This window comes from Ureibacillus yapensis (assembly GCF_003515775.1).
GTDB lineage: Bacteria > Bacillota > Bacilli > Bacillales_A > Planococcaceae > Ureibacillus > Ureibacillus yapensis.
This window is the reverse complement of sequence record NZ_QWEI01000005.1, coordinates 115343-173013: the sequence shown is the minus strand read 5'-3', so window position 1 is coordinate 173013 and position 57671 is coordinate 115343. Positions and strand designations below refer to the sequence as shown.

Here is a 57671-nt window from a genome sequence, read left to right as displayed (position 1 = left end):
CGTCGCAACAGTGCCTGTACTTTCGCTAATAAGACTTCCATGTGAAATGGCTTTTGTACGAAATCATCTGCTCCCATCTGCATGGCCATAACCATATCCATAGGGTGATCACGGGATGATAAAAAGATAATCGGGACCTTAGATATCATTCGGATTTCTCGACACCAGTGAAATCCATCAAAAGCAGGCAATTGGATATCAATAATTACCAATTGCGGTTTCTCTACAATAAAATAATCCATCACTTTTTGAAAGTCAGGCGGACCGATTACCTCCAATTGCCAGCCGCAAAAGCGTTCCTGAATCATTTCAAATATTGATCGATCATCTTCAATCAGTAAAATTTTTGTCTCCATATCATCCCTCCTTCCTTTCATTGTACCATTGAAGGCAGGGAAAACTTTACAAAATAGAGTTTTAAAACAAAAAAAACCAATTCGCAGGCGTCCCCACGAATTGGTTGGAAAGTTTTAGCTAGGCTAAAATTATTTTTGGATAGAAGCTACTACTCCAGCTCCTACAGTACGGCCACCCTCACGGATAGAGAATTTAGTACCTTCTTCAAGAGCGATTGGAGAGATTAATTCAACGTTCATTTCGATGTTGTCACCAGGCATTACCATTTCAACGCCTTCTGGTAAGTTGATAACACCAGTTACGTCAGTTGTACGGAAGTAGAACTGAGGACGGTAGTTAGAGAAGAAAGGAGTGTGACGTCCACCTTCTTCTTTTGATAAAACGTAAACTTCTGCTTTGAAAGTTGTGTGTGGAGTGATTGAGCCTGGTTTAGCCAATACTTGTCCACGTTGGATATCTTCACGAGCTACACCACGAAGTAAAGCACCGATGTTGTCTCCAGCTTCAGCATAGTCTAATAATTTACGGAACATTTCAACACCAGTTACAGTAGTTGATTTTGCTTCTTCAGCTAGACCAACGATTTCAACAACGTCACCAACTTTAACTTGACCACGGTCTACACGACCAGTTGCAACTGTACCACGACCAGTGATAGAGAATACGTCCTCTACTGGCATCATGAATGGTTTGTCAGTTTGACGTTCTGGAGTTGGGATGTAGCTGTCTACAGCGTCCATTAATTCAACGATTTTTTCTTCCCATTCTGGTTCACCTTCAAGAGCTTTAAGAGCAGAACCTTTGATTACAGGAATATCGTCGCCTGGGAAGTCATATTCAGATAGTAGGTCACGGATTTCCATTTCTACTAATTCTAATAATTCTTCGTCGTCAACCATATCACATTTGTTCATGAATACTACTAGGTAAGGTACACCTACTTGACGAGATAAAAGGATGTGCTCACGAGTTTGTGGCATTGGGCCGTCAGCAGCAGATACTACTAGGATACCGCCGTCCATTTGAGCAGCACCAGTGATCATGTTTTTAACATAGTCAGCGTGTCCTGGGCAGTCAACGTGCGCATAGTGACGAGTTTCAGTTTCGTACTCAACGTGAGAAGTGTTGATTGTGATACCGCGTTCTTTTTCTTCTGGAGCGTTATCGATATCAGCGTATGATTTAGCTGTACCACCCATTTTTTTAGAAAGAACTGTAGCGATAGCAGCAGTTAATGTAGTTTTACCATGGTCAACGTGTCCAATTGTACCAATGTTAGCATGCGTTTTTGAACGGTCAAATTTTTCTTTAGCCATTAGAGTTAGCCTCCTAGTTATATGTTTATTATTTTTTTATGTTACAACTGCTGGCTGATAAGGGCCCATGTCAGCCAGTCAATCATAGCTTACAAATTATTTATACTTGATACAAGATGAAATTTCAATTATTCACCTTTATTTTTTTTGATGATCTCTTCTGAAATTGATTTTGGTACTTCTTCGTAGTGATCGAATACCATTGAGAATACACCACGACCTTGCGTTGCAGAACGTAAAGTAGTCGCATATCCAAACATTTCAGCAAGTGGAACCATTGCACGAACAACTTGAGCGTTACCACGAGCTTCCATACCTTCTACACGTCCGCGGCGAGAAGTGATGTTACCCATAATATCACCAAGATATTCTTCTGGAATTACTACTTCTACTTTCATCACAGGTTCTAAAAGAACTGGGTTACATTTAGAAGCAGCAGCTTTTAATGCCATAGAAGCGGCGATTTTAAACGCCATTTCGTTTGAATCGACATCATGGTAAGAACCATCGTATAATTTCGCTTTAATGTCGATTAATGGGTAGCCAGCAATTACACCGCGGTCAAGCGAGTCACGAAGACCTGCTTCAACAGCTGGAATGTATTCACGAGGTACAACCCCACCGACAACAGCGTTTTCAAATTCAAAGCCTTTACCCTCTTCGTTTGGTGAGAACTCGATCCATACGTCACCGTATTGACCACGACCACCAGATTGACGAGTGAATTTACCTTGAACTTGAGCAGAGCTGCGGAATGTTTCACGGTAAGATACCTGTGGAGCACCCACGTTAGCTTCTACTTTAAATTCACGTTTCATACGGTCAACCAGGATATCAAGGTGAAGTTCACCCATACCCGAGATGATAACTTGACCAGTTTCTTGGTCCGTATGCGCACGGAATGTTGGATCTTCTTCTTGAAGTTTTTGTAAAGCTTGTCCCATTTTATCTTGGTCCGCTTTTGATTTAGGTTCTACAGATAAAGAGATAACTGGTTCCGGGAATTCCATAGATTCTAGAATCACATGGTCTTTCTCGTCACAAAGCGTGTCACCAGTTGTAGTATCTTTAAGACCTACAGCAGCAGCAATATCTCCAGAGAATACTTGTGAAATTTCTTCACGGGAGTTTGCGTGCATTTGAAGGATACGACCTACACGTTCACGTTTACCTTTTGTAGAGTTTTGTACGTATGATCCTGATTCTAAAACACCAGAATACACACGGAAGAATGTTAATTTACCAACATAAGGGTCAGTCATAACTTTGAAGGCAAGTGCAGCGAATGGTTCATCATCGCTAGCATGCTTTTCAACTTCTTCACCATCATCATTAACGCCTTTAATTGCTTCTACGTCTGTTGGAGCTGGCAGATAGTCAATTACAGCATCAAGCATTAATTGAACACCTTTGTTTTTGAATGCTGTACCACAGATAACTGGGTAGAACTGTACTGATAATGTAGCTTTACGGATAGCAGCTTTAAGCTCTTCGATTGTGATTTCTTCACCAGCGAAGTATTTCTCCATAAGTTCTTCATCAAGTTCTGCAACAGCTTCAACTAGTTTTTCGCGATATTCTTCAGCTTGCGCTTTGTATTCTTCAGGAATTTCACCTTCAGTAACATCAGTACCAAGGTCGTTACCATAGAAGATTGCTTTCATTTCAACTAAATCGATAATTGCTTCGAACTGATCTTCAGCACCGATTGGCAATTGAATTGGATGAGCGTTTGCTTGTAAACGGTCATGAAGAGTACCTACTGAATACAGGAAGTCTGCACCAATTTTATCCATTTTGTTAACGAATACGATACGTGGAACTCCATAAGTTGTAGCTTGACGCCATACAGTTTCAGTTTGCGGCTCAACACCTGATTGAGCATCAAGTACTGTTACTGCACCATCAAGTACACGTAAAGAACGTTCAACCTCAACAGTGAAGTCTACGTGTCCTGGTGTGTCGATGATGTTAACGCGGTTGCCTTTCCATTGAGCTGTTGTCGCAGCAGACGTGATTGTAATACCACGTTCTTGCTCTTGCTCCATCCAGTCCATTTGAGAAGCACCTTCGTGAGTTTCACCGATTTTGTGAATCTTACCAGTGTAATAAAGGATACGCTCAGTTGTTGTTGTTTTACCAGCATCAATGTGAGCCATGATCCCAATATTACGAGTATTCTCTAGTGAGAATTCGCGTTTCATAGGAAATTTCTCCTTCCATATTGGGTATAACGTTTGTCTAAAAATATATTTAAACCTACGTACTAGCCAGTCGCCAGCACGTAGTCTAAATAATTACCAACGATAATGTGCAAATGCTTTGTTAGCGTCAGCCATTTTGTGCATATCTTCGCGTTTCTTAACTGAAGCACCTGTGTTGTTAGATGCATCAAGGATTTCGTTAGCTAAACGCTCTTCCATCGTTTTTTCACCACGAAGACGAGAATAGTTAACTAAGTAACGAAGACCTAAAGTAATACGGCGTTCTGGACGAACTTCAACTGGTACTTGGTAGTTAGAACCACCAACACGGCGAGCACGTACTTCAAGAACTGGCATTACGTTGTTTAATGCAGCTTCGAATACTTCTAAAGCTTCTTTACCCGAACGTTCTTGAACTAAATCGAACGCACCGTATAAAATCTTTTGAGAAGTACCTCTTTTACCATCAATCATCATTTTGTTGATTAAACGAGTTACTAGTTTAGAATTGTAAATTGGATCTGGTAACACGTCACGTTTGGAAACAGGACCTTTACGAGGCATGTGTTTTCCTCCTTTCAAAAATTTCTCAGATTTATTTAATGAAATTGATCATTGAGAGCTGAGCTTAAATTCTAAATCGTGGCCACAATTCATATGAATTTAAAATCTTGCATATACTAACAATGATCTCTTGCTACTTCGAAAAGAAAATTATTTTTTCTCTTTTGGACGTTTTGTACCGTATAGAGAACGTGATTGCATACGGCCGTTAACACCAGCTGTATCAAGAGCACCACGTACGATATGGTAACGTACCCCTGGTAAGTCTTTTACACGTCCACCGCGGATTAATACTACGCTGTGTTCTTGTAGGTTATGTCCTTCACCAGGAATGTAAGCTGTAACCTCGATTTGGTTAGTTAAGCGTACACGAGCGTATTTACGTAACGCTGAGTTTGGTTTTTTCGGTGTCATCGTACCAACACGAGTACATACACCACGTTTTTGAGGAGAACTAACATTCGTTAAAGATTTTTTGAAACTGTTATATCCCTTGTTCAACGCTGGTGAATCTGATTTCGTTACTTTGGATTTACGAGGCTTACGTACTAATTGGTTAATTGTAGGCATCGGTTTTTCCTCCCTTCATTTATTCCTCTTTAATACCACACATCCAGGTGGTTCATTTTTAGGGTAAAAACAAAGTCTTTGTGTTTCTACACAAAAACTAACTTGCAGCGATTGCAACAACCGCAGCTCCAACGTGAATACCACAAGCTTTGCCAAGTTCTTTTTTTGACTCGACGAGACTCACTGGTACGCCGACTTCTTTTGCAAGAACAACAACGGGATCGGTTACCCAACTGTCTGCATCAAGTGCAACAAAAAGCTCTGTCACTTGACCCGCCCGTATTGCTTTCACTGCCTGCTTTGTACCTATGATTGTTTTACTGGCCTGTTTTACTCTTTCATAAGACATTTTCATATCCTCCAAAGTACGGACAGTTAACTATCAACCTTAAGTATATTAACATTATCAATTTAAACTGTCAAATATTTTATTGAAAATCTCTCAGGGGAATGTTATTTCCCCTGAGGATTTTTTTCTTTCTTAAAAAATTGTCTAGCTCCAGCGCCCAGCCCCTCGAGGTCGATTCGGGTCCTCCGCCGCACATGGATGTGCAAGTGCCGATAATGCCACACGACGTGGCGTTCTTATCGGCCAGCGCTTGAGGCTCACACGATGTGAGTCATGTCGGCGTTGCCACAGGATGTGGCGTTTTCGCCGACGCGGGGCTAAGCAGGGCGCTTGCGCTTTTAATTATTCAGCCGAAGTAAGTTCTTCAACTGCTTCAGGTTCTTCAATTTGAATTTGGCGATAACGCTGCATACCAGTTCCGGCTGGTACAAGTTTACCGATAATTACATTTTCCTTCAGACCCAGAAGTTCATCGCGCTTACCTTTAATCGCAGCATCCGTTAACACGCGAGTTGTTTCTTGGAATGATGCAGCAGATAAGAATGATTCAGTTTCTAAAGAAGCTTTCGTAATACCCAGGATTACAGGTCGGCAAGTAGCCGGTACTTTTCCGCCCAGGATAGCCGTTTTATTTGCTTCAGTGAATTGGTGGATATCTAATAATGAACCTGGCAACAGCTCAGTATCGCCCGCTTCGATTACGCGAACTTTACGCAGCATTTGGCGAACCATTACTTCGATATGTTTGTCTCCAATTTCTACCCCTTGCATACGGTATACTTTTTGAACTTCTTTTAATAAATATTCTTGTACAGTGGCAACGTCCTTAACTTTCAATAATTGTTTTGGATCAATTGAACCTTCTGTCAGAATTTGACCAGGTTTAATCTCATCATCAAGCTGTACTTTTAAGCGTGCATTATATGGCGCTTGGTACTTGCGAGTTTCAATGTCGCCCTGGATTGTGATTTCTTTCAAGCCTTCGCGGATTTCCTCGATTTCGACAACTTTACCAGTGATTTCAGAAATCACCGCTTGCCCTTTAGGGTTACGTGATTCGAAAATCTCTTGGATACGCGGAAGACCTTGTGTAATATCGTTACCGGCAACCCCGCCTGTGTGGAATGTACGCATTGTTAACTGTGTACCAGGTTCCCCGATTGATTGAGCCGCAATGATACCCACTGCTTCCCCAACTTCAACCTCTTCACCTGTTGCCAAGTTGATGCCATAACATTTTTTACATACGCCATGTTTTGTATTACATGTGAATGCAGAACGGATTGTTACTTGATCAATACCCGCTTCTTCAATAACACGAGCAATATCCTGTGTAATTAATTGGTCGCGTTCTAAAATGACCGCTCCTGTTTCAGGATGGTGGATTGTTTTCTTCGTATGACGGCCGATAATACGTTCATCCAACGTTTCAATCACTTCATTGCCTTCCATTAAGGCGCCGATTGTCAATCCACGGTCAGTGCCACAGTCATCTTCACGTACGATTACATCCTGCGCTACGTCAACCAGACGACGAGTCAAATAACCTGAGTCGGCTGTTTTTAGGGCTGTATCGGCTAGACCTTTACGAGCACCGTGAGTAGAGATGAAGTATTCCAATACCGTTAAACCTTCACGGAATGAAGATTTGATTGGAAGTTCGATAATACGGCCGGCCGGGTTGGCCATCAGACCACGCATACCTGCGAGCTGAGTAAAGTTCGATGCGTTACCACGGGCACCAGAGTCACTCATCATGAAGATCGGGTTCGTATCTGGCAACGAGTTCATCAGTTTGGACTGAATTTCGTCTTTCGCCGCAGACCAGCTCGAAATGACACGGTCGTAGCGTTCTTCTTCCGTGATTAAACCACGGCGGAATTGAACCAATACTTTATCCACTTTTTTCTGTGCTTCTTCTAAGATCTCATTCTTTTCCGGTAATACCACGATGTCTGAAATCGCAACTGTAATACCGGCTTTAGTTGAATATTTAAATCCTAGGTCTTTCATGCGGTCAAGCATTTTGGACGTTTCCGTGATATGGAATCGTTTGAATATTTCCGCGATGATGTTTCCTAAGAACTTTTTACGGAACGGACTGATCGGTTTTACGGAAGCAAAGTGTTTTACTAACACCGCTCTACGCTCAGCCTCAATCTTTTCGCTGTCTGAAAGATCATTATATCCTTCAGATGCTTTTAGTTGTTCCAATGTCTCTTCATCAATCGTTAATGAAGCGAAGTAGCGCTCTGGTGTTCTTTGTTCTAAGTTCTCAGATGTTGGTTCATTAATGTAAGGGAATGATTCAGGAAGAATTTCGTTGAATATTACCTTACCTACCGTTGTAAGGATGAACTGTTTATTTTGTTCTTCCGTAAACGTTGGATTGTTTAATGAACTTGCTTTCACGGCAATACGAGTGTGCAAGTGTACATTGCCCGTTTGGTATGCAATCAGCACTTCATCTGGACCATAGAAAACAGAACCTTCTCCACGGGCACCTTCACGCTCAAGTGTTAAGTAGTAGTTTCCTAATACCATATCTTGAGACGGTGTTACAACCGGTTTACCATCTTTCGGGTTTAAGATGTTTTGGGCAGCAAGCATCAGTAAACGAGCTTCTGCTTGTGCTTCAGCTGATAATGGAACGTGCACAGCCATTTGGTCACCATCGAAGTCAGCGTTGTATGCTGTACAAACCAATGGGTGAAGGCGAATTGCACGACCTTCTACCAATGTAGGCTCAAATGCCTGAATACCAAGTCTGTGAAGCGTTGGTGCACGGTTAAGCAATACCGGATGTTCGCGGATTACTTCTTCTAAAACGTCCCAAACTTCATTGTGCAAGCGTTCGATTTTACGTTTTGCACTCTTGATGTTATGAGCCAGGCCACGTTCAACAAGTTCTTTCATTACGAAAGGCTTGAATAATTCGATAGCCATTTCTTTAGGAAGACCACATTGGTACATCTTCAGGTTTGGACCTACTACGATAACCGAACGACCTGAATAGTCAACACGTTTCCCTAGCAAGTTTTGACGGAAACGACCTTGTTTCCCTTTCAGCATATGTGATAGAGATTTTAATGGACGGTTACCAGGACCTGTTACAGGACGGCCACGACGGCCATTGTCGATTAATGCATCCACCGCTTCTTGCAGCATACGCTTTTCGTTCTGAACAATAATGCTTGGAGCACCAAGATCCAATAGACGTTTTAAACGGTTATTACGGTTGATTACGCGACGATATAAATCATTTAAATCGGAAGTTGCGAAACGGCCGCCATCCAATTGCACCATCGGACGAAGCTCTGGCGGAATTACCGGCAGGACATCCAAAATCATCCACTCTGGTTTGTTGCCGGAGTTACGGAACGATTCGATTACTTCAAGGCGTTTAATCGCACGAGTACGGCGTTGGCCTTGAGCAGTTTTCAACTCTTCTTTTAATGTGTTTGTTTCTTCTTCTAGATCGATTTGCTCCAGAAGTTTTTTAATCGCTTCAGCACCCATTGCGGCTTCAAAGCTGTTGCCGAATTTTTCACGGTATGCACGATATTCTTTTTCAGATAAAAGTTGCTTTTTATCTAAACTTGTATCTCCTGATTCGATGACAACGTATGAAGCAAAATAGATTACTTCTTCCAAAGAACGAGGCGACATATCAAGGAGCAGCCCCATGCGGCTTGGAATTCCTTTGAAGTACCAGATATGCGATACAGGTGCCGCCAGTTCAATGTGACCCATACGTTCACGACGAACTTTTGCACGTGTAACTTCAACGCCACAGCGGTCACAAACTACACCTTTATAGCGTACACGTTTATATTTACCGCAGTGACATTCCCAGTCTTTTGTAGGTCCGAAAATACGTTCACAGAACAGACCGTCTTTTTCTGGTTTTAACGTACGGTAGTTAATTGTTTCAGGTTTTTTAACTTCCCCATAAGACCAAGAACGAATCTTGTCGGGTGAAGCCAAACCAATTTTCATATATTCAAATTCATTAACGTCTATCAAGGAGCCTACCTCCCTTTTAGTATAAGTCCTCTATCGACTTTATTCAGAAGCTCAACGATTATTTAAAAACCATCAAAATAAAATATAAAAATCGGGCAGGCAGAATAAACTTCTTCCTGCCCGAAACATCAAGACTATTCCAGAGATTCTACAGCATCTTCTTTTTCGTTTGCTGGCAAGATCAATGCATCAGTCGGTTGAATTTCATCTTCGTCATCTAAATCACGAAGTTCTACTTCTTCATCATTAACCGTTAGCATCTTAACATCCAACCCTAGTGATTGAAGTTCTTTAATCAATACTTTGAACGACTCCGGAACACCTGGTTCTGGTACACTTTCACCTTTAACAATCGCTTCATACGTTTTTACGCGTCCAACAACGTCGTCGGATTTGATTGTTAAAATTTCTTGAAGTGTATAAGCAGCACCATATGCCTCAAGCGCCCAAACCTCCATCTCACCGAAACGCTGCCCACCAAATTGAGCTTTACCACCAAGTGGCTGTTGCGTAACAAGTGAGTAAGGGCCTGTCGAACGAGCGTGAAGTTTATCATCAACCATGTGCGCCAATTTGATCATGTACATGATACCCACAGAAACGCGGTTGTCGAATGGTTCACCTGAGCGGCCATCATAAAGAATTGTTTTACCATCGCGGTTCATCCCCGCTTCTTCCATCGTTTCCCAGACATCTTCCTCGTTGGCGCCATCAAATACTGGTGTTGCCATATGAACTCCCAGGTATCGAGCAGCCATACCTAAATGAAGCTCCAATACTTGTCCGATATTCATACGAGAAGGTACCCCAAGTGGGTTTAACATGATGTCAACAGGCGTTCCATCCGGCATGAACGGCATATCTTCTTCAGGCAAGATACGAGAAATTACCCCTTTGTTACCATGGCGTCCGGCCATTTTATCCCCTACGCGGATTTTACGTTTTTGAACAATATAAACACGAACTAATTGGTTCACACCTGGCGGCAACTCGTCGCCATCTTCACGGTTAAACACTTTAACATCCAGAACGATACCACCCGCACCATGCGGTACACGCAGGGAAGTATCACGAACTTCACGAGCTTTCTCACCGAAAATCGCGTGCAATAAACGTTCTTCTGCCGTTAACTCGGTTACCCCTTTAGGCGTTACTTTACCTACCAAGATATCGCCATCGCGAACTTCCGCACCAATACGGATAATTCCACGGTCATCCAGGTTGCGAAGCGCGTCTTCACCAACGTTTGGAATATCGCGAGTAATCTCTTCAGGTCCGAGTTTTGTATCACGAGACTCTGATTCATATTCTTCAATATGAACAGAAGTGTAAACATCATCTTTCACAAGACGTTCATTCATGATTACAGCATCTTCATAGTTGAACCCTTCCCAAGTCATGAAGGCAACCAGGACGTTGCGTCCAAGCGCAAGTTCTCCTTGCTCCATTGAAGGGCCATCAGCCAAAATGTCTTTTGGTTTAACGCGATCGCCAACTTTAACGATTGGGCGTTGGTTAATTGAAGTACCATGGTTGGAACGAGTGAATTTTTGAAGTTTATACTTCACTAATTCACCTTTTACTTCTTTGCCATCGATTTCTTCAATACGACGGACGTGAATTGAGCGAGCTTCTACATGTTCAACAATACCGTGGTATTTGTTGACTACAGCCGCTCCTGAATCACGGGCATCCACGTGCTCCATACCCGTACCAACGAATGGAGCTTCCGGGTTCAATAATGGCACCGCTTGACGTTGCATGTTCGCTCCCATTAATGCACGGTTTGAATCGTCATTTTCAAGGAATGGAATACAAGCTGTCGCTGCAGATACTACTTGTTTTGGCGATACATCCATGTAGTCAACGCGATCTCTTTTGAAGACCGTGTTATCTCCACGGAATCGGCCTAAAACTTCTTCGTTTGCAAATGACCCATCAGGATTCAATGGGGAGTTCGCTTGTGCCACGATATAGTTATCTTCTTCGTCTGCTGTTAAGTAATCAATGTGCTCCGTTACTCGGCCGGTTTCAGGATTCACGCGGCGGTAAGGTGTTTCAATGAAACCAAATTTGTTTACTTTTGCATAGGAAGATAATGAGTTAATTAATCCAATGTTCGGACCCTCTGGAGTCTCGATTGGACACATGCGTCCATAGTGGGAATAGTGAACGTCGCGCACTTCCATACCCGCACGCTCACGCGTTAAACCACCAGGTCCCAATGCAGATAAACGACGTTTGTGCGTCAACTCTGCAAGTGGGTTTGTTTGGTCCATGAATTGCGATAATTGAGAGCTTCCAAAGAACTCTTTAATCGATGCAATTACAGGACGGATATTAATCAATTGCTGCGGCACGATCGACGCAGTATCGTTAATCGACATACGTTCGCGCACAACACGTTCCATACGGGATAAACCGATACGGAATTGGTTTTGCAGCAATTCGCCTACTGAACGTAAGCGACGGTTGCCTAAATGGTCGATATCATCGGTATTGCCCACACCGTACAATAAGTTAAAGAAGTACGACATAGAAGCAATGATATCGGCAGGCGTAATATTTTTAACTTCTTCATCAATATAAGCGTTAGAAATAATATTGATTTCTTTTTGCGCTTCATCATTCGGTGCATAAATTTTAATGGACTGGATTGTTACATCCTCTTCCAATACACCGCCAACTTGCGATAACGTACGGAAGCCGATCCCATTTTCCAAATAAGGAATGATGCGGTCTAAATTACGTCGATCAAGTGTTGTACCTTTTTCTACGATAATTTCTCCCGTTTCAGGATCAACAAGCGTTTCTGCAATTGTTTGGTTGAATAAACGATTTTTGATGTGAAGCTTTTTGTTCATTTTATAACGTCCCACGTTTGCTAAATCATAGCGTTTAGCATCGAAGAAACGAGAATATAATAAGCTTTTAGCACTTTCTACTGTAGGTGGTTCACCTGGGCGAAGGCGCTCATAGATTTCTAACAGCGCTTTTTCAGTACTATCCGTATTATCTTTTTCCAATGTGTTGCGCAGATACTCGTTATCGCCAAGAATATCGATAATCTCTTGGTCTGAACCGAAACCTAACGCACGCAATAATACTGTTACCGGAAGTTTACGTGTACGGTCAATACGTACATACACAACATCCTTGGCATCTGTTTCGTACTCTAACCAGGCACCACGGTTTGGAATGACAGTAGCTCCAAAGCCTCTTTTACCATTTTTATCAGTTTTGTCATGGAAATAAACACTTGGAGAACGAACTAATTGCGAAACAATTACACGTTCGGCACCATTGATGACAAATGTACCTGTTTCGGTCATCAACGGGAAGTCTCCCATGAAAACATCTTGCTCTTTCACTTCATCTGTTTCTTTGTTATGCAGACGAACTTTCACACGCAATGGAGCTGCATAAGTTACGTCGCGTTCTTTACATTCATCGACATCGTATTTAGGCTCGCCTAAGTTATAATCGATGAAGTCAAGCGAAAGATTACCTGTAAAATCTTCGATCGGAGAGATGTCACGGAACATCTCACGCAACCCTTCTTCAAGGAACCACTCGTAAGATGCTGTTTGAATTTCAATTAAATTCGGAAGCTCCAGCACCTCTTTAATACGCGCAAAGCTTCTACGCTGGCGGTGTTGTCCGTACTGAACTAGTTGACCCGTCAACTCATTCACCCCTCATTAAAGCGATAATAGGTCTTTGCAAAATCATTTAAATAGTGTATGATTTCGAAAGATTAGAAAACTTGCTAATGACCAAGCGATTAGCTTGGTCGCACTTTTGCAAAGGAAAATGTTTAAAAATTCCTTTTGCACAAAAAGAAAACGAGTCTTTCCCAAGACATCATTTTCGGTTAAACTAAACTTATTCATGGTAAGTATAGCCACTTATAACGCATTGCATACAAAAGGGCAAACTCCCACAAAATAATATTTTTGCATTTTATTATGTTATCATAGCCATTTTGTCAAGTCAATGTTTTCTGCAATTTGCCAAATTTTATTTCCATCTTCTGTTTTGCTGGATGGTGAAATTATTTTTTGGCTCTTATAATCCAATAACCTTTTTTCTTTTCGACAATCTCTACTTCCGCAAAGTTTTCCTCTAAGTGAGTAATTGTAGATGGAGCACCCTGCTTTTTCTGTATAACAATCCACAATTCTCCACCAACTGCCAACTTTTCAAAAGCACCGTCGTAAAATTTGAAAATTGTTTGCTTCCCGGCACGAATTGGCGGGTTTGTCAGGATCGCGGCAATTTGCAAACCGTCTTGAATTGCGTCGAGACCATCACTTTGAACTATTTGTACATTTTGAACTCCGTTAATTTGCGCATTCTTCTTCGACAACGCTACTGCTCTTTCATTAATGTCCATCATATAAATGGTACGTTCCGGGTTCTGTTTGGCGATCGACAGTCCGATAGGGCCATATCCGCAGCCAACATCCAGAATTGCCCCTTCTATATCAGGAAGTTGAAAAGTATCGATTAAAACACGGGATCCAAAATCTACTTCGCTTTTACTAAATACACCCGAATCCGTTTCAAAAGTAAAAGAATGTCCGAGTAACGTAAATTTCCATTGGCGTGGTTTACTTTCAGTTTGAGGTTGTTTTGAATAATAGTGTTCAGACATCAACCGTCCTCCTTCAGAAAAGCGCAAGCGCCCTGGTTAGCCCCCGTCGTTGATACGCCATGTCCGCATGTCCAGCCGACATGATGCACTACGTATGAGCCTTAAGCGCTGGAGCTAGACAACTTTTGCTTTATGCTTTCATATTCCTAGGAAAGCATAGTTTGTCGCCACCATGCAACAAATCCGTTTTTTCTCATATGGATATCAACGAGGGTTTCCCCTTTTCATCCGCTAAAGAAAAATGAAGAAAGCTCGTCAAATAGACGAGCTTTCTTTTTATTGGTAATAAGGGAAGCGAGAAATTATTTAACTTCGATTGAAGCGCCAACTTCTTCAAGTTTAGCTTTGATTTCTTCAGCTTCTTCTTTAGATACGCCTTCTTTTAATGCTTTTGGAGCGTTATCTACTACTTCTTTAGCTTCTTTCAAGCCAAGACCAGTGATTTCACGTACCACTTTGATTACTTTAATTTTTTGGTCACCAGCAGATGCTAGTACTACGTCAAATTCAGTTTTTTCTTCAGCAGCAGCTGCACCAGCGCCACCTACTACTGCTACAGGAGCAGCAGCTGTTACACCGAATTCTTCTTCGATTGCTTTTACTAAATCGTTTAATTCAAGAACTGTCATAGCTTTGATAGCTTCTAAGATTTGATCTTTGTTCATTATATTTTCCTCCTATATGGATATTATGTTTTGTTAGGCTATTTGCCTTAAGTTTGTTGTTACGAAGTTCAGGCTACTCTTACGCGCCTTGTTCTTCTTTTTGTTCTGCAACAGCTTTTGTTGCAAGTGCGAAGTTGCGCACTGGAGCTTGAAGTACAGATAAAAGCATAGAAAGTAAACCTTCGCGTGATGGAAGTTCAGCAAGAGCTTTCACATCATCAGCTGAAGAAACGCTACCTTCGATGATCCCTGCTTTGATTTCAAGCGCTTCGTTCTTTTTAGCGAATTCATTAATGATTTTCGCTGGTGCTACTACGTCTTCGTTAGAGAACGCAACAGCGTTTGGACCAGTTAAGAATTCGTTAATCGCATCAACACCAACGATTTCAGTTGCACGACGAGTTAAAGTATTTTTGTATACTTTGAACTCAACACCTGCTTCGCGAAGTTGTTTACGAAGTTCTGTAACTTGAGCAACAGTTAATCCACGGTAATCCACTACAACTACTGAAGCAGCCGCTTGGAATTTATCAGCGATTTCTTGTACTTGAACCTTTTTTGTTTCAATTGCATTGCCCATGATTGACACCTCCTATTAGAATGGGTCATTTATACCGACAAAAGAAAAGCCTCTAGCCACAAAAGTAGACTAGAGGCGAAAATTCATCATCTTAAATAGAATCCGATTTCGATGTCCTCGGCAGGGAAAAATTAAGTGCTAGGCACCCCTACTGTCTACGGTACAAATGGATATTCACAACGCCTTCCATCTTACTGAAAAAGAGGGATGTTGTCAAGAATATTCTTTTGATTTTTTTAAAAATAATATATATTATTTTACAACTACGCCAGTTGGATCAATTTTCACTGATGGCCCCATTGTTGTTGTAACATTTACAGATTTCATGTAAGTACCTTTAGCTGCTGCTGGTTTCGCTTTTTGAACAACGTCAAATACAGCTACAAAGTTTTCTACTAATTTTTCTGTATCGAATGAAACTTTACCGATAGGAGCGTGGATGATACCAGCTTTGTCAGCGCGGTATTCTACTTTACCAGCTTTGATTTCATTGATTGCTTTTGTTACGTCAAACGTAACTGTACCTGTTTTAGGGTTTGGCATTAAGCCTTTAGGTCCTAATACACGACCAAGTTTACCAACTTCACCCATCATGTCAGGAGTTGCAACGATTACGTCAAACTCGAACCAACCTTGTTGGATTTTGTTGATATACTCTGCATCGCCTACATAGTCAGCACCTGCAGCTTCTGCTTCTTTGATTTTATCGCCTTTAGCGAAAACCAATACACGTTGAGTTTTACCAGTACCGTTCGGAAGCACTACTGCTCCACGGATTTGTTGGTCGTTTTTACGAGTATCGATTCCAAGTCTGAAAGCAACTTCTACTGTTGCATCAAATTTCACTGTGCTTGTTTGTTTTGCTAAAGCAATTGCTTCTTCAGCTGTATATAAAGTTGAACGGTCAACTAATTTAGCTGCGTCTTGCAGTCTTTTACCTTTTTTTGCCATTATAATTTCCTCCTTGATTGTGGTTATAGCGGAATTTCCTCCCACGAATAGAGGTTGCGCTTGTTCCCTTAGAACTTACCGCAACCTCCAAAAACAAAAGCCTTCATCATCAAGTAAACAGGAATTGCTACGAATTAGTCTTCGATAGTAATACCCATGCTTCGTGCTGTACCTTCAACCATCGCCATAGCCGCTTCAACAGATGCAGCGTTTAGGTCTGGCATTTTTTGTTCAGCGATTTCGCGAACTTTATCGCGTTTAACCGTTGCAACTTTTTTACGGTTTGGTTCACCTGATCCAGATTGGATACCTGCTGCTACTTTAAGCAACACTGCTGCAGGTGGAGTTTTTGTAATGAAAGTGAAAGAACGGTCTTCGAAAACAGTGATTTCAACTGGAATGATTAAACCAGCTTGATCAGCTGTACGAGCGTTGAACTCCTTACAGAATCCCATGATGTTAACACCTGCTTGACCTAATGCAGGACCAACCGGTGGAGCTGGATTCGCTTTACCAGCAGGGATTTGAAGTTTTACAATTTTAATAACTTTTTTAGCCACGAGACACACCTCCTTAAGTCCGTGATGTGGTAATTGGGTCGCCCCTCCCACTCAAATATCTGTCTGTCAGCTAATTGCCGATAACATTAAAAAATTAGATTTGTTGACAAACTGTACTTGGACAGTCTGACCTATGAAATGATAACACTTTTACTTTGTATAAGCAAGTAAAATCTTATCCAAATTATTCAGCGTCTGGAAGAACTAGATTTTTTGGATTTGTTCGAAGTCCAGCTCCATTTTTGTTTCACGGCCGAACATATCGATGCTCACTTTTACTTTGCCTTTGTCCATATCGATTTCTTCCACTTTTCCTTGGAAGTGGGCAAATGGACCTTCGAGCACTTCTACTACTTCTCCAACCGTTACATCCATTTCGCCGATTGCCTTTTTCGAAATACCCATCTGGCGCAATAGACGTTCTACCTCTTCAGGCAATAACGGAGTAGGTTTTGCCCCTCCGCCCGATGAACCAATGAAACCTGTAACCCCCGGTGTATTACGTACAACATACCAGGACTCGTCCGTTAAAATCATTTCAACCAATACATAACCAGGGAAAACCTTGCGCATTACAGTGCGTTTTTTTCCATCTTTTAAATCTGTCTCTTCGTGCTCAGGTACAACCACGCGGAAAATATTATCTTGCATCCCCATCGTCTCAACCCGTTTTTCCAGGTTTGCTTTTACGCGATTTTCATACCCTGAATACGTATGCACTACATACCATCTTTTCTCCATAATGTTGCCGGACTAACCGTCCGTCCCTCCTTCACTTATCACATGCACTTGACGAAGCTTTTAAACCGCTTGAAACAACAGTATAAAAAATTTCTTTAACCTTCGCTATTGTTACACTAAAAACCTTTTCATTTTGTCGTTTATTTTAACGCAAATGAAAAAAACCCGTTAACATTTAAAGACGGGCCATTTTCATAATATTAACATGCATTTTATAGATCAATGTACCAACGGAACAATTCTGAAATGCCTAAATCCACTAACACAAAAAAGAGCGCCATGATCACTACTGTTGTAACTACCACAACTGTATATTTTGTAAGCTCTTTACTTTTTGGCCAGCTTGTCTTTCTCATTTCAGACATAACATCTGAAAGAAACTTCTTAATCTTGCCCATTCTAGCTTAACCTCCGAACAAATCATCTATTCTATGTTTCAATCTAAATTTACTAATTCAAATACCTGAAGCAGCATAATACTTTTCTCGATTTTAACGAGTTTGTCTATGAACTGTATGTTCGTTGCAATGCGAGCAAAACTTTTTTAATTCGAGACGTTCAGTTTGATTTGGTCTTTCCGGAACTGAATAATTTCTCGATCCGCATTTTTCGCAACATAACACGATTTTTTTAGCCATAATAAACATTCACCTATTTCGGCATTTTTACTTCTAAAGACTAACACCTAAACCTTTTGCTGTCAATAAGGGAGGGGTTTTTGCAACAAATGAGCCTTGCATTTCGAAAGTGCAGACTTCGTTGAAGCTAAGTAATTTCACCAATCTCCAGATGGCGTTCCAATTTTCTTTTTACACGCTGCAGCGCATTGTCAATTGATTTTACATGGCGGTTTAACTCCTCCGAAATTTCGTTATACGATTGCCCATCCAAGTACAGGGCAAGAACCTGCTGTTCAAGTTCGCTTAATATTTCGCCAATTTTTTCTTCCAAATGGGAGTATTCCTCACGGTTGATCATTAAATGTTCCGGGTCTTCCGATTCGGAACTTGTGATCACATCCATTAGCGTTCTATCTGATTCTTCATCATAGATTGGTTTATCGAGAGAAACATAGGAATTGAGCGGAATATGTTTTTGACGTGTTGCCGTTTTGATTGCCGTGATGATTTGCCGCGTAATGCAAAGCTCGGCAAATGCCCTAAAAGAGGAAAGCTTGTCTCCCTTAAAATCCCGAATCGCTTTATATAGACCGATCATTCCTTCTTGGACAATATCTTCTTTATCTGCGCCAATTAAAAAATAAGAGCGCGCCTTCGCCTTGACGAACAATCGGTACTTCGTGATTAAATAATCTAACGCTTCGGTATTACCGTGATGCACTTCTTCGATCAGTTGTTCATCTGAAAGGTCTTCAAATCGTTGTAACACTTGAGTTGTATAACTATTTAGCATCGGCCTCACCCCAGAACGTTCGTATTGTGTTAGAAACAGTATAACGGAGTTGGAAAATATAGGTCAATTAGTTATTTTAACCCTCTCCTCCATTTTTCGAAAGCTAATTCAACTTCTTTGGATAATTGTATTCTGGATTTGGGTTTTTCTTTACGGGTTGATTTTACTTCTTGAGAGATATTGGACTGGATGATCGACATTTCTATTTCTAATTCACGAGCAGATTTTCGAAGGGCCCCGTTCCCGAAAATAACATTTTGCTCTGTCATATCGGAAGTAGCTACATAGATTTGTATTTTGCGTCCCTTTAATTCATTTGTTAATTTTTCGATTCGTTCATCTGCTGTTTCATTTTTTCTAGTATAAATGATTTCAACCGCATTTTGTATATAGGTTTGTTGTATTCCCGGCACTTGGTGGGCATCAAAAACCACAATCACTCGCCCGCCCATGGCAGCTTTATATTCTGCCATCAGTTCAAGCAAGCGATTGCGTGCCTCCTCAAAATTCGTATCGCGAAGAGGGCGTAATTCCTTCCAAGCGCCAATCATATTATAGCCATCGACGATTAAAATGGTTTGCATAACCCATCCTATCCGTTCTTCTCTTGGCGTTTGCGGTATACTTCATACATTAAAAGCGCTGCGGCTACCGAAGCGTTTAAGGAATTGACATGGCCAATCATCGGCAAATGGTAAAGAAAATCGCATTTTTCTTTCAGCAATCGACTCATTCCATGGCCTTCACTGCCGATAATAACCGCCAATGGCAAAGTCGCATCCATCTTGCGGTAATCAACCGACCCCTTCGCGTCTGTGCCGGCAATCCACACACCGCGATCCTTTAGTTCATCCACTGTTTGCGCAAGGTTTGTTACGCGGACAACAGGCACATGTTCAATGGCCCCGGTGGATGCCTTTGCGACAACTGCCGTTAATCCAACTGCCCGTCTTTTTGGAATAATAATGCCGTGAACACCAATTGCATCCGCTGTTCTCATAATCGAGCCCAAGTTATGCGGATCTTCCAGTTCATCAAGAATCAAGAAAAATGGATCTTCGTTTTTTGCTTTTGCGGCATCGAATAGATCATCGAGTTCCGCATATTTATAGGCGGCTACGGAAGCAACGATTCCCTGATGGTTTTCGCTGGAAAGCTGGTCCACTTTTTTCTTAGGTACAAATTGAACAAGGACCCCGCGCTCACGGGCCAAATCCAGCAATTCGTTCAACCCCGTTTTTTTGACCCCTTCGGCAACCCATAATTTATTGATTTCCCGGCCTGAGCGAAGTGCTTCCAGCACAGGATTCTTCCCGGCAATCATTTCATTGTTATGTTCACTCATTTAAGAAGCCCCTTTCGACTCTTCAACAATTTTTATGGCATATTCGATCATTTCATCTACCCGGTCATATTGCTTCGTTAAATACAGACTTCCTAAAATCGCTTCAAACCCGGAGCTATTGCGATAGGTTTGAACGTCTGTATTTTTCGGGACCGACCCCGATTTGGCATTGCGCCCTCTTTTAAAGACAGCCAGTTCTTCATCTGTTAGATAATTTTCATCGATCAATCGGTGTATGATCATCGACTGCGCTTTGGCAGAGACATATTTCGTTGCTTCATTATGCAGTCGGTTCGGCTTCGCTCTGCCCATCAAGAGGAGATGCTCCCGAACTTTTTGTTCAAGAACGGCATCTCCCATATAAGCCAAAGCTAATGCATTTAATTGCTTTACATCTTGAATACGGAGTTGGGACATCTTATAAACCCCGTTTCCAGCGTGTACCTTGTCGAGTATCTTCCAAGATGATATTCATACTTAATAATTGGTCGCGAATTTCATCAGACCGGGCAAAATCGCGATTTTTACGAGCCGCATTTCGTTCCTCGATCAACGCTTCAATTTCTTCATCCAATATTTCATCTTCATCAGCCAGTTTAATGCCCAATACATCGCCAAGTACATCGAACGTTTCCAGGAATGTTTTCAAAACATGCTCTTCTGTATTATTTTCGTTTAAATACGTGTTCGCAATCCGTGCTAGTTCGAATAAAGCGGAAATGGCATTCGCCGTATTAAAATCATCATCCATCGCATTTTCGAATTGTTTTTTCACTTCCTGGATTTGCGTTAAATACTCTTCCCCATTATTCGATAAATTAGCCGATGCCGTTAAGCGGTGTTGAAGGTTGGAGTAAGCAGAGCGCAGTCTTTCAAGCCCGCTTTTGGCAGCTTCCACTAAATCTTGCGCGAAGTTAATCGGATGGCGGTAATGCACCGATAACATAAAGAAACGCAATACTTGCGGGTCAATTTGCTGGCGAATATCATGGACCAGAACAAAGTTCCCAAGGGATTTTGACATTTTCTCGTTATCAATATTAATATACCCATTATGCATCCAGTAGCGAGCAAAGGTCTTTCCGGTATAGGCTTCCGACTGGGCAATTTCATTTTCATGGTGAGGGAACGTTAAATCCTGTCCTCCTGCATGGATGTCGATTGTGTCCCCCAAGTGTTCACGCGCCATAACAGAGCACTCAATATGCCATCCTGGACGCCCTTCTCCCCATGGGCTTTCCCATTTGATTTCTCCGGGTTTCGCCGCTTTCCATAAAGCAAAATCAAGCGGATCTTCCTTTTTCTCGCCCGCTTCGATGCGTGCGCCAACTTTCAAATCATCAATTGGTTGGTGCGACAGTTTTCCGTACTCTTCAAATTTGCGTGTGCGATAATACACATCACCCTGCGATTCATAGGCAAATCCTTTGTCGATCAAAACACCGATAAAGGCAATAATGTCGTCCATGTGGTTGGTTACGCGGGGATGGACATCCGCTTTTTGGCAGCCAAGCGCTGTAATGTCTTCAAAATAGGCATCGATAAAGCGGTTCGTTAAGTCGGAAACATCCTCACCCAGTTCATTTGCCGCCTTAATGATTTTGTCATCGACATCCGTAAAGTTGGATACGAATTTTACATCAAACCCTTTATATTGAAGGTAGCGGCGAACCGTGTCATACACAATAACAGGCCGTGCATTGCCGATATGAATAAAGTTATAGACCGTTGGACCACAAACATACATTTTCACTTTTCCTTCTTCCAGCGGGACAAAAGGTTCTTTTTGTCTGGATAAGGAATTAAATATTTGAATTGCCATATTACACTCTCCTTTTTAAAATTAAAAGCGCAAGCGCCCTGCTAGCCCCGACAAGCGCTGGAAGGCCGGAATCGAAAGCATCTTTTCAGCTTTCGACCGAGGGACAGACCGCGCCTCGAGGGGCTGGGCGCTGGAGCTGGACACTAGTAAAAGCGCAAGCGCCCCGCAAAAGAAATAAAAAAAACGCCTCTATCTCTTCATACGAAAAGACAGAGACGCATTTTGCGCGGTTCCACTCTGATTGGAAGCAGTCCGATCGCTTCCCTCTCAAATCGTCCATGTAACGGGGACAAACCGACTCAGCCTACTCCTTTTTCGGCCAAGTACTCAAAGGGGCATTTCCGTAAAACAGCGGTCCAGGTCACTTTCAGCCGATGATGACCTTCTCTAAAAGAACATGTTCTACGTACTTCTCCTTCTCAACGTTTTCAAACCTTTATTTTAAGTATATTCATTTTACAACAGGGGGATGAAAAGTCAATTATTCTCCCCTTACTTTACGTATTTTTCAATGCGCGCAATCGCTTTTTCTTTGCCGATCAAAGCAATGGAATCCGCCAGTTCCGGACCATGCGTTTGCCCCGTTGTTACTACGCGGATTGGCATGAATAAGTTTTTCCCTTTATGGCCCGTTTCTTTTTGCACCGCTTTAATGGCCGCTTTAATAGACGGCGCATCAAAGCTTTCCAATGATTCAAGCTGTGCTTTGAAGGAACTCATCACTTCCGGAATTTGCTCTCCGGCCAATACTTCCTCCGCAGCTTCATCGTAATGGATTTCATCTGTAAAGAATAAACTTGAAAGCTCAACAATTTCCGCACCATAACTCATTTGTGTATGGTACAGGCTGATTAAAGCAGTTGCCCATTCTTGCTGCTCTTCATTTAATTCTTCCGGAAGCAGCCCGGCTTTTTGCAGGTGCGGCAGCGCTAACTCCACAACCTTCTCCAGCGGCTGCATCTTAATATATTGATTGTTCATCCATGTTAGTTTATTTTTATCGAACATGGATGGTGACTTGGAAAGACGTTTTTCATCAAAAATTTCAATGAGTTGTTCTTTTGAGAAGATTTCTTCTTCCCCTTCCGGTGACCAGCCTAAAAGTGCAAAGAAATTAAACATGGCTTCCGGCAAGAATCCAAGGTCTTTATATTGTGTAACGAATTGAATAATGGATTCATCACGTTTTGATAATTTTTTGTGGTCTTCATTTACGATTAAAGTCATATGGCCGTATTGTGGATATTCCCAATCGAATGCATCAAAAATCATCATTTGTTTTGGTGTGTTGGATAAATGCTCTTCCCCACGGAACACATGCGTAATATCCATGAAATGATCGTCAAGAACAACGGCATAGTTATATGTCGGAATTCCATTTGCTTTTACGAGTACCCAATCACCGATGTCTTTTGATTCGAATGTTACCTCACCACGTACTAAATCCGTGAAACGGTATGTTGTATCAGCAGGAACGCGCATACGAATTGTGTGCGGAATTCCTTCTGCTTCTTTTGCCGCTACCTCTTCTTTTGTTAAATGGCGGCATTTCCCATCATAAGTTGGTGCAGCAACCCCTCTTGCTCTTTGTGCTTCACGGGAAGCTTCCAGTTCTTCGGAAGTACAGAAACATTTATAGGCAATTTCGCGCTCAAGCAATTCCTCAGCGTGTTTTTTATATACATCTAAACGTTCCATTTGGCGGTATGGTGCGTACGGTCCACCGATATCGATTGATTCATCGGGAATAATGCCCAACCAACGCAAGTTATCAAGCTGGGACGCTTCCCCGCCCTCTACATTACGTTCGATATCCGTATCCTCAATACGTACGATAAATTTCCCGTTGTGGTGTTTAGCAAATAAGTAGTTAAATAACGCTGTCCGTGCTCCGCCAATGTGTAAAAATCCAGTCGGACTCGGCGCATAACGAACGCGAACTTCCTTCGTCATATCTAAATGCCTCCTATAGTGATTCAGTTATTTTAGTTCTTTTAGTGAATTCTTTCCTTAACCTTGTACATTTTACCACCCGCTCGCAAAAATAGAAAGCAGCGTTAGCCAGAGTGATACTCGCGTTTCCTAGTTGCTGTTATTGCTTTTTAATCAGCAAAATCGTGGCCATGGCCGCAATGCCTTCTTCGCGCCCTGTAAAACCTAACTTCTCGGTAGTAGTCGCTTTCACATTTACCTGCGACGGCTCTGCTTTTAAAAGCTCGGCAATTCGGTTGCGCATCGGTTCGATATAAGGAGCCATTTTTGGTCGCTGTGCCATGATGGTACAATCTACATTCCCCAGTACGTATCCTTTTTCCTCGACGATTTTCCAAATATACTCCAGCAACTTTGCACTATCCGCATCTTTAAATTCCGGATCTGTATCAGGGAAATGACGGCCAATGTCTCCTTCCCCAATTGCACCAAGTGCCGCATCGGTTACTGTATGTAATAATACATCTGCATCTGAATGCCCTAAAAGCCCACGTTCATGAGGAATTTCAATCCCGCCTATAATTAACGGACGTCCCTCTGCAAATGCGTGAACGTCAAATCCTTGCCCTACTCGAAACATAGTCCTGCTGCTTTCCTCGATTGAGTTACCGATTTTGCAGCATTCACCTTCCTTTACAATATAATGTTTATCTACCATAACCACTTCATATCTTAACATATTCCCCAATAACGTTGGATTGCAAGCAGGGGCATTCCGCTTTCTCCAAGAGATGAAAAGCCCGCCAACCTAAAGTTAACGGGATATTTTCAACACTTGCATTATAAGGCGCGCTTCCTTAAAATCGCTTCGCCCAGCACCAAATCTTCTTTTGTTGTCATTTTTAAGTTATCATAGCTGGCTTCAACAATATGAACAGCATGCCCAAGGCGTTCAACCAGCATCGCTTCATCCGTGCCCAGGAATCCAACCTTTTCTGCAACGTCTTCAGCCTCAGCCAATAAATTAAATTGGAAGGCCTGGGGTGTCTGGATCATCCACAAGCTATCACGATCGATTGTTTCAACGATGACTCCATCACGCACTTTTTTCATGGTATCCTTTGCTCTTACCCCTGCAATGGCTGCACCTTTTTCAGAGGCTGCCTCAACCAATCGGGCAATGATAGGTTTTGTAATGAACGGTCTGGCAGCATCATGGACAAGTACAATTTCCACTTGCTGCATCTCTTTCAGGCACGAATGCACGGAATGCTGCCGTTCCTCGCCGCCATTTGGCAACCCTTTCACTTTTGTTATATGAAATTTCTTCAGCAACTGCTGGATAAAGCCTCGTTCTTCCGGTTTGACTGCAAGCCAAATGCCGGTGCAATTTTCGTCATCCTGAAAGACTTCCAATGTATGAATCAAAATCGGTTTATCTTCAAGCAAGAGAAATAACTTGTTTTGGCCGGCACCCATCCGCTTTCCGCTTCCTGCTGCGGGGAGCACTACTTCATATTGCATATTCTCCACTTCCTAATCCTTATGCCACATTAAGCTACTTGATCTTTTGGTTTAGCAAATATCATGCGTCCTGCCGATGTTTGGAGTACACTTGTTACGGTTACAGCAATCGATTGCCCGATAAAGCTTCGGCCGCCTTCCACAACAATCATCGTTCCATCATCCAAATACGCAACGCCTTGATTTTGTTCTTTTCCATCTTTGATCACGACCACCTGCATATCTTCTCCCGGAATAACCACCGGCTTCACGGCGTTTGCAAGATCATTGATGTTCAGCACTTGAACATGGTGCAAGTCGCACACTTTGTTTAAGTTGAAATCGTTTGTCAAAATTTGTGCGCCCATTTTTTTGGCAAGCCGCACCAGCTTTAAATCCACCTCTTGCACATCTTCAAAGTCTTCCTCTGAAATTTGGACCGTGGTTGCCCGTTCGTCTTGCAGCTTCTTCAGCATATCCAACCCTCTACGGCCTCTTGTACGCTTTAATGTGTCCGATGAGTCGGCAATATGCTGCAGTTCCGTTAATACAAACTGAGGCACAATCAATGTCCCTTCGATAAAGCCCGTGGAAGAAATATCAGCAATGCGGCCATCAATGATGACGCTTGTATCAAGCAGTTTATAAAGCTGCTTTGTTTCTGCTAATGCGCCGCTCGATTCGGATGATTTTTTCTTTTGTGATGGATTCGATTTTGAAAACATCTGGCTGAGTTCATCGCGTTTTGCAAAGCCAAATCGGAACCCTAAATACCCCAGCAAAATGGATAAAAGAATAGGCAATACCTCTGTGACAATTGGGATTTGGATTCGTTGAACAGCAAAGCCGATTAAGTAAGCGACAATCAAACCAACAATTAACCCCAACGTTCCGAACAATAAATCGGCTGCCGGAATTTTAAATAAAATACCTTCCATCCAAACAATGAGCTTTACGAAATAATCCGATAATGCAAATGATAAAACGAACAATAAAAGTGCTCCTAATGCTACCGATACATATGGATTGTTAAGCCATGGATTAGATGATAAATTAATGAATTCGTATAATGGCGGTAAGAAAACAAAACCTAACGCTCCCCCGATCAATAAAAAAGCAACTTGAATCACTCTTTTTAACATGCCAACACCTCCTTTTCTTATTAATTATACATAGTTCACAATAGCTTTGCGTTATGTTAGGCTCCAAAATTTTCGCATTCAAGAGAAAAACATTTTTGAAGCAAAAATTTAGTGTGTAAATTAGAGTATGTTCTATTTTTACCCAAAATTAAAAGGAAAAATGCCCATATATAGCAAAATTGAATATACAGGCATTATTTTTCTTTAGGCTGCTTCTATACTATAAATCCGAAAAACACGCTCTCAATGCTTCGTTGATCGTTTCCACACCAACCACTTGAATCCCTTGAGGATAATCCCATCCTCCCTGGTTGGAAGCTGGGATAAAAACACGTTGGAATCCTAGTCTTGCCGCTTCTTGCACCCGCTGTTCAATCCTTGATACACGGCGAACTTCTCCAGTTAATCCGACTTCGCCAATAAAACAGTCCGTGGCCTTTACAGCCTGATCTTTAAAGCTTGATACAATCGATGTTAACACTGCCAGGTCTATTGCCGGTTCATCGAGTTTAACGCCACCCGCCACTTTAATATAAGCATCCTGCGCTTGCAATAGCATGCCCATGCGTTTTTCCAGCACAGCCATTAACAATTGTACGCGGTTCTGGTCAACTCCTGTCGCCATCCGTTTCGGATAATTAAAGCTTGTCGGTGTTACGAGCGATTGAATTTCAACCAAGATTGGTCTAGTTCCTTCCATGGAGGCAACAATCGTTGAACCTGCCGACTCATATGTTCGTTCTTCCAGGAACAATTCGGAAGGGTTCAAAACTTCTTTCAGTCCAGCTTGGACCATTTCAAAAATGGCAATTTCATTCGTTGAACCGAAACGGTTTTTTACGCTTCGCAAAATTCGGTACGTATGATGGCGTTCCCCTTCGAAATAAAGAACCGTATCAACCATATGCTCCAATAAACGAGGGCCTGCAATTTGCCCCTCTTTCGTCACATGTCCTACCAAGAAGACGGCAATTCCTTGTGTTTTGGCAATGCGCATCAACTCAGCCGTACATTCACGCACTTGAGAAACACTTCCTGGAGCGCTCGTTACTTCTGGATGGTAAATTGTTTGAATCGAATCGATAATCACGAACTTTGGCCGCACTTCTTCAATCGTTTGATTGATCGATTCCAGATTCGTTTCAGAATAGATGTAAAGCTCCGGCGATTGAACGCCTAAACGCGATGCACGAAGCTTTGTCTGGCGCATTGATTCCTCTCCCGATATGTACAAAACGCGGTGCCCTTTATTTGAAAGAAGGGCAGATACTTGCATTAACAGGGTGGACTTCCCAATACCCGGATCCCCGCCGATCAGTACGAGCGAACCCGGCACAATTCCTCCACCCAACACACGGTTTAACTCTTCCATTTCCGTTGTCACGCGCGGTTCTTCCGAAGTTTCTATATCAATGATAGGCGTCGCTTTTTGAGAAACCGCCTTGGAATGCTGAAAAGCCCCTCTTGGCCCCTTGGTTACTACTTCCACTTCCTCAACAAACGTATTCCAGCCCCCACAGCCCGGGCAGCGCCCCATCCATTTTGGAGATTCATAGCCACAGGAATTACAACAAAATTTCGTTTTCTTTTTTGCCATCGTGTCTCTCCTTTTAAGTTAGTTCCTAGATTAATTGTACATGACAACACTTCAAACTGCCTAACGATACACAAATTCCGGCCCCATTATTTTAACAGCAGCAAAAGCAACCTTTAATTTACACACTCGACTCCAAAACGAAATACAGAAAAAACAAAAAACCGCCCGTTATAACGAGCGGCCAAATTTATTAAATAAATAGATCTAATATCAATACAACACATAAACCAACGATTGAACTTGTGAACAATAACAAGCCCCATGTTTTAAATGTTTCTTTTATCGATAAATTGAAATACTCTTTAAACAGCCAGAAAGAGGCATCATTTACGTGAGTAATCGTGTTGCTGCCCGCTGCGGTTGCTAGTACCATCAATACCGGGTTCACATCAAACATCGGAATCAACGGACCTACAATGCCCGCTGCCGTTACAGCCGAAACTACTCCTGTACCTGTTGCAATACGGATCATCGCGGTGATTAGCCAGGCCATGATTAATGGCGACATACTTGAATTCTCCATTAAATGTGCAATCGTGTCGCCTACCCCTGAATCCAGGATCACTTGTTTAAAAGCGCCGCCCGAACCAACGATAAACACAACCATCGCAATCCCTTCGATTGCTTTGGAAAATGATTCCATAACACTCTTCATTGGTCGGCCACGGCGAATGCCAAGTACATAAATGGCAATTAATACCGCCAGGATCATACTAATCTCTGCACTACCAAAGAAACTAATCAGTTCATATGTATTGGAACCTTCTTCGATAAACATTTTCCATATCGTGCCGATCGTAATAATGATTGCCGGCAATAGAGGGATAAATAAACTTGTAAAGAAACTCGGCAGTTCTGATTCCGCTAGTTCCTTTTCTTTTTTTATAAGCGGCGGAACCGGCTTATCCAGATTTTTCAGTAATCTTGGCAGAATGATTCCCCCAACGATTACAGCAGGAATGAATACCACAATTCCCAAAATATAAACCATTCCCATGTCCGCTCCATATGCTTCTACCAAAGCAACGGGGCCGGGCTGAGGCGGGAAAAGACTATGAGCCAATGTAGCAGCTGCTACCATCGTCATTCCCAGACGCATATACGGGATTTTCGCCTCTATTGCAATACTGATTACTAAAGGCGCCAGAATGATGAAGGCTACTTCGTAGAATACCGAAATCCCAAAAATCATCCCAACAATAACAATTGCCCACTCGACATTGCGAACACCAAATTTTCGCAGCAATGTCGATGCAACCTGCTGGGCAGCACCTGAGTCAACCATTAGCTTCCCTAATACGGCTCCCATCGCGATAATGATCGCTAAACTGCCCAGCGTACTTCCAAATCCAGTTTTAACCGTTGCAACAACATCCATTAAAGACATGCCGTTCAACAGCCCAACAAGAATTGCTACAATTAATAAAGCCAGCATACTATTAAGCTTGACTTTCATATTCAGAAACAATAATAACGCTACACCAAGTGCAACCCAAATAATCGGTAAGTACTGTGAAATCGCTTCCATGTTGTCACCATTTTCCTCTTTGTTTAGTAAGATTGTCGTTCATTTAATAGTGGATCGAATCTATAAATAGACTGTGAGTTTGATTCATATTGATTTGATATCTGTTTAACTAGTATGGTTGAAGCTTGTAATGCAATTTGATCTGCAGGCTGTTCAATCGTGCTGATCGGCGGCTCAAAAAAGGAGGCATATGGAACCTCATCTATTCCAATCACACCTAGATCTTGTGGGATTTTTAACCCCTTTTTCCTTACATAGCGCAGCAGCTCGATTAACACACGGTCATTTGCAGCCAAAATGGCATCAGGTTTTATATCCTTCATTAACATCTCGATTGTTTCTTGCACCTCATCCACAGGAACCGCCTTAATATGCTGTTCCGTTATTGGAAGGCCCTGTTTTTCCAAGGCTTCCTTAAACCCGGCAAGGCGTTCAATCCTCGGTGTAATTGGCTGATCGATCGAGTTTGTAATAATGGCAATTTGTTTGTATCCCTTCTTTACAAAGGCATCAACCGCCATGGAGCTTGCCAGCAGGTTATCAAGCAAGACGCTTGGAATCGGAAGACTATCAATTTTGCGGTCTATGAATACAATCGGAAACCTGGATTCATAAAGCCGTTTATATAAGTCAATATTGCCCCCGGTAGGAAATGCTATTATTCCATCGACTTGTTTTGCAATCAGCATCTCTATATGTTCCCGTTCCCGTTTCGGTTCGTCACCGGCATTGCAAACCATGATATTAAATCCCTGTTCATGGAAATGCATTTCAAGCTGGTTGATAATATGCGTCGAGAATGTGTGGACGATATTGGCAACAATGACGCCAATCGTTTTGGTAGACTTTTGTTTTAAACTTCTCGCCACAATATTGGGCTGGTAGTTTAATTTTTCGATTGCTTTTGCAATCTTCCCCCTTGTTTCTTCACTCATATATTCGTAACGGTTATTGAGAAACTGGGAAACGGTACTTTTGGATACACTTGCTTCTTTTGCTACATCATTGATCGTTATTCTTCCCATTGTTTACACTCCAGAATAAGCGTTGAATCCACCATCCACTGGAATTGTTGTTCCTGTCACAAAAGAAGAGTACGATTCATCCGCAAGGAACAATAATGCACCTAATAAATGTTGCGGCTCACCGAATTTTTTCATAGGTGTGGCAGCTAGGATTTTCTTGGAGCGGCTTGTATACTCTCCATTGGCTTCAACAAGCAAATCCTTGTTTTGTGTGGTCACAAAGAAACCTGGAGCAATGGCATTCACGCGAAGTCCTTCCTGGGCAAAGTGAACAGCCAGCCATTCCGTAAAGTTGTTGATGGAAGCTTTTGCCGCGCTGTAAGCAGGGATCTTCGTTAACGGCGTATAACCGCTCATGGACGAAATATTGATAATTGTCGGTGCTTCCGCTTTCAATAGCGCTTGCCCAAAAACCTGGCAAGCAAGGAAGGTTCCTGTGAAATTTAAAGAGAAAACATCTGAAAATCCTTTTTCATCCAGGTCAAAGAACGTTTTTCCCTCTATTTCCTGGACAGACTCTTCCGGAGCGGTAATGGCATCCGGATGATTGCCTCCAGCTCCATTGATCAATAAGTCCACGCGGCCAAATTGCTTTAAAATTTCTTCGCGTGCATTGATCAGCGATTGTTTATTCAAAACGTTTGTGCTGATGGAAATGGCTTCCCCACCAGATTGCTTAATGCTTTCCACTACTTTTTGCCCTTTTTCGGCATTTAAATTTAAAATGGCAATCTTCATTCCCTGACGCGCAAGTTCACGTGCCATCTCGGAGCAAAGCACACCGCTTCCTCCCGTTATGACCGCTACACGCTCTTTTAAATTTTCATGAATCGGAATCATTCAAATCACCCTTTCGCATTATTGTAAGCATCCCAAAGACCAAGCAAATACATAATGCCAAGCGCACGGTCATATAAACCATAGCCAGGCCGGCAAACTTCGCCCCATAGATGGCGACCGTGATCCGGACGAACATAACCTTCGTAATTTTGGTCATGGAGCGCCTTTACGACCCCTTTAATATCAATCGAACCATCCGTTGTATAATGGGATGTTTCCGTAAAGCTGCCATTATCGAAAATTTTCACATTTCGAATATGGGCAAATGGCGACCGGTAAGCATATTTCTCTGCAATTTCCACCATATTATTTTCCGGACTCGCCCCCATTGAACCTGTGCAAAGGGTAAAGCCATTTGCCTCTAAATCCGAAATTCGGATTAAGCGCTCATAGCTGGCTGCACCAGTAATAATGCGCGGCAATCCAAAGATGGAATATGGCGGGTCATCCGGGTGAATGGCCATCTGAATACCAGCCTCTTCAGCAACCGGCAAGATGGCTTCCAGGAAGTATTGAAGATTGGACCAAAGCTGTTCTTCATCTACTCCCTTGTATTCTTCAAACAACTCCGATAGACGAGCCAGGCGTTCAGGTTCCCATCCCGGCAATGAGAGGTCTGATGCTTCACTAACCGTTTTAACCAATTCTTGCGGATCAAGGTTGATCACTTTTTCCTTATCAAAATAAAGTGCAGTCGAACCATCCGGAAGTGGGTGGAAAAGATCGGTGCGCGTCCAATCGAAAATCGGCATGAAATTGTAGCAAATCACCTTAACGCCGGCTTCCCCCAAATTTCGAATGGTCTGTTTGTAATTTTCGATATATTGATCACGCGTCTGTTTCCCCAGCTTTATATCTTCGTGTACATTCACGCTTTCGACAACATCCGTATGGAAGCCATGGCTTTGAATGTATTCCACTTCTTCTTTAATCTCTTCTTTTGTCCAAAGTTCGCCTGCTTGCTTGTTATGCAAAGCCCAAACGATTCCTTTAGTTCCCGGGATTTGTTTGATATGTTCCAATGTCACCGTATCGTTTCCGCGACCATACCAACGAAAGGTCATGTTCATAAGATTTCCTCCCTTATTTTGAAAGTTGTGCACGATAATTTTTGCTTGTCGCTACTACCGCTTCATAACCGCCTTCTTTGTAGGCGCGATTTAAATCACTGCCAATTCCAACAGCTACTGCCCCCGCTTCCAACCATTCCTTCATATTGGATGCATTAATGCCGCCTGTTGGCATAATGTTTACATTCGGCAGAGGCCCTTTGACAGATTTTATAAACCCTGGCGTGAAGTTGTTGGCAGGGAATAATTTTAGTACGTCACAGCCCGCTTCCAATGCTTTTACCATTTCACGAATCGTCATGCAGCCCGGCAAGTAAGGAATGCTGTACCGATTGCAAACTTGTGCGATTGATTCGTTAAAAGAAGGGCTTACCACGAACTGGGCACCATGCAAGATGGCGTGGCGCGCAGTTTCGGCATCAAGAACGGTGCCAGCTCCGATTAAAGCGCCGCTATCCTTTAACGCCGTGAATACTTCATGTACAAAAGGCGTTGTATACGTTAACTCAATGGATGTAATACCGCCCTCAATGGCACCTTTTGTTAAAGCAACCGCTTCTTCGGGGCTATTTCCCCGGATAACCGCAACCAGTTTTTCGGTAATTAATGTTTGCAATATCTCAAATTTTTTCATTGTATCTTGCCCCCGTTTTTATCGTTCAACGATTTTTCGCTTTCCAATAAACGCTTCCACATCTTCCAATTCCGGCAAACCTTCGTTATCGCCCGACACGGTTGTAACCAATCCCCCGACAGCATTGGCGAAAGTCAGCCGTTCTTCAACGTTCATATCGTTTAAATAGCCATAAATATAACCTGCGTCAAACCCATCGCCTGCACCGACTGTATCAATTGGTTTCACTTTAAATGCATCTTTTTTGTACCATTCGCCATCAATCAGCGCTTTAACGCCATTTCCGCCATCCTTAATAATCAAGTGGTTAATGGCGCATTCTTTCGCGAATTGCTCCAGTGCTTTCTCTGAAGCATCTCCCAAAATCATTTCGATTTCATCAAGGCCTGTTAATAAAATATCTACATACGGGAAAATTTTCGTATAGGCACGCTTGGCTTCTTCGATTGTCCAAAGTTTCAGACGAATATTCGGATCAAAGGAAACCGTGATGTTTCTTTTCTTTGCTATTTCCAGCACACGCATTGTGATAGCCAAATTTTGCGGAGCAATCGCCAAAAAAACACCCGATAGGTGAATCACATCCACTCCATCAAACATTTCTTCCGTTATATCTTCATTTGATAACGTTAAAATGGGAGATTGATAACGATAGTAAAATGTTTTGCCTGATCCGTCTTCCCGAATTTCTTTAAAATTCAATGAGGTAGGATAACCTTCAACCAATTTTACCTGCGAAGTATCGATCCCTTCTCCACGAGCAAATTTATAGATGACTTTTCCAAACTCGTCATCTCCCAATCTACTCATCCACTTTACTTGAAGTCCTAATCTGGCACATCCAATTGCAAAGTTTAGCTCTGCTCCACCCACTTTTCGTTCGAAACTTGAAACATAACGCATGGGACCAGTACTTGTTGGGTTGAATGTAATCAGGGCGTCTCCCAAAGTCCATACCATCTTTGCAGCCAAATGACTCCCCTCCTCATTTTTTATTGATTATCTATCCATAAAACGGTTTACTAAACCGTTTTAGTATTAATGCTGTATTAAAACTATACAATGTAACGGCTTACATTTTCAACTTCTTTTTTAACATTTCCATTAAAATAATCGGTTTGAAAAAGTATATTTATGATTTTTCGAGGGTTTTATTAAATGAATCAATTGTTTTATAACAGAAATTATATTTATAATTCACAATTGGCTATGAAGTCTGACAACTGTCGGTCCGAGGATAGTACTCCTCCCTTTTGCAATAAAAAAACGGTTGATTCATTTCTGAATCAACCGCTATGTTCAATCTTATTTTGTTACTGCTTCACTTTTCGGCAGAACCACAAAATCATTGTCAGCATAATCAATTGTTACACTTTGACCAGTACTGATTGTACCTTTTAGTAATTCTTCAGAAAGGCGATCTTCCACATGTTTTTGCAATGCACGACGCAATGGACGTGCTCCATATTGTGGATCGTATCCTTCCTCCGCAATTTTTTCAAGCGCAGCATCTGTTAGTTCCAGCTCGATATTTTGCTCTTTTAAGCGTTTTGTTAAAGAGCCTGCCATTAGTGAGATAATTTGTTTCAATTCATCTTTTTCTAATGAGTGGAAGACAATCACTTCGTCGATACGGTTAAGGAATTCTGGGCGGAATGCTTTTTTCAATTCTTCGAGCATTGTGCCTTTCATATCTTTATATTTCGAAGAAGCAGCATCACCAGTGCCGAATCCTAAAGATTTGCGATATTTAAGCGCATCAGCGCCCACGTTGGATGTCATTATTACCACAGTATTGCGGAAATCAACCGTACGTCCTTTAGAATCTGTTAAACGGCCGTCATCCAATACTTGAAGTAAAATGTTGAATACATCTGGGTGTGCTTTTTCTATTTCATCAAGCAATATTACGGAATAAGGTTTGCGGCGTACTTTTTCAGTTAATTGACCGCCTTCCTCAAATCCAACATAACCTGGAGGTGAACCAACTAGACGTGAAGTTGAATGTTTCTCCATATATTCGGACATGTCGACACGGATCATCGCATCTTCATCACCGAACATGACTTCTGCAAGGGCACGGGCAACTTCTGTTTTACCAACCCCTGTAGGTCCTAGGAAGATAAATGAACCAATTGGACGTTTTGGATCTTTCAGGCCGGCACGAGCACGGCGGATTGCACGGGAAATGGCTTCTACCGCTTCACCTTGGCCAACTACGCGCTTGTGCAATTCTTCTTCCAGGTTAAGAAGTTTCGCTGATTCTTCTTGAGCGATTTTTGAAACCGGGATTCCAGTCCACATTGAAACAACTTGCGCAATATCTTCTACCGTTACTTCAGACTCTTCTTTCCCTTGTTTTTCTTTCCATGTTTTCTTTGTTGAATCTAACTCATCTTTGATTTTTTGTTCTGTATCGCGAAGTGCTGCCGCTTTTTCAAACTCTTGGCTCGAAACCGCTGCGTTCTTTTCGTTTCGAACATTGTCCAGTTTTTCTTCCAAAGCTTTTAAGTTTGGTGGAACAGTGTATGAACGCAAGCGTACTTTTGAGCCTGCTTCATCGATTAAATCGATTGCTTTATCCGGCAAGAATCGGTCGGAAATATAGCGGTCGGATAATTTTGCTGCCGCTTCAATTGCTTCATCCGTGATTTTCACGCGGTGATGCGCTTCATAGCGATCACGCAGGCCGTTGATAATCAGGATTGTTTCTTCTACAGATGGCTCATCAACTTGGATTGGTTGGAAACGACGCTCCAATGCAGCATCTTTCTCAATGTATTTGCGATATTCATCAAGCGTTGTAGCCCCGATACATTGAAGTTCTCCACGTGCCAGCGAAGGTTTTAAAATGTTTGATGCATCGATTGCACCTTCAGCTCCACCTGCACCGATCAATGTATGCAACTCGTCAATGAAAAGAATGACGTTTCCGGCTTGGCGGATTTCATCCATTACTTTTTTCAGGCGATCTTCAAATTCACCACGATATTTTGTTCCTGCTACAACCGTTCCCATATCTAAAGTCATGACTCGTTTATCTCGCAGGATTTCAGGAACTTCATTATTGACAATTTGTTGTGCAAGCCCTTCAGCAATGGCTGTTTTACCTACACCAGGTTCCCCAATTAACACAGGATTGTTTTTTGTTCGGCGGGACAGCACTTCAATCACGCGAGTAATCTCTTTACTGCGGCCAATGACAGGGTCTAAAGTGCCTTCACGTGCAATGGCCGTTAAATCGCGTGCCAATCCATCCAAAGTAGGTGTATTCACGGATTGTGTCGGGTTGCTTGCATTTTGAGTGGAATCATTATTCCCCAATAATAATAGAACTTGTTGACGTGCTTTATTTAAACTTACTCCGGCATTTGCAAGTACGCGAGCTGCCACTCCTTCACCTTCACGAATTAACGCAAGCAAGATATGCTCCGTACCGATATAAGCATGGCCAAGTTTTCTTGATTCATCTACCGACAATTCAATCACTTTTTTCGCTCTTGGTGTATAGTGAACGATCGGTCCAACGTCTTTCGCGCCTTTGCCCACCAGTTCTTCAATTCCTGATTCAATGATTTGCGGGCTAACATCGATCGCTTCCAAAGCCTTGGCTGCAATGCCCCCACCTTCACGAATAAGGCCAAGTAAAATATGTTCCGTACCAATGGATTCGTGTTTCCAACGGATGGCTTCTTCTTGCGCCAATTGCAATACTTTTTGTGCACGTTGAGTGAAACGGTTAAACATCATGTCTTTCCTCTCCTTTTTCCATTAGCTTTTGATTTTTTAAATTCAATTTCTCGCGCAGTAATTTTGCTCTATAGATATCTCGTTCGTTTGCTTGCAGTGTAGTGCCTGCATATTGCTGTACAAATCCTGGCTGCAGTAGAATCATGCACTCATTCAAGATATGCAATGGGACTCCTTGAATAATCCCCATATCTACTCCCAGACGAACATTCGATAAACAAGCAGCGGCTTCTTCAGTCGTTAAAATGCGAGCATATTTTAACGTTCCCAATGAACGATTGAAGCGGTCTTCTAATACTATTCGGGAATTTTTCAGCAATGCCTCCCGGGCACCGCGTTCATTTTTGATAATCTGAATTGTTACTTCCTGCAAGTCTTGCAAAATTTCTTCTTCTGATTTTCCGAGAGTCATTTGGTTCGAGATTTGATAAATATTCCCCAAATTTTCACTGCCTTCTCCATATATACCCCGTACAACCATACCTAACCGCGCCAACATTTGTGTAACAACTTTGATTTGTTTTGACATGGTTAGCGCCGGCAAATGCATCATCACGGAAGCACGGAGCCCAGTTCCGACATTTGTCGGACAGCTTGTTAAATAGCCAAACTGTTCATTGAAGGCATAAGGCAGTTGTTTTTCCAGTTGACTATCCAACTTTTCAGCTTTGGAATATGCCTCCGAAATCTGTAGACCCGGCAGCAAACATTGAATTCTTAGGTGATCTTCTTCGTTTACCATTAAGCTGACAGTTTCGTCATTTGATATTAGAACAGATGCGGATTTCTCCTTCTTGGCTAGAAGGGGGCTGATCAAATGTTTTTCCACCAAAACTTGCCGTTGCAATGCCGGCATTTCACTAATTGTGAAGTTGGAAAAATTCAGCTCTTCATTATTTAAAGAAATGGCTGCCTTTGTTATCATGTCATTCACTTGCTGTGCTTCTTGCTCTGTAAAACTTAGCGGGAAACGAGATCCCTCTAAATTTCTAGCCAGGCGGACACGTGTACTCAGGACAATATCTGCATCAATTCCTTTATCATCCATCCAGCCGGGCGCCTTGCTTTTCAAAAAGTATTCTAGATTCATGGTGTATCCACACCCCCACCTTCTAGTTTACGTTCCATATCCCGGATTTCATCACGCAAAGTAGCAGCATCTTCAAAACGTTCTTCTACAATAGCTTTTTGCAATTTTTCACGAGCAGCAGCAATTTCTTTTCTGATTGTCTCATCCGGCCGTTGCGGTTTGCCTGGCGCTTTACCAACATGGCTCGTTCCAGCTTGGATTTTGGTCAACACTTGCGGAAGTTGTTTTCCAAAGGTTTCATAACATTGCGCACATCCAAACTTTCCTTCGTTCAAAAACCTGCGGAAGGTAAACCCGCATGTCGGACATTGAGCCGATTTTTGGATAACGGGTTGCGCTTTTTCCTGTGTGCCGCTATTCCATACAGGCAATCCAAATAAATTGGATACCAGTTGGTGAATCGGGATTTGTTCTTCTTTATGAAAATCCAAATTAAAAGGATGGAAGTTTTGCGCACAAATCTCGCAATAGTGTTTTTCGCTTTTTTGGCCATTGACAACTTGTGTAACCGTTACTGTTGCCTGCCGCTCTTGACAGTGTTCACAAATCATGACCTCGCCCCTTTTTGACTAACTATTTTTGTTTAATTAAAGTTTTTTGATAGTGGTTAGCTGCGAACGCCAGCCCCCGAGCGTTGGATGGGCTAAGGAGGCGTTCTCCGCTCTTCTACCTATCATATTTTAATGTTGTTAACATAGACTTCAGAATATAGGACCTTAATTGGTCTCTAGTCGGCAATTGTAATTGCAGTGTGGACCGATCGACTGCGGCGAGCATTAGCTTTGCTTCGCGTTTTGAAATTACTTCTTCGTCGATCAAACGATAAATAATATCCTCTGCCATTGCTTGTGTCGCTCCGTTTTGGATTTGCTTCATGATTTCCTCCAGCAGTTCCATTTTGGAGTGCACTTTCACGCGCAAGATCCGGATATAGCCTCCGCCCCCGCGTTTACTTTCAACAAGATATCCTCTTTCGGCTGTAAAACGTGTATTAATGACATAATTGATTTGGGATGGGACGCATTGGAATTTATCCGCCAGCTCACTCCGTTTAATCTCAATATGTCCTTGTCCACCTAATTCGATAACTTGTTTCAAATAACCTTCAATGATGTCAGATATATTTCTCATTTTTTAATTCCTCACCTCACTCACTTACTGACTTTGACTATCTTTGACTTTATTATATAAACATCAATTTAAAAATGCAAATCAAAACGCCTATACTTTTTTCTATTTCCATTAAATGTTTTTTTAAAACAAGAAGAGGCAATCCCATTTTTAATGGAGACCACCTCTTTAAAAGACTATGATGAATGAACGAAAGTTTAAGAAATAGCCTCAAAGTTTTGGTATTTCTTAGTATGACGCTTCATCCTTTAGATTAAACTCTCAATTTTGGAATTGTTTTACTTCCTATACCCAGCGTCCTACGATTGGGTAATCCCATGATTGATCACCCAAGGCTTTCACTATTCCGATAAGCGGAACCACAATCGTCATGATTCCAAAAACAATCAATAACGGAATACCGATTATAAAAATAACCAGCAGACTTGAAATAAAGATCAAGATCCACATGACCCCTTGGAATAGTAATGCCTGAATGGAAACTCGTTTGATTTCTTCATCCGAGCTTAGCAGCCAAAATAAAATCGGAACTAATACAGGTGCAAAAAAGGCACTAGCGTGAATGATGACCTTGGCCCATTTATTGTCCATCTTTCATCAACCTTTCATCTTTAAAATTCATATAGCTTATATTTCTTTTACGGATAACCTATCATAATAGTTTCAGTTTTAAAATAAAAAGAACCCACGAGTAAGTGACTCACAGGTTCATTGCTTTAGTTTTTCTTTCGGGAATTGGTTGATTTTGAATCAGGTGCTTTTTCTTCATCACGGGGAAATAACATATACGCGATATACCCGGAGAACAGCGTGGCAAATAAAGTAATCAACACACCATCTCTCATTGACACTTCCGGATAGTTATTCCGCAACATGAAAATTGCTCCAATCGCTACAACCACCATTGAGGGAATCACAAATTTTAATCGGTGTTTCTCCATGTCATACTTCCTTTTCTATATTATGAATGTCTTTAACGTACTTTTTTAGTTAATTCGTATTTTACATGGAATAAATGAAAACTTCAATGAACGTGCGGTTAAACAAATAATCTCAACCACTATTTAATAAATTGTTCAAAAAAATGTATGGTAAAAAAATCATATGAATATAGAAATTTCCTATAGACTTAAGGTATCATAGAAAGAAAACATTTTTTATAAAATATCAATAATTTAAGAACGGAGAAAAGGATGTCTATTTTCAGAAAAAATTCAAATAAACAGAATTCCTATTATTTCGATATAAATCAGTACATAAACGACGTTCAACTGGATTTAGCAAAATACCCTGCTTTATTGAAACAAATTGAACTGATCCAGCTTACTAAAGAAGACTTAGCCATATTAAAACAATTAAAACCTCTATCCGAGGAATTTATTCCTGAAATGGTCAACCAATTTTATGAAGCGCTCATGAAAAGTGAGCATTTGATGGGCATTATTAACCAACATTCAAAAATTGAGCGGCTAAAAGTAACATTGAAACGGCATTTATCCGAAATTTTCGACAGCAAGATTAACGAGAACTATGTCAAACAAAGAAATACCATTGCCGCAACACATGTGCGAATCGGGTTAGAGTCGCAATGGTATTTAAGCTCGTTCCAATCTTTAATGACGACGTTCATTCGTTTTATAAATAACTTGGATATCTCCAAAAATGATGCAGCTAAAGCGATTAATGCCTTTTCCAAAATCATCAATCTAGAACAGCAGCTGGTAATCCAAGCTTATGACGAAGAGCAGCAAAGAATCCGCCTGGAATATAATGCAATCAAAAATTCATTGATTTCGACAGTACAAAATACAGCTGAAGAATTGAATGCAATTAGTGAAGAAACGGCCGGTTCTTTATATGTGATTTCTTCCCAGTCAGGGAATATTGCCGATGCCACAAATCAAGGATTAAGTTTTGTAGCTGATACAGAGGAGAAATCCAATCTGGGCAAAAACCAATTGCAAATGCAAACGCAACTAATGCAAGTGATTTTAGAAAGTGTGGAAATGCTGGATCAATCCATGAAAAATCTGCGCATTTCCTCCCAAAAAATTTCCGAGATTGTCTCGTTAGTCACTGGAATTGCAGATCAAACAAACTTGCTCTCATTAAACGCATCCATTGAGGCAGCAAGAGCTGGAGAGCATGGAAAGGGCTTCGCTGTAGTAGCGGAGGAAGTTCGAAAACTGGCGGAAGAAACGAAATCAGCCGTTCAAAACGTCTCGCACTTAATTCTAGAAACAGAGAATAACATTGAACATATGACCACTTCCGTTAACAATGTCGATGACCAAGTACAAAGAAGCGTACAAACGCAGAAAATGCTCGAAGAATCATTTAACTCCATCGCTGAAGCGGTCTCAGGCATTAAACAACAATATACAAGCACAACCAAGGATGTTAACGAAATTTCAAGACTGATCAGCGAGCTGACAGAAAGTGCCTCCCAGGTATCTTCATCGTCCGACTCACTACTGAATGTCGTTCACGAACTTTCGGATTAAAAGAAAAGCGGAGAATGCCCGGTTAGCCATGCAAGCGCGCGTTCGCAGCTAGACATAAGAAAAACACACAAGAATAAAACCTTCTCCTCTCGGACAAAAATCCGAAATGGAGAAGGTTTTTTTAATCGTATTGATCCAAAAGCAAACGGCGGATTTTTGTGTTTTCACGCTTGGCTTGCCTTAGCTCCCTGCGTGCATCGCCAGTATCGAACAGCTGTCTTTCTCGTTCTGTTTCAGGATAGACACGCGGAACTTGTATCGGTTTTCCTTCTTTGTCAACCGCCACCATGGTGACAAAGGATTCTGTTGTAAGCTTCGTTTCGTTTGTTCGAATATCGCGTGACATGACTCGCACATACACTTCCATCGAAGAGCGCCCTGTCGATGTCACGACTGCTTCAAGTTCCAGAATGTTCCCTTCGTAAGCCGGTGAAACAAAGTCAACAGAGTCAAACGAAGCGGTAACCACTTCAGACTTTGCATGTTTCATTGCTGTAACGGCTGCAATTTCATCGATATAAGCCAACACTCTTCCACCAAAAATGGAACCATGGTGATTTGTATCGGGCGGTAAAATAAGATGCGTTTGATGAGAACGTGAAAAACTCATCGACACTTCATTGATCATAGGGGTCCTCCACCAGTTGTTCACTTTGTTAAAAACTTGATTTTATTAGATTGTTGTCTTTATGGTAATGAATTTCAATTCCGTCATTTCATTGATGGCATATTTTATGCCTTCTCTTCCATACCCACTATTTTTCACGCCGCCATACGGCATGTTGTCCACGCGGAAGGTTGGAATATCATTGATCACCACTGTGCCCGCTTCGATTTTGTCTGCAGCTTTCATGGCATCCGTTAATACATTTGTATAGATACCTGCATTCAATCCCAAATCTGAAGCATTTACCAACGAAATGGCTTCATCCAGAGTTTTGTACGGCACCAGAGAAACAATTGGAGCAAAGGTTTCCTGGCAGACCACTTTCATGTCCGGCTTAACGTTCACCATCACTGTCGGGCTCATTGTTCTTTCAGTAAACTCCCCGCCTATTGCCACTTCGGCACCTTGCGATTTTGCTTCTTCAATCCAATTTTTGATTCGGTCAACTTCTTTTGGATGAATCATGGCACTAACATCTGTTGCAGCATCAAAAGGGTCGCCTAATTTCAGCTTTTTCGTTTCTTGCACAAATGCGTTCGAAAACTCTTCGTAAATAGATTCGTGAATATACACCCGCTGCAGCGAAATGCAAACTTGGCCGGCAAAGCCGAATGCGCCTCCTACACAGCGTGAGATCACTTGATCGATAGGGGTGCTTGGCTCAACAATCAATGCAGAATTGGAACCCAGCTCCAACGTAATTTTTCTTAACCCAACTTTTTCTTTAATCTTCAATCCTACGGCGCCACTGCCTGTAAATGTTACCTTTTTAACAAGCGGATGCGTGACGAGTGAATCGCTTAATTCGCTGCCGGAGCCCGTGACGATTTGCAAGGCGCCATCCGGCAATCCCGCTTCCTTGAAAACTTCAGCCATGGCCAGGGAACTTAATGGCGTCTGTGTTGCAGGTTTCAATACTACCGTATTACCCACGGCAAACGCTGGCCCTAATTTATGAGCGACTAAGTTAAATGGAAAATTAAATGGTGTGATCGCCGACACGACCCCAATTGGAATTCTCTTTGTATAACCAATACGGTCTTTTGTGCCCGGCGCTGCATCCAACGGCACCGTTTCACCTGTAGATTGTTTTGCTGCCTCAGCCGAAAATTGGTAAGTTGCAATGGTGCGATCGATTTCCGTCAGCCCTGCTGATATAGGCTTTCCTGCTTCTGCAGCCAATATTCTGGCAAACTCTTCTTTTCGGCCGCGCATAATCTCTACCACTCTATAAAGAATTTCCGCACGTTCATATGCAGTCGTTTCACGAAAACTTTGGAACGCTTGATGCGCCCCTGCTATTGCCCGTTGCACATCTTTCATGGAAGCTTTTGCTACTTTTGCGATCACCTCTCCAGTGTAAGGTGCCGTTAAAGAATAGCGATTGGACGTTTCTTCCCATTGGCCATTGATCCATAGCTTTGTTTCTTCCATTTCTACCTTCCTCCCCTTTTTATCTTATTGTATCACTGTACCCCATTTTTTTCTGATGCACAGATTTCTTCAAGAATTGGCAAGCACCAGTGACCGCTCCTTCTTCTCTAATTAAAAAAATCTGTGAAATCCGAGGTCCCGGAAGGAAAGAACATGCCAATATCCAAATTAAAATCAATTAGTTGGTATAAGTCCGTAAAGTCTTTGAAGTGTTGAAAATACGGGAGCTCTAAAAGTTTTTGCATTTCCAATTCATCTGAAGCCACCTTTTGTATGGCCGCCGCAAGAGCATACTCTTTGGCCCCTTTAAATATCTTTTGTTCTATTAATTGATTATACAAAAAGGAGATTTCACTTATCTTGGAGTTTTTTCCGGACGCCAATGCTAGGATGGCTATGTAAGGATAGTGAAATTTTTTTACTTTGATTTCGCATCTCCTTAGTTCCTCTTTTATGTTAATAACAGATTGCACTAAAATTTGGTCATACTCGGGACGCGGCATGGTTAGAATTTGGGCTAATGCTTGAAGAGGATTTCCTATTGAGAATTGGGATCTTTTTAGTTCGCGATAATATTGGACAATTGCCCTCGCTTGTTCTCTTGGTTGGACATGGGGATTTTTCGTCAAGCAAACCACATACGGAATATCAGCTTTCGACGTTAATAAGCGTTGGGTTTTATTCATTTCCTCATATAAATGCTTCGCTCTTTTTGCATGCTCCAGATCACCAGGCTGCAAAAATAAAGCTGCCAGTAAACGATGCTGCGACCCTCTGAATTTCGCTTGTTCCAACAGGCGATCGTTTTCGATCAAACGACTCATCGCCATGTCCACATCCCCCTGCTGCAGAAGGTGAAAAGCCAGTTTATATTCATTTTTATAATCCAGCCGAAAAGGAAGGGGATGGCGACGGTCTTCGGTAAATTGCTCAATGATTTTATGCAGCACCACTCCACTGAACTGTTTGTTGGCTATTGTATATTTACAGGCAAGCGAGTGCATAAGTTGCAGATCCTGACCGCCCGTGTAATTGAAAATTCGATTATAATTGTCCAAAAAAACTTTGATAAACTGTTCATTATCCATTTTTTCCACTCTCCCATAATTTTCTACGAACCTCCAGGAAAATAGTTTCAGAAAAATTCCAAACTGCAAAAAAGGCTTTTTGCCGAATAATTTTGGCAAAAAACCTTTTTTATAAATTACTATTCCGTTTCGATATAGATGGCCATAGGTAAATTACTGCCCCCGGCATGCATCACTTCTATTGTAATTACTTCGTTCGTTCCATTGATTGTATAGCTAGGAAGCTCGATATACTCTTTCCCTGGTTTTAGGGTAGGAATCAAATGCACTTGGCCATTGACCTTAATAGCACCACTATATAATCCGCCCCGGCCCGATAGTTTCAATCTTACCTTTTGTGGTTGGCCGGATGGATTGGCTACAGGAATATTGACGATATAATTAATGCCAAAATGCCCCGAGTTTCCAAGAGCGCCATTACGTTGTTCAAGGGAACTTTCCGCCGTTAAGAAATGATCCGTTTTCCCATTGGAGATACTATAACCTGCCTCTGCATCACCGATTGTATACGTCGGGAACTCCGAAACAATTGTGGAGCTTGGCCAAACTCCTCTTGGATGGGCCGCATATGGGTTAATCGGTACCACTTCCGAATGAATGGTTGACAGGTCTTCGTTATTTTTTGCCAAAACCGTGCGGATTGTGTAGCTGCTCTCTCCACCATTTACCGCCTGAATATCCAAGTCATGCAAGAAGCCGATGATATAGGAATTCGATAAAGTATACATTTGGATCACTTTCGTTTCACCCGGTGCAATCGTGATTCCTTCACTTTCCGCTTGCTGTAACTTGTCATTCAAAACGTGGTCCGCGATCGGCAAACCAATATCATAATTAATCCAGCTATGGCCGCTTCGTTTAAAGACGCCTTGTGATTTTGCCACTTGCAGGCTTGTTGTTTGAGATGTATTTTCAACCGTTATTCCTAATGCAATATTTTTTCCAAGTGTATTGTAATGCCAGCCGAATACACGGTGCTCGTTTACACTTTCGCTGGATTTTACGATTTGCTCCGAAAGGGTTGCCGTAGAATTCGGTATTACCTTCGCTGTTAACGTTTCAGGATTATCGCTCACCAACAAAGTACGATTTCCCGATAACTCAGCGTTTGGCGTATTTTGCGGCACTTTCGTTGAACCATAGGATTTTTCCAGGAACTTGCTTGTAAACATATATTGATATAAATAGATATACATCTCTTTTTGCTTGCTTAAATAACGTAAGTTTCCGCCATCACCCACTGCATTGACAATGAATTTGACGGGTACGTACATTTTTCCTGATCGTGTAAATGGCTGTTCATCCGTTGCGACGGATTCATCATTTACTTTGATCGTTGAACTTCCATTTGTAAAAACAAAGATTAAACCTGAAATTTGCAATTCAAATTGATCCTTTGTTAGCCATTTACCGGAAGAGTTTTCAAGATTTTCATAGAAATACTCTGCAGGGATATACGATCTTCCCCCTTTGGTAATGATTGGATCTGCCATAGCAATTCGCTTATCATTGATATGTAAATAATACGGATCTTTGATTGGCGTTGGCACGGGTTCAGGTGAAGGTGAAGGAACTTCATTACCTACTGTAATATCAACTCTCTGGGCTTGCTGATTCCATTTTACGGTGCCGCCCAATTTTTCACTTAAGAAACGGATTGGTACGTAAGTTTTATACTTATAAAGGAATGGCGGTACATTAACCGTAACCGTCTCTCCATTTAATTTGGCAGTTCTTGAATTAAGGGTAACATCTACTCGATTGCCGTTTCTCTCGGCACTAGCAGTTTTTGTTTTTTGGTTCCAATAAACAGTGGCACCGATTATTTCATAAAAATCGCGCATTGGTAAAAATAACTGTCCATTTTTATTTAAAATGGGGTCGTTAAAAGTAACTCTCTCTCCATTGACCATTACGGTAACATTATTTTTTATGTATAATCCATTGCCGATGCGTTGAGCTGCGAACGTTTTGTCCTGATTCAATAATAATAGCGAACTTGCTATTAAAATCGAAACAATCAAAAGTTTATTAAATTTACTTAACATTGTTATCTTTTTAACACCCTTTCATTATTTTTTACAATTTCCATACTATCACAATTCCACATACCTATTCCTAAAATAATTAAATTATGTCAAAAGATTTGTAAAAATTAATCAATTAGACACCCTGCACATAAGCCTTTTGAATCACCCATAATTCTCCGTAAAATAAATAAAGCAATCCAAAAAATTGTGGTTAACAATTTTCCGGATTGCCCTGTTTAATTTTGCAGCGCCGTTATTTCTTCCGCGGAAAAAGCTCTGGAACGTGTTAAGAACCGTTTTCCTTCCACGCCTTCCAACGAAAACATGCCACCCCGACCATCTACAACGTCAATGATGAGTTGTGTATGCTTCCAATAGTCGAATTGGTTTTTATGCATATAGAATTTTGCCCCACCAATTTCACCCAGAAGAATATCCGCGTTTCCAAGGATTAATTCCCCTTCTGGATAGCACATTGGGGAAGAACCATCACAGCACCCACCCGATTGATGGAACATGATTGGGCCATGTTTTTGCTGCAGTTTTTCGATTAACTCAAGTGCGCTATCGGTAGCAATCACACGATCAACCACATGAGCCCTCCTTTTCCAAAAGATGTCCAGCTGCGAACGCCAGCCCCTCGAGGTCGCTTCAGTCCCTCGGTCGAAAGCTGAAAAGAAGCTTTCGATTCGGGCCTTCCAGCGCTTGAGGCTCACACGATGTGAGTCATGTCGACGATGCAACAGGACGTTGCGCTTTCGTCGACGCGGGGCTAAGCCGGGTGCTTGCGCTTTTCGTATTAAAAGAATCCTAGTTTGTTAGGGCTGTAGCTGACCAGCAAGTTTTTCGTTTGTTGATAGTGTTCCAGCATCATGCGGTGATTTTCACGACCGACACCCGACATCTTGTAGCCGCCAAAAGCAGCATGCGCAGGATATTGGTGGTAGCAGTTCGTCCAAACACGCCCCGCTTCAATAGCACGGCCGAAACGATAAGCTGTATTCATATCGCGCGTCCAAACGCCCGCCCCTAGACCATATAAAGTATCATTGGCGATTTCCAGCGCTTCTTCTTTCGTACGGAAAGTTGTAACGGCTACAACCGGACCAAAAATTTCTTCCTGGAAGATGCGCATGCTGTTATCGCCTTTAAAGACAGTTGGTTGAATATAATAACCATCCGCAAGATCGCCTTCCAATTGGTTTCGATCCCCTCCAGCCAGAACTTCAGCCCCTTCTTGTTTGCCAATATCCAAATAAGATAGGATTTTTTCCATTTGCTCAGAAGAAGCTTGTGCCCCCATCATCGTATTTGGATCCAATGGATTGCCTGTTTTAATCGCTTCCACGCGTTTTAGCGCACGTTCCATAAATCGGTCATAAATGGATTCCTGGATTAAAGCACGGGATGGACATGTACATACTTCCCCTTGATTTAGAGCAAACAATACAAACCCTTCAATCGCTTTATCCAAAAATTCATCATCCGCATCCATAATATCTTCAAAGAAGATATTCGGTGATTTTCCGCCCAATTCCAGGGTCACAGGGATAATATTTTGTGATGCATATTGCATAATCAAACGGCCCGTTGTAGTTTCACCTGTGAAGGCAATTTTACCGATTCTTGGGTTGGAGGCAAGCGGTTTTCCTGCTTCCAAACCGAATCCATTTACAATATTTAAAACGCCCGGCGGCAATAAGTCTTCAATTAACTCCATTAATACCATAATGGAAGTTGGCGTTTGCTCTGCGGGTTTCAACACAACACAGTTGCCGGCAGCAAGCGCTGGTGCCAGCTTCCAAACCGCCATCAATAACGGGAAGTTCCAAGGGATAATTTGCCCTACCACTCCAATTGGTTCATGGAAATGGTACGCAATTGTATCTTCATCGATTTGGCTCAATCCGCCCTCTTGTGCACGGATGGCTCCTGCAAAGTAACGGAAATGGTCAATGGCCAATGGCAAATCTGCATTTAATGTTTCGCGTACTGGCTTGCCATTTTCCCAAGTTTCAGCAACAGCCAGCAACTCTAAATTTTGTTGAATTCGGTCTGCAATGTTATTTAAAATGTTTGCACGCTCGGCAACAGATGTTTTTCCCCATGCTTCTTTAGCCGCGTGTGCCGCATCCAGGGCCAATTCAATATCTTCTTCCGTGGAACGAGCTACCTCGGTAAACGCTTTCCCCGTTACGGGCGTTATATTTTCAAAGTACTGTCCTCTAACAGGCGGCGTCCACTTGCCTCCAATATAGTTATCATACTTCTCTTTGAAATTGACTACCGCGCCTTTTGTGTTTGGAAATGCATAAGCCATTGTTAATACCGACATATTGATTGTCTCCCCTTTTCAACTATAAATCGTCCATACCTTTAGCGTCCGAATTCTCCCACACTACAAAAAAGGTATTTATTAATCTATATTTCGTAAAGCGCGAAAATATATCTAAAAAAACTCCTTTTTAATAGAAAACTTTTCGACAATTGGAAAAGGATGATAGATTTTGCTCTCTGATCATTTAAAAATGCTAGTACTCAACAGAATATTTCAACTTACATTTGACCAAATAGTGGAGCGAACAAAAATGTTTATTGTATACTTGAATCAAAAACCCCCGCTGAATGAAGTTAAAAATACAGCTTATAGGAGAATTTATGAGAATCAATAAATTTCTAAGTGAAACCGGCATTGTTTCCCGTCGCGGAGCGGATAAATGGATTGAAGAAGGACGCATTACCATCAATGGCGAACTTGCATCCATCGGCAGCCAAGTGAATGAGGGAGATGTTGTTTGTGTAGATGGAAAGCCCGTCAAAAAGGAAGAAGAACTGGTTTATATTGCGTTAAACAAACCTGTTGGAATTACCAGTACCACTGAAAAGCATATAAAGGGCAATGTTGTGGAATTTGTTGGCCATTCCAAACGGATTTTCCATATCGGGCGATTGGACAAAGAATCGGAGGGCCTGCTTCTTCTTACGAATGATGGAGATGTTGTCAATGAAATCTTGCGCGCCGAAAATCATCACGAAAAGGAATATGTAGTACAAGTAGATAAACCGATTAGCGATCAATTTTTGAAGCGCATGGCTTCCGGGGTCGAAATCTTGGATACAAAGACGCTGCCATGCAGGGTGGAGAAAATCTCCTCGCATGTATTCAAAATCATTCTGGAGCAAGGCTTAAACCGCCAAATTCGCCGTATGTGTTCTGCTCTTGGCTATTCAGTTAAAAGGCTGCAGCGCATACGCATTATGAACATTCACCTAGGCAATTTAAATGTAGGGCAGTGGCGGGATTTAACTGAAAAAGAGAAAACTGAATTGTTTTCATTGCTGAATTACCAGCCTAAAAACTAAACAACATAAAAAAGCAAGGAGCGAGAATTCTGCACCTTGCTTTTTTAGTCCTATAACCCTCCAAGGTAGGCGGCTTTTACTTCTTCACTTTCTTGAAGTTCTTTGGCCGTTCCTGAAAGAACAATTTTGCCTGTCTCAATAACGTATGCGCGGTCTGCAACGGAAAGCGCCATATTGGCATTTTGCTCTACCAGCAAGACGGTTGTGCCTTGCTGGTTGACCATTTGGATGATTTCAAAAATCTGTTTTACGATTAATGGTGCCAACCCCATGGACGGTTCATCCAATAATAAGAGTTTCGGTTTTGCCATCAAAGCGCGCCCCATTGCCAGCATTTGCTGCTCCCCACCCGATAAAGTACCGGATAGTTGCTTCCTTCTTTCATCCAGTCTTGGAAACAATTCATACACCTGCTGGATATCTTTTTTTATCTGCTCGCGGTCATTGCGCAAATAGGCCCCCAATTCCAGATTTTCCTCTACCGACATATTGGAAAACACGCGACGCCCTTCCGGCACATGGGAAATTCCGCTTTTCACGATTCCTTGCGCGGGCTTCCCGGCAATTTGCTGCGTTAAATATAAAATATGGCCGTGCTTTGGTTTCAACAAGCCGGAAATAGTTTTCAGCAGTGTGGATTTCCCTGCGCCGTTTGCCCCGATCAACGTAACGATTTCGCCTTCATTTACTTCCAGGGAGATATCTTTTAATGCATGGATGTTGCCATAAAATACATCGATGTTATTTACCTGCAGCATTATTCAACAACCTCCTCGCCAAGATACGCTTCAATTACTTTAGGATTGCTTCGAATTTCCTGCGGCGTTCCATCCGCAATCAATTGACCATGATCCAGTACATAAATGCGTTCACAAACGCCCATGACCAAATGCATATCATGTTCAATCAAGAGAATCGTTAAATCAAACTCTTTTCGAATAAATGCAATCAGCTCCATTAGGTCATGCGTTTCTTGTGGATTCATCCCTGCGGCCGGTTCATCAAGCAATAACAGCTTCGGTTTTGCAGCCAGTGCCCGGGCGATTTCCAATCGTCTTTGCATGCCGTATGGAAGATTTTTTGCCATCTCATCTTTATATATATCCAAGCCAAAGATCTTTAAAAATTCGATCGACTCTTCTTCCATTTTTGCTTCTCCAGCAAAATGGCTGGGCAAGCGTAAAATTGAAGCAAAAATGCCATGTTTCGCTTTATTATGATTTGCCACTTTTACATTATCGAGAACAGATAAATCCTTAAACAGCCGAATGTTCTGGAAGGTACGGCTGATACCAAGTTTTGTAACCTGATAAGGCTTTAATCCATTTATTTTTTTCCCATCAAAAGTAATGATTCCTTCTGTTGGTTCATAAACGCCTGTCAGCATGTTGAACGTTGTCGTCTTCCCCGCCCCATTTGGGCCGATCAATCCGATTAGTTCTCCTTTATTTAAATGCATGTTCACACTTTGTACGGCTTTCAATCCACCAAACTGGATTCCTACATTTTCTGCTTCAAGAAGAAGGTTGGCTGTCATACTTTTGAACCTCCTCTTTTACCAAACTTAAATAGTGAAGTAATTTCTTTAGTTCCCAATAATCCTGTTGGACGATATAACATGACAATGATCAAAACTAATGAATAGATGATCATACGCTCTTCCGGATATCCTGATAAATACGCCGAAACGACTGTTAAGAAGATGGCGGCAATTACCGAGCCAGAAAGACTTCCCAGCCCACCTAAAACAACGTATATCAAAATATCGAATGATTTTAAGAATCCAAATGTTGTTGGTTGAATGATGAAAAAATTATGTGCATAAATCGCACCTGCAACCCCTGCAAAAAAGGAACCGATCGTAAAAGCAACCACTTTATAGTAAGTAGTATTGATTCCCATTGCATCTGCTGCGATTTCATCTTCACGTATCGAAATACAACCGCGTCCATGACGGGAATTGGTAAAGTTGGCAATAACCAAGATAGTGACAAATACACCCATGAAAGCGTATGTCCAATTCGACAGGTTCGTGATTACCATCCCGGCTGCTCCGCCAACATAATCTACGTTCAAGAAAATGATGCGAATGATTTCGGCAAACCCCAGAGTAGCAATTGCCAGATAATCTCCTTTAAGTCGAAGCGAAGGAATCCCTACAAGCAACCCTGCCAATGCCGCAACTATTGCCCCAATCAAAATGGCAACTGGAAACGGCAATCCAAGCTTCATTGTTGCAATAGCACTAAAATAGGCTCCAACCGCCATAAATCCGGCATGCCCGATTGAAAACTGGCCTGTAATTCCAATAATGATATGCAAACTAACAGCCAGCATGATATTAATGCACATTTGAATCAAGATGCTTTGATAATACATATCCAATATACCGCCTGAGATCATGACTTGGACGACGGCATAGAATATAATGGCCAATAAACATAAGCCCCAAAAGACTTTAGACTTTTTCATATACCAGTCACCTACACTTTCTCTCGGGTGTTTTTACCGAAAATACCCGACGGTTTCAAGATTAAAATCAAGATTAAAATAACGAATGCCGCGGCATCACGCCATAAAGAATAACCTAGCGCACTTACAACGGTCTCCACCACGCCCAGCACCAAGCCGCCAACCATGGCTCCCGGAATGCTGCCAATCCCGCCCAATACCGCAGCGACAAATGCCTTCAATCCAGGCAATACACCCATTAATGGATCTATTCTCGTGTAGTACACACCAAAGATGACACCCGCTGCACCGGCAAGGGCAGAACCGATCGCAAAGGTTGCGGAAATCGTATTATCCACATTAATTCCCATTAAACGGGCAGCATCCGGATCATGAGATACCGCACGCATTGCTTTCCCAATCTTTGTTTTGTGAACGATAAATTGCAAAAGAATCATCAGTACAATGGTTACACCCAAAATCATGATGGATTGTGAACTAATGTTTGCCCCGAAAATGGAGATTGACTTGTTCGACAGTACCTCCGGATAGGCTTCAGGCGAAGCGCCTCTAAAGTAAATAACCGTATTTTCGATTAGCAGCGAAACCCCAATCGCTGTTATTAATGCCGCTATTCGCGTTGCATTGCGCAACCGTTTATAAGCGACGCGCTCAATTATCACCCCAATTATTGCACAAAGCAGCATGGCAATAATCAATGCTGGAAAGAAGCCTAAATCCCACCGGGCAATCGCATAAAATCCAATAAAGGCTCCCAGCATAAAGACGTCGCCATGGGCAAAGTTAATTAATTTTATAATTCCGTAAACCATTGTATATCCAAGCGCGATTAATGCGTAAATGCTTCCAAGCGATATACCATTCACCAACTGTTGCAACCATTCCATGAGTTCTCACTCCCTTTTTTCAAGATGTTACATTCTATGAATTTGCCAAACTTCTATTATGTAAATTAGCAACATAAAATTTGAAAAACCAAAATTTCAAGTCTCAATGCTCTTTTGATTGATACTATCGTTTTTAAATCATAAAAAGGGAGGCGGCTCGCCCCCCTTTTACTTATCATACGTAAAAATCGTATTTTTAAGGATTTACCTTGGAGTTGAATTCTTGGTTGCCGTCTACATATTCTAGAACTGTTGCCGATTTAACTGGGTTGTGTTTTTCATCCACCGAGAATGTACCTGTAATTAAACTTAAATCTTTTGTTTCAGCCAATGCTTTTTGAATCGCTTCGCCATCCGTTGAACCTGCTCTTTCGATTGCATCTTTCAAGTAATACACCGTATCATATCCAAGTGCGTGGAATGCATTTGGCGCTTCACTGAATTTTGCTTCGAATGCATCAACGAACCCTTGAATTGTTTCATCTGGATCTTGAGATGAATAGTGATTTGTGATGAATGTATTATTTAATGCCTCAGCACCTGCAAGCTCTACCAATGTTGGGGAATCCCAGCCATCAGCCCCCATTAACGGCGCTTCAATACCCAATTCACGGGCTTGTTTAACAATTAACCCCACTTCTTCATAATAGCCAGGGATAAACACGAAATCTGGATTCGCTGATTTGATGCGCGTCAATGTTGATTTAAAGTCTGTATCATCGGCAACATAAGCTTCCTCAGCCACTACTGTTCCGCCATTTGCTTCGATTTGTTCTTTAAATGAAGCAGCCAATCCTTTTGCATAATCAGATGCATTATCTGCATAGATTGCCACATTTTTAGCACCTAGTTCACTTGTTGCAAAGTTCGCTGCCACTACGCCTTGGAATGGATCGATGAAGCATGTGCGGAAGACATAATCATTGATTGTCCCATCTGCATTTTCTGTTACGTTCGGTGCTGTACCGGAAGCGGTAACCGTCGGAATTTTGTTTTGGTTTGCAATTTGCGCTGTTGCAATTACGTTCCCGGAAGTAGCAGGAGCGATCATTGCGGTTACTTTATCTTGTGTTGCCAACTTGATTGCTGCATTTGTTGCTTCTGCATTGTCTGATTTATTATCAACTTTTACTAACTCTACTTGTTTGCCATCAATACCGCCCGCTGCATTAATTTCTTCCACAGCTAGCTCTGCGCCGTCTCCGATTGATGAACCATACGAAGCCACAGGTCCTGAAAGTTCCAAGTTCGCTCCAATTTTGATTACATCGCTGCTTTCGCTGGATGAAGAACCGCCGCTTTCTTTCGTTGTTCCCTCATTCGAACATGCTGCCAATGCTCCCGCAATTAAAGTTGATGCTAAAAACAATGATGCAAATCTCTTTAACGTTTTCTTTTCTGCCACTCTTTTTTCCCCCTAAAGATATTATTTTTATCTATCTATTTTTCAATAATTATAATATTCAGATATATTTAAACGCAACTGTTATTCTAAATTTTCTGAATAAATAGAGCAAAAGACTATCTAACTATAATTACTAGACCTTTTTGATTGTAAAACATTCTTTATATTTCGTCTAGTGTGATTTTTTAGTAAATTTAGATTTTTTATATTAAAATCATTTTTAGTTCTTAAGAACCAAAAAACTGACTTAAGTTCATTAAGTCAGTTCCAGTTATTTCTTGAGAAGATAAGCATCCCGGCTTTTATAGCCCTCATTTAATATTTTTTTCATTTCATTGCGCCGTTTTTCTTTCGTAGCTTCCTGTTTTGCACTATATACGTAACGAGCCCAATCTTTTTGATAACCCGGTGTTAATGATTGGTAAAATGCCAGTATCTCTGGTATATCCTCTAAATCCTTTTCAATCTGAGGAATCATATCAACATAATCGCTGACAGACTGGCTCGGTTTGCCAGGTTTCCTATTTTTCATTTTGGCCTCTTCTTTCAAACCCACTACGGTAAATACTTCATCCAATGCAACCATCCGCGCAAATTTAATGGTGCTCTCACCAATATAGCCATCCTCATTCGCCCCTAAGCCTTGGAGCAAATCATCTCGATGCACATATGTGGTATATACTTTATTGCCTTTTTTGGGATACGCCAAATAAAGATATCCTTTTGTATTTAAGTAGTTATGATCAATAACGATCTTTACGATTGACTGTAAAGAAGCCATATCCAACGCAAATGCAAAAATTAAATCATATTTTTGTGCTTGACCAAGCTCAGTATCATAGTCTGTTAATTCATCAAAATACTTCGATTGTTCCGGTACATTAAGCAATGCGATGTTTTTGTACTTTTGCAATTTTAATTTTTCAACAATACTTGCCATTTGTTAGCCCCCTAAGAGCAACTATTCGCCCTTGTTGTCTTGCTCGCCTTTAGCTGCTTGTTCTAATTGCTCAATGTTAATTTTCTTCATTTGAAGCAGAGTCTTCATCACACGATTATATTGTGAACTATCGGCATCTGCCAATAAGTCATTCAGCATGGCCGGTACGATTTGCCAAGAAACACCATATCGATCTTTCAGCCAGCCGCATACTTGCGCCGACTCATCTCCGCCTTCTGATAGGTTCTCCCAATAATAATCGAGTTCCTCTTGTGTATCGCAATGCACAATGAAAGAAATGGCTTCCGTAAATTGATATTGTGGTCCACCATTTAAAGCAACATAAGTGTTTCCTTCTAATTCAAATTCCACTGTCATTGCATCCCCCTCGGAAAGGCCATCTATAGGATGACGGACTTCCCCATAGCGAATCACTCTCCCAACGGAAGATTGTTTAAAGATGCTTGTATAAAAATAAGCTGCTTCCTCCGCTTGATTATTGAACCATAAGTTCGTTGAAATTTTCCGAATCGCCATTATGATGAACACCTTCTTTCACGTTTCGTTTAGACTCTAAACTTTAGTGATTCAATATTATTTACTAACCGGGAAACTTATCGTTACTTTTGTTCCTTGCCCCTTAACGCTCTTATATGTAATTGATCCGTTGTATTTTTTTACAATATTATGGCAAATCATGACGCCTAGTCCAGTTCCTTTATTTTTTAGAGAATAAAATGGAGTTCCCATGAATTCTACTTCTTCCTGCGTCATTCCAATCCCTTGATCGCTAACCTGTATTTGAACCATCCCTCCCATAGTCCCTGCATTCACAGAGATAGTACCGCCTGCAGGGGATGCTTCAATTGCATTTTTGACTATATTGACTAACACTTGGTGCAATTCTATTCGATTTATTTTAATCGAACAATTTTCTTCGACAAATACTTCAATTGTGCTTTTATTAAGCAACCCATAGGAATGGAGCAAGTCGGTTACACCATAAACAGCTTTTTTCACATCCACTCTTTCAGTTAATTCTTTGCTGGGTTTTGATAAAGATAATAAATGGGAAATAACTTGTTCCGCACTTTCCAGTTCTCCTATTAACAGTGGCAGGTTTTGCTTCAACTTACTCTCTTCTATTGAATCTTGTTCATAAAGCTGCAAATATCCTTTTACGACAGTCAATGGATTGCGGATCTCATGTGCAACTGCCGCTGCTAATTGTCCAGTAGTTTTTAATCGCTCCGCATGTTTAACTTGTTCATAGTAAAGCTGCATTTTATTGATTCTCCACGCCGTCATATAAAAAATGAAAAAAAGCACCACCTGGCTGCTTAAGAAATTTAGAAAATTGCCTACAGGTTCATCAGTAATAATTGGATATCGGGCTGCATCCCCGCTTATAACGATATACAGAACAGTTCCAGTCATTACAATAATATTGACGATTACCGAACTATAAAAAAGTGGTTTATCAAAAAACACGATAGGTAGTGCCGGGATAAAATAGATT

At 41.7% G+C, this 57671-nt stretch carries 54 protein-coding genes and 2 other annotated features (2 of these 56 running past the window's edge); of the genes, 2 read left to right on the top strand and 52 right to left on the bottom strand.

The features are described from left to right. From D1B33_RS11440 to D1B33_RS11255, 38 genes are all read right to left on the bottom strand, one after another. Positions 1-356, bottom strand: partial view of a response regulator transcription factor gene (locus D1B33_RS11440; protein ID WP_118876534.1) — the 5' portion only. 328 nt of this gene lie to the left of the window's left edge; only the first 356 of its 684 coding nucleotides appear in the window; the start codon lies at positions 354-356; the stop codon falls past the left edge of the window. Between the two features lie 129 nt (positions 357-485). After that, a complete protein-coding gene (gene tuf, locus D1B33_RS11435; protein ID WP_118876533.1) occupies positions 486-1673 on the bottom strand; it encodes an elongation factor Tu in 1188 nt (395 codons plus the stop codon). A 128-nt stretch (positions 1674-1801) separates the two neighbouring features. Beyond that, positions 1802-3877, bottom strand: a complete 2076-nt coding sequence (fusA, locus tag D1B33_RS11430) for an elongation factor G (protein ID WP_118876532.1) — start codon at positions 3875-3877, stop codon at positions 1802-1804. 93 nt (positions 3878-3970) lie between these two features. Further along, a complete protein-coding gene (gene rpsG, locus D1B33_RS11425; protein WP_118876531.1) occupies positions 3971-4441 on the bottom strand; it encodes a 30S ribosomal protein S7 in 471 nt (156 codons plus the stop codon). 150 nt (positions 4442-4591) lie between these two features. Further along, positions 4592-5011 carry a 30S ribosomal protein S12 gene (rpsL, locus tag D1B33_RS11420; protein ID WP_118876530.1) on the bottom strand — a complete coding sequence of 140 codons (420 nt, stop codon included), beginning with the start codon at positions 5009-5011 and terminating at the stop codon, positions 4592-4594. A 97-nt stretch (positions 5012-5108) separates the two neighbouring features. Next, positions 5109-5360: a ribosomal L7Ae/L30e/S12e/Gadd45 family protein gene (locus D1B33_RS11415; protein ID WP_118876529.1), complete on the bottom strand. Its 252-nt coding sequence runs from the start codon at positions 5358-5360 to the stop codon at positions 5109-5111. Positions 5361-5702: 342 nt separating this feature from the next. Further along, positions 5703-9386 (bottom strand): DNA-directed RNA polymerase subunit beta', encoded by a 3684-nt coding sequence (gene rpoC / locus D1B33_RS11410; RefSeq protein ID WP_118876528.1) that lies wholly within the window; start codon positions 9384-9386, stop codon positions 5703-5705. Positions 9387-9520: 134 nt separating this feature from the next. Continuing rightward, on the bottom strand, positions 9521-13081 hold the full coding sequence (gene rpoB, locus D1B33_RS11405) for a DNA-directed RNA polymerase subunit beta (RefSeq protein ID WP_199677400.1): 3561 nt from the start codon (positions 13079-13081) through the stop codon (positions 9521-9523). Positions 13082-13440: 359 nt separating this feature from the next. Next, complete coding sequence (locus D1B33_RS11400) at positions 13441-14043, bottom strand: class I SAM-dependent methyltransferase (protein WP_118876526.1); 603 nt, start codon at positions 14041-14043, stop codon at positions 13441-13443. A 302-nt stretch (positions 14044-14345) separates the two neighbouring features. Continuing rightward, on the bottom strand, positions 14346-14708 hold the full coding sequence (gene rplL, locus D1B33_RS11395; protein WP_118876525.1) for a 50S ribosomal protein L7/L12: 363 nt from the start codon (positions 14706-14708) through the stop codon (positions 14346-14348). 79 nt (positions 14709-14787) lie between these two features. Then, positions 14788-15288, bottom strand: a complete 501-nt coding sequence (gene rplJ / locus D1B33_RS11390) for a 50S ribosomal protein L10 (RefSeq protein WP_118876524.1) — start codon at positions 15286-15288, stop codon at positions 14788-14790. Positions 15289-15321: 33 nt separating this feature from the next. Next, positions 15322-15467 (bottom strand) — a sequence feature (ribosomal protein L10 leader region). 73 nt (positions 15468-15540) lie between these two features. Continuing rightward, positions 15541-16239: a 50S ribosomal protein L1 gene (rplA, locus tag D1B33_RS11385; protein ID WP_118876523.1), complete on the bottom strand. Its 699-nt coding sequence runs from the start codon at positions 16237-16239 to the stop codon at positions 15541-15543. Between the two features lie 134 nt (positions 16240-16373). After that, positions 16374-16799, bottom strand: coding sequence for a 50S ribosomal protein L11 (gene rplK, locus D1B33_RS11380; RefSeq protein ID WP_147370400.1), 426 nt, complete (start codon positions 16797-16799; stop codon positions 16374-16376). A 204-nt stretch (positions 16800-17003) separates the two neighbouring features. After that, positions 17004-17540 (bottom strand): transcription termination/antitermination protein NusG, encoded by a 537-nt coding sequence (gene nusG / locus D1B33_RS11375; protein WP_118876521.1) that lies wholly within the window; start codon positions 17538-17540, stop codon positions 17004-17006. Between the two features lie 212 nt (positions 17541-17752). After that, a complete protein-coding gene (gene secE / locus D1B33_RS11370; RefSeq protein WP_118876520.1) occupies positions 17753-17938 on the bottom strand; it encodes a preprotein translocase subunit SecE in 186 nt (61 codons plus the stop codon). A gap of 93 nt (positions 17939-18031) precedes the next feature. Beyond that, complete coding sequence (rpmG, locus tag D1B33_RS11365; protein ID WP_118876519.1) at positions 18032-18178, bottom strand: 50S ribosomal protein L33; 147 nt, start codon at positions 18176-18178, stop codon at positions 18032-18034. Positions 18179-18305: 127 nt separating this feature from the next. Further along, positions 18306-18953 carry an RNA polymerase sporulation sigma factor SigH gene (gene sigH, locus D1B33_RS11360; RefSeq protein WP_118876518.1) on the bottom strand — a complete coding sequence of 216 codons (648 nt, stop codon included), beginning with the start codon at positions 18951-18953 and terminating at the stop codon, positions 18306-18308. Positions 18954-19024: 71 nt separating this feature from the next. Continuing rightward, complete coding sequence (locus D1B33_RS11355) at positions 19025-19537, bottom strand: NYN domain-containing protein (protein ID WP_118876517.1); 513 nt, start codon at positions 19535-19537, stop codon at positions 19025-19027. A gap of 8 nt (positions 19538-19545) precedes the next feature. Further along, complete coding sequence (gene rlmB / locus D1B33_RS11350) at positions 19546-20298, bottom strand: 23S rRNA (guanosine(2251)-2'-O)-methyltransferase RlmB (RefSeq protein ID WP_118876516.1); 753 nt, start codon at positions 20296-20298, stop codon at positions 19546-19548. Beyond that, complete coding sequence (locus D1B33_RS11345) at positions 20299-20715, bottom strand: Mini-ribonuclease 3 (RefSeq protein ID WP_118876515.1); 417 nt, start codon at positions 20713-20715, stop codon at positions 20299-20301. It abuts the gene before it with no gap. 1 nt (position 20716) lies between these two features. After that, positions 20717-22120, bottom strand: coding sequence for a cysteine--tRNA ligase (gene cysS / locus D1B33_RS11340; RefSeq protein ID WP_118876514.1), 1404 nt, complete (start codon positions 22118-22120; stop codon positions 20717-20719). 208 nt (positions 22121-22328) lie between these two features. Then, positions 22329-22552: a binding site (T-box leader), on the bottom strand. Positions 22553-22612: 60 nt separating this feature from the next. Continuing rightward, a complete protein-coding gene (gene gltX / locus D1B33_RS11335; protein ID WP_118876513.1) occupies positions 22613-24073 on the bottom strand; it encodes a glutamate--tRNA ligase in 1461 nt (486 codons plus the stop codon). Positions 24074-24212: 139 nt separating this feature from the next. Then, positions 24213-24692 carry a 2-C-methyl-D-erythritol 2,4-cyclodiphosphate synthase gene (gene ispF, locus D1B33_RS11330; RefSeq protein WP_118876588.1) on the bottom strand — a complete coding sequence of 160 codons (480 nt, stop codon included), beginning with the start codon at positions 24690-24692 and terminating at the stop codon, positions 24213-24215. Positions 24693-24892: 200 nt separating this feature from the next. Further along, positions 24893-25576 (bottom strand): 2-C-methyl-D-erythritol 4-phosphate cytidylyltransferase, encoded by a 684-nt coding sequence (gene ispD / locus D1B33_RS11325; protein ID WP_118876512.1) that lies wholly within the window; start codon positions 25574-25576, stop codon positions 24893-24895. Between the two features lie 29 nt (positions 25577-25605). Then, positions 25606-26697 (bottom strand): PIN/TRAM domain-containing protein, encoded by a 1092-nt coding sequence (locus tag D1B33_RS11320; protein WP_118876511.1) that lies wholly within the window; start codon positions 26695-26697, stop codon positions 25606-25608. 220 nt (positions 26698-26917) lie between these two features. Further along, positions 26918-28294 carry a DNA repair protein RadA gene (gene radA / locus D1B33_RS11315; protein ID WP_118876510.1) on the bottom strand — a complete coding sequence of 459 codons (1377 nt, stop codon included), beginning with the start codon at positions 28292-28294 and terminating at the stop codon, positions 26918-26920. Positions 28295-28484: 190 nt separating this feature from the next. Continuing rightward, positions 28485-29822: a gluconate:H+ symporter gene (locus D1B33_RS11310; RefSeq protein WP_118876509.1), complete on the bottom strand. Its 1338-nt coding sequence runs from the start codon at positions 29820-29822 to the stop codon at positions 28485-28487. A 23-nt stretch (positions 29823-29845) separates the two neighbouring features. Next, positions 29846-30847: a LacI family DNA-binding transcriptional regulator gene (locus D1B33_RS11305; RefSeq protein ID WP_118876508.1), complete on the bottom strand. Its 1002-nt coding sequence runs from the start codon at positions 30845-30847 to the stop codon at positions 29846-29848. 3 nt (positions 30848-30850) lie between these two features. Next, positions 30851-31687, bottom strand: a complete 837-nt coding sequence (locus D1B33_RS11300; RefSeq protein WP_118876507.1) for an SDR family oxidoreductase — start codon at positions 31685-31687, stop codon at positions 30851-30853. Positions 31688-31692: 5 nt separating this feature from the next. After that, a complete protein-coding gene (gene uxuA, locus D1B33_RS11295) occupies positions 31693-32757 on the bottom strand; it encodes a mannonate dehydratase (RefSeq protein WP_118876506.1) in 1065 nt (354 codons plus the stop codon). Between the two features lie 13 nt (positions 32758-32770). Then, positions 32771-33391, bottom strand: coding sequence for a bifunctional 2-keto-4-hydroxyglutarate aldolase/2-keto-3-deoxy-6-phosphogluconate aldolase (locus tag D1B33_RS11290; protein WP_118876505.1), 621 nt, complete (start codon positions 33389-33391; stop codon positions 32771-32773). A gap of 18 nt (positions 33392-33409) precedes the next feature. After that, on the bottom strand, positions 33410-34351 hold the full coding sequence (locus tag D1B33_RS11285) for a sugar kinase (protein WP_118876587.1): 942 nt from the start codon (positions 34349-34351) through the stop codon (positions 33410-33412). Between the two features lie 345 nt (positions 34352-34696). After that, entirely contained in the window at positions 34697-37141 is a 2445-nt protein-coding gene (locus tag D1B33_RS11280) for an ATP-dependent Clp protease ATP-binding subunit (RefSeq protein ID WP_118876504.1), read from the bottom strand. Beyond that, complete coding sequence (locus D1B33_RS11275; protein WP_118876503.1) at positions 37131-38231, bottom strand: protein-arginine kinase McsB; 1101 nt, start codon at positions 38229-38231, stop codon at positions 37131-37133. Before D1B33_RS11275 ends, D1B33_RS11280 begins: the two co-directional genes overlap by 11 nt. Then, on the bottom strand, positions 38228-38782 hold the full coding sequence (locus tag D1B33_RS11270) for a nucleotide excision repair protein (protein WP_118876502.1): 555 nt from the start codon (positions 38780-38782) through the stop codon (positions 38228-38230). Before D1B33_RS11270 ends, D1B33_RS11275 begins: the two co-directional genes overlap by 4 nt. Before the next feature lie 115 nt (positions 38783-38897). Continuing rightward, a complete protein-coding gene (locus D1B33_RS11265; RefSeq protein ID WP_118876501.1) occupies positions 38898-39362 on the bottom strand; it encodes a CtsR family transcriptional regulator in 465 nt (154 codons plus the stop codon). A 285-nt stretch (positions 39363-39647) separates the two neighbouring features. Continuing rightward, a complete protein-coding gene (locus D1B33_RS11260; protein WP_118876500.1) occupies positions 39648-39953 on the bottom strand; it encodes a DUF4870 domain-containing protein in 306 nt (101 codons plus the stop codon). 125 nt (positions 39954-40078) lie between these two features. After that, positions 40079-40303 (bottom strand): hypothetical protein, encoded by a 225-nt coding sequence (locus D1B33_RS11255; protein ID WP_118876499.1) that lies wholly within the window; start codon positions 40301-40303, stop codon positions 40079-40081. A 252-nt stretch (positions 40304-40555) separates the two neighbouring features. Here D1B33_RS11255 and D1B33_RS11250 point away from each other — a divergent pair, with 252 nt between their 5' ends. After that, positions 40556-41866 carry a globin-coupled sensor protein gene (locus D1B33_RS11250; RefSeq protein WP_118876498.1) on the top strand — a complete coding sequence of 437 codons (1311 nt, stop codon included), beginning with the start codon at positions 40556-40558 and terminating at the stop codon, positions 41864-41866. Positions 41867-41987: 121 nt separating this feature from the next. Here D1B33_RS11250 and D1B33_RS11245 read toward each other — a convergent pair whose 3' ends face one another. From D1B33_RS11245 to adh, 6 genes are all read right to left on the bottom strand, one after another. Beyond that, on the bottom strand, positions 41988-42494 hold the full coding sequence (locus tag D1B33_RS11245) for an acyl-CoA thioesterase (protein WP_118876497.1): 507 nt from the start codon (positions 42492-42494) through the stop codon (positions 41988-41990). 45 nt (positions 42495-42539) lie between these two features. Further along, on the bottom strand, positions 42540-43967 hold the full coding sequence (locus D1B33_RS11240; protein WP_118876496.1) for an aldehyde dehydrogenase family protein: 1428 nt from the start codon (positions 43965-43967) through the stop codon (positions 42540-42542). 107 nt (positions 43968-44074) lie between these two features. Next, positions 44075-45055 carry a DUF4003 family protein gene (locus D1B33_RS11235; RefSeq protein ID WP_147370399.1) on the bottom strand — a complete coding sequence of 327 codons (981 nt, stop codon included), beginning with the start codon at positions 45053-45055 and terminating at the stop codon, positions 44075-44077. A gap of 119 nt (positions 45056-45174) precedes the next feature. Beyond that, positions 45175-47103: a copper amine oxidase N-terminal domain-containing protein gene (locus tag D1B33_RS11230; RefSeq protein ID WP_118876494.1), complete on the bottom strand. Its 1929-nt coding sequence runs from the start codon at positions 47101-47103 to the stop codon at positions 45175-45177. A gap of 218 nt (positions 47104-47321) precedes the next feature. Further along, positions 47322-47678, bottom strand: a complete 357-nt coding sequence (locus D1B33_RS11225; RefSeq protein ID WP_118876493.1) for a DUF779 domain-containing protein — start codon at positions 47676-47678, stop codon at positions 47322-47324. Positions 47679-47884: 206 nt separating this feature from the next. Continuing rightward, complete coding sequence (gene adh / locus D1B33_RS11220; RefSeq protein ID WP_118876586.1) at positions 47885-49405, bottom strand: aldehyde dehydrogenase; 1521 nt, start codon at positions 49403-49405, stop codon at positions 47885-47887. Positions 49406-49743: 338 nt separating this feature from the next. On the opposite strand from adh, the gene rluF reads away from it, so the two are divergent. After that, complete coding sequence (rluF, locus tag D1B33_RS11215; RefSeq protein WP_118876492.1) at positions 49744-50448, top strand: 23S rRNA pseudouridine(2604) synthase RluF; 705 nt, start codon at positions 49744-49746, stop codon at positions 50446-50448. Positions 50449-50498: 50 nt separating this feature from the next. On the opposite strand, the gene D1B33_RS11210 is transcribed toward rluF, so the two are convergent. From D1B33_RS11210 to D1B33_RS11175, 8 genes are all read right to left on the bottom strand, one after another. Then, entirely contained in the window at positions 50499-51206 is a 708-nt protein-coding gene (locus D1B33_RS11210) for an ABC transporter ATP-binding protein (RefSeq protein WP_118876491.1), read from the bottom strand. Beyond that, entirely contained in the window at positions 51206-51985 is a 780-nt protein-coding gene (locus D1B33_RS11205; protein WP_118876490.1) for an ABC transporter ATP-binding protein, read from the bottom strand. Before D1B33_RS11205 ends, D1B33_RS11210 begins: the two co-directional genes overlap by 1 nt. Then, a complete protein-coding gene (locus D1B33_RS11200) occupies positions 51982-52920 on the bottom strand; it encodes a branched-chain amino acid ABC transporter permease (RefSeq protein ID WP_118876489.1) in 939 nt (312 codons plus the stop codon). The genes D1B33_RS11205 and D1B33_RS11200 overlap by 4 nt, the downstream gene beginning before the upstream one ends. Before the next feature lie 11 nt (positions 52921-52931). Next, positions 52932-53807, bottom strand: coding sequence for a branched-chain amino acid ABC transporter permease (locus D1B33_RS11195; protein WP_118876488.1), 876 nt, complete (start codon positions 53805-53807; stop codon positions 52932-52934). A gap of 196 nt (positions 53808-54003) precedes the next feature. Further along, a complete protein-coding gene (locus D1B33_RS11190; RefSeq protein WP_118876487.1) occupies positions 54004-55212 on the bottom strand; it encodes an ABC transporter substrate-binding protein in 1209 nt (402 codons plus the stop codon). A 271-nt stretch (positions 55213-55483) separates the two neighbouring features. Beyond that, complete coding sequence (locus tag D1B33_RS11185; protein WP_118876486.1) at positions 55484-56152, bottom strand: YdeI/OmpD-associated family protein; 669 nt, start codon at positions 56150-56152, stop codon at positions 55484-55486. A gap of 21 nt (positions 56153-56173) precedes the next feature. After that, positions 56174-56689 carry a VOC family protein gene (locus D1B33_RS11180; RefSeq protein WP_325049452.1) on the bottom strand — a complete coding sequence of 172 codons (516 nt, stop codon included), beginning with the start codon at positions 56687-56689 and terminating at the stop codon, positions 56174-56176. Between the two features lie 57 nt (positions 56690-56746). Further along, positions 56747-57671 carry the 3' portion of a sensor histidine kinase gene (locus tag D1B33_RS11175; protein WP_118876485.1) on the bottom strand. The gene runs 287 nt beyond the window's last position, so the window shows 925 of its 1212 coding nt (coding positions 288-1212); its start codon lies off the right edge, out of view; its stop codon occupies positions 56747-56749.

Bases quoted from the DNA above. Each gene is read 5' to 3' on its own strand.
- D1B33_RS11415 (WP_118876529.1), bottom strand. From the start codon at position 5,360: ATGTCTTATGAAAGAGTAAAACAGGCCAGTAAAACAATCATAGGTACA.
- D1B33_RS11355 (WP_118876517.1), bottom strand. From the start codon at position 19,537: ATGCAAACCATTTTAATCGTCGATGGCTATAATATGATTGGCGCTTGG.
- rpmG (WP_118876519.1), bottom strand. From the start codon at position 18,178: ATGGCTAAAAAAATCGTGTTATGTTGCGAAAAATGCGGATCGAGAAAT.
- D1B33_RS11300 (WP_118876507.1), bottom strand. From the start codon at position 31,687: ATGATTCCGATTCATGAAAATTTAAAAGAGCGTGTAGCGGTCATAACG.
- D1B33_RS11345 (WP_118876515.1), bottom strand. From the start codon at position 20,715: ATGTCCCAACTCCGTATTCAAGATGTAAAGCAATTAAATGCATTAGCT.
- D1B33_RS11200 (WP_118876489.1), bottom strand. From the start codon at position 52,920: ATGAAAAAGTCTAAAGTCTTTTGGGGCTTATGTTTATTGGCCATTATA.
- D1B33_RS11230 (WP_118876494.1), bottom strand. From the start codon at position 47,103: ATGTTAAGTAAATTTAATAAACTTTTGATTGTTTCGATTTTAATAGCA.
- fusA (WP_118876532.1), bottom strand. From the start codon at position 3,877: ATGAAACGCGAATTCTCACTAGAGAATACTCGTAATATTGGGATCATG.
- D1B33_RS11290 (WP_118876505.1), bottom strand. From the start codon at position 33,391: ATGAAAAAATTTGAGATATTGCAAACATTAATTACCGAAAAACTGGTT.
- gltX (WP_118876513.1), bottom strand. From the start codon at position 24,073: ATGACGAAGGAAGTTCGCGTTCGTTATGCGCCGAGTCCGACTGGATTT.
- D1B33_RS11210 (WP_118876491.1), bottom strand. From the start codon at position 51,206: ATGCTGCAGGTAAATAACATCGATGTATTTTATGGCAACATCCATGCA.
- D1B33_RS11305 (WP_118876508.1), bottom strand. From the start codon at position 30,847: ATGGGAAGAATAACGATCAATGATGTAGCAAAAGAAGCAAGTGTATCC.
- D1B33_RS11310 (WP_118876509.1), bottom strand. From the start codon at position 29,822: ATGGAAGCGATTTCACAGTACTTACCGATTATTTGGGTTGCACTTGGT.
- secE (WP_118876520.1), bottom strand. From the start codon at position 17,938: ATGGGCAAGATTAAGAAGTTTCTTTCAGATGTTATGTCTGAAATGAGA.
- D1B33_RS11280 (WP_118876504.1), bottom strand. From the start codon at position 37,141: ATGATGTTTAACCGTTTCACTCAACGTGCACAAAAAGTATTGCAATTG.
- uxuA (WP_118876506.1), bottom strand. From the start codon at position 32,757: ATGAACATGACCTTTCGTTGGTATGGTCGCGGAAACGATACGGTGACA.
- sigH (WP_118876518.1), bottom strand. From the start codon at position 18,953: ATGCTAAATAGTTATACAACTCAAGTGTTACAACGATTTGAAGACCTT.
- D1B33_RS11195 (WP_118876488.1), bottom strand. From the start codon at position 53,807: ATGGAATGGTTGCAACAGTTGGTGAATGGTATATCGCTTGGAAGCATT.
- D1B33_RS11240 (WP_118876496.1), bottom strand. From the start codon at position 43,967: ATGGAAGAAACAAAGCTATGGATCAATGGCCAATGGGAAGAAACGTCC.
- D1B33_RS11265 (WP_118876501.1), bottom strand. From the start codon at position 39,362: ATGAGAAATATATCTGACATCATTGAAGGTTATTTGAAACAAGTTATC.
- D1B33_RS11275 (WP_118876503.1), bottom strand. From the start codon at position 38,231: ATGAATCTAGAATACTTTTTGAAAAGCAAGGCGCCCGGCTGGATGGAT.
- rpsL (WP_118876530.1), bottom strand. From the start codon at position 5,011: ATGCCTACAATTAACCAATTAGTACGTAAGCCTCGTAAATCCAAAGTA.
- radA (WP_118876510.1), bottom strand. From the start codon at position 28,294: ATGGCAAAAAAGAAAACGAAATTTTGTTGTAATTCCTGTGGCTATGAA.
- nusG (WP_118876521.1), bottom strand. From the start codon at position 17,540: ATGGAGAAAAGATGGTATGTAGTGCATACGTATTCAGGGTATGAAAAT.
- D1B33_RS11285 (WP_118876587.1), bottom strand. From the start codon at position 34,351: ATGGTATGGACTTTGGGAGACGCCCTGATTACATTCAACCCAACAAGT.
- D1B33_RS11320 (WP_118876511.1), bottom strand. From the start codon at position 26,697: ATGTTAAAAAGAGTGATTCAAGTTGCTTTTTTATTGATCGGGGGAGCG.
- D1B33_RS11260 (WP_118876500.1), bottom strand. From the start codon at position 39,953: ATGGACAATAAATGGGCCAAGGTCATCATTCACGCTAGTGCCTTTTTT.
- ispF (WP_118876588.1), bottom strand. From the start codon at position 24,692: ATGTTTCGAGTAGGGCAAGGATTTGACGTTCACGCATTTGCAGAGGGA.
- adh (WP_118876586.1), bottom strand. From the start codon at position 49,405: ATGGCTTATGCATTTCCAAACACAAAAGGCGCGGTAGTCAATTTCAAA.
- rpsG (WP_118876531.1), bottom strand. From the start codon at position 4,441: ATGCCTCGTAAAGGTCCTGTTTCCAAACGTGACGTGTTACCAGATCCA.
- rplL (WP_118876525.1), bottom strand. From the start codon at position 14,708: ATGAACAAAGATCAAATCTTAGAAGCTATCAAAGCTATGACAGTTCTT.
- D1B33_RS11250 (WP_118876498.1), top strand. From the start codon at position 40,556: ATGTCTATTTTCAGAAAAAATTCAAATAAACAGAATTCCTATTATTTC.
- D1B33_RS11245 (WP_118876497.1), bottom strand. From the start codon at position 42,494: ATGATCAATGAAGTGTCGATGAGTTTTTCACGTTCTCATCAAACGCAT.
- rlmB (WP_118876516.1), bottom strand. From the start codon at position 20,298: ATGAGTGAACATAACAATGAAATGATTGCCGGGAAGAATCCTGTGCTG.
- D1B33_RS11205 (WP_118876490.1), bottom strand. From the start codon at position 51,985: ATGACAGCCAACCTTCTTCTTGAAGCAGAAAATGTAGGAATCCAGTTT.
- D1B33_RS11235 (WP_147370399.1), bottom strand. From the start codon at position 45,055: ATGGATAATGAACAGTTTATCAAAGTTTTTTTGGACAATTATAATCGA.
- rplA (WP_118876523.1), bottom strand. From the start codon at position 16,239: ATGGCAAAAAAAGGTAAAAGACTGCAAGACGCAGCTAAATTAGTTGAC.
- D1B33_RS11255 (WP_118876499.1), bottom strand. From the start codon at position 40,303: ATGGAGAAACACCGATTAAAATTTGTGATTCCCTCAATGGTGGTTGTA.
- tuf (WP_118876533.1), bottom strand. From the start codon at position 1,673: ATGGCTAAAGAAAAATTTGACCGTTCAAAAACGCATGCTAACATTGGT.
- ispD (WP_118876512.1), bottom strand. From the start codon at position 25,576: ATGCAATATGAAGTAGTGCTCCCCGCAGCAGGAAGCGGAAAGCGGATG.
- rplJ (WP_118876524.1), bottom strand. From the start codon at position 15,288: ATGGGCAATGCAATTGAAACAAAAAAGGTTCAAGTACAAGAAATCGCT.
- cysS (WP_118876514.1), bottom strand. From the start codon at position 22,120: ATGGCAATTCAAATATTTAATTCCTTATCCAGACAAAAAGAACCTTTT.
- D1B33_RS11185 (WP_118876486.1), bottom strand. From the start codon at position 56,152: ATGGCAAGTATTGTTGAAAAATTAAAATTGCAAAAGTACAAAAACATC.
- D1B33_RS11270 (WP_118876502.1), bottom strand. From the start codon at position 38,782: ATGATTTGTGAACACTGTCAAGAGCGGCAGGCAACAGTAACGGTTACA.
- D1B33_RS11180 (WP_325049452.1), bottom strand. From the start codon at position 56,689: ATGGCGATTCGGAAAATTTCAACGAACTTATGGTTCAATAATCAAGCG.
- rluF (WP_118876492.1), top strand. From the start codon at position 49,744: ATGAGAATCAATAAATTTCTAAGTGAAACCGGCATTGTTTCCCGTCGC.
- D1B33_RS11400 (WP_118876526.1), bottom strand. From the start codon at position 14,043: ATGTCTGAACACTATTATTCAAAACAACCTCAAACTGAAAGTAAACCA.